At 65.7% G+C, this 53,971-nt stretch carries 61 protein-coding genes, 2 tRNA genes and 1 pseudogene (2 of these 64 running past the window's edge); 45 read left to right on the forward strand and 19 right to left on the reverse strand.

Translation table 11 applies throughout. The features are described 5' to 3' along the window. Positions 1 to 707 carry the 5' portion of a phosphonate metabolism transcriptional regulator PhnF gene (gene phnF / locus ACE10W_RS02890; RefSeq protein ID WP_011084038.1) on the reverse strand. The gene continues 25 nt to the left of window position 1, outside the view, so 707 of the gene's 732 nt are visible here — the first part of the coding sequence; it begins with the start codon at positions 705 to 707; its stop codon lies beyond the left edge, outside the window. Between the two features lie 107 nt (positions 708 to 814). Between phnF and phnG the strand changes: the two genes are divergently transcribed. From phnG to ACE10W_RS02945, 11 genes are all read left to right on the forward strand, one after another. Beyond that, complete coding sequence (gene phnG, locus ACE10W_RS02895; protein WP_271556883.1) at positions 815 to 1,279, forward strand: phosphonate C-P lyase system protein PhnG; 465 nt, start codon at positions 815 to 817, stop codon at positions 1,277 to 1,279. A 4-nt stretch (positions 1,280 to 1,283) separates the two neighbouring features. After that, positions 1,284 to 1,892 carry a phosphonate C-P lyase system protein PhnH gene (gene phnH / locus ACE10W_RS02900; protein ID WP_304550742.1) on the forward strand — a complete coding sequence of 203 codons (609 nt, stop codon included), beginning with the start codon at positions 1,284 to 1,286 and terminating at the stop codon, positions 1,890 to 1,892. Between the two features lie 3 nt (positions 1,893 to 1,895). Next, complete coding sequence (locus ACE10W_RS02905; RefSeq protein WP_161533109.1) at positions 1,896 to 2,999, forward strand: carbon-phosphorus lyase complex subunit PhnI; 1,104 nt, start codon at positions 1,896 to 1,898, stop codon at positions 2,997 to 2,999. Continuing rightward, entirely contained in the window at positions 2,996 to 3,892 is an 897-nt protein-coding gene (locus ACE10W_RS02910) for an alpha-D-ribose 1-methylphosphonate 5-phosphate C-P-lyase PhnJ (RefSeq protein ID WP_011084042.1), read from the forward strand. The genes ACE10W_RS02905 and ACE10W_RS02910 overlap by 4 nt, the downstream gene beginning before the upstream one ends. Continuing rightward, positions 3,885 to 4,682, forward strand: coding sequence for a phosphonate C-P lyase system protein PhnK (gene phnK, locus ACE10W_RS02915; RefSeq protein ID WP_304550743.1), 798 nt, complete (start codon positions 3,885 to 3,887; stop codon positions 4,680 to 4,682). The genes ACE10W_RS02910 and phnK overlap by 8 nt, the downstream gene beginning before the upstream one ends. An 8-nt stretch (positions 4,683 to 4,690) precedes the next feature. Further along, entirely contained in the window at positions 4,691 to 5,389 is a 699-nt protein-coding gene (gene phnL, locus ACE10W_RS02920) for a phosphonate C-P lyase system protein PhnL (protein ID WP_304550744.1), read from the forward strand. A gap of 11 nt (positions 5,390 to 5,400) precedes the next feature. Continuing rightward, entirely contained in the window at positions 5,401 to 6,558 is a 1,158-nt protein-coding gene (locus ACE10W_RS02925) for an alpha-D-ribose 1-methylphosphonate 5-triphosphate diphosphatase (protein ID WP_375762501.1), read from the forward strand. Further along, on the forward strand, positions 6,555 to 7,151 hold the full coding sequence (phnN, locus tag ACE10W_RS02930; protein WP_271556861.1) for a phosphonate metabolism protein/1,5-bisphosphokinase (PRPP-forming) PhnN: 597 nt from the start codon (positions 6,555 to 6,557) through the stop codon (positions 7,149 to 7,151). Before ACE10W_RS02925 ends, phnN begins: the two co-directional genes overlap by 4 nt. Positions 7,152 to 7,177: 26 nt before the next feature. After that, positions 7,178 to 7,789, forward strand: a complete 612-nt coding sequence (locus ACE10W_RS02935; protein ID WP_304550746.1) for a pyridoxamine 5'-phosphate oxidase family protein — start codon at positions 7,178 to 7,180, stop codon at positions 7,787 to 7,789. Positions 7,790 to 8,304: 515 nt separating this feature from the next. Further along, positions 8,305 to 8,538 (forward strand): hypothetical protein, encoded by a 234-nt coding sequence (locus ACE10W_RS02940; RefSeq protein WP_304550747.1) that lies wholly within the window; start codon positions 8,305 to 8,307, stop codon positions 8,536 to 8,538. 21 nt (positions 8,539 to 8,559) lie between these two features. After that, positions 8,560 to 9,513 carry an aliphatic sulfonate ABC transporter substrate-binding protein gene (locus ACE10W_RS02945; RefSeq protein ID WP_304550748.1) on the forward strand — a complete coding sequence of 318 codons (954 nt, stop codon included), beginning with the start codon at positions 8,560 to 8,562 and terminating at the stop codon, positions 9,511 to 9,513. A 7-nt stretch (positions 9,514 to 9,520) separates the two neighbouring features. On the opposite strand, the gene ACE10W_RS02950 is transcribed toward ACE10W_RS02945, so the two are convergent. From ACE10W_RS02950 to ACE10W_RS02960, 3 genes are all read right to left on the reverse strand, one after another. Further along, positions 9,521 to 10,303, reverse strand: coding sequence for an alpha/beta fold hydrolase (locus tag ACE10W_RS02950; RefSeq protein ID WP_161533118.1), 783 nt, complete (start codon positions 10,301 to 10,303; stop codon positions 9,521 to 9,523). 4 nt (positions 10,304 to 10,307) lie between these two features. Next, a complete protein-coding gene (locus ACE10W_RS02955; protein ID WP_370205471.1) occupies positions 10,308 to 11,603 on the reverse strand; it encodes an O-acetylhomoserine aminocarboxypropyltransferase in 1,296 nt (431 codons plus the stop codon). 300 nt (positions 11,604 to 11,903) lie between these two features. Further along, positions 11,904 to 12,713 carry an IclR family transcriptional regulator gene (locus tag ACE10W_RS02960; RefSeq protein ID WP_304550750.1) on the reverse strand — a complete coding sequence of 270 codons (810 nt, stop codon included), beginning with the start codon at positions 12,711 to 12,713 and terminating at the stop codon, positions 11,904 to 11,906. Positions 12,714 to 12,841: 128 nt separating this feature from the next. Here ACE10W_RS02960 and ACE10W_RS02965 point away from each other — a divergent pair, with 128 nt between their 5' ends. The 6 genes and pseudogenes from ACE10W_RS02965 to ACE10W_RS02990 all read left to right on the forward strand — a co-directional run bounded on the left by ACE10W_RS02965 (position 12,842) and on the right by ACE10W_RS02990 (position 17,442). Beyond that, positions 12,842 to 13,807: a tripartite tricarboxylate transporter substrate binding protein gene (locus ACE10W_RS02965; protein ID WP_038965312.1), complete on the forward strand. Its 966-nt coding sequence runs from the start codon at positions 12,842 to 12,844 to the stop codon at positions 13,805 to 13,807. Between the two features lie 3 nt (positions 13,808 to 13,810). Continuing rightward, positions 13,811 to 14,428, forward strand: coding sequence for a flavin reductase family protein (locus ACE10W_RS02970; protein WP_028173662.1), 618 nt, complete (start codon positions 13,811 to 13,813; stop codon positions 14,426 to 14,428). A gap of 49 nt (positions 14,429 to 14,477) precedes the next feature. Further along, positions 14,478 to 15,337, forward strand: a pseudogene (locus ACE10W_RS02975) (fumarylacetoacetate hydrolase family protein). A 3-nt stretch (positions 15,338 to 15,340) separates the two neighbouring features. Next, positions 15,341 to 16,144 (forward strand): 2-oxo-hept-4-ene-1,7-dioate hydratase, encoded by an 804-nt coding sequence (gene hpaH, locus ACE10W_RS02980; protein WP_304550751.1) that lies wholly within the window; start codon positions 15,341 to 15,343, stop codon positions 16,142 to 16,144. 25 nt (positions 16,145 to 16,169) lie between these two features. Beyond that, positions 16,170 to 16,553, forward strand: a complete 384-nt coding sequence (locus ACE10W_RS02985; RefSeq protein WP_092186500.1) for a RidA family protein — start codon at positions 16,170 to 16,172, stop codon at positions 16,551 to 16,553. A gap of 13 nt (positions 16,554 to 16,566) precedes the next feature. Next, entirely contained in the window at positions 16,567 to 17,442 is an 876-nt protein-coding gene (locus tag ACE10W_RS02990) for an amidohydrolase (protein WP_161533122.1), read from the forward strand. A gap of 30 nt (positions 17,443 to 17,472) precedes the next feature. On the opposite strand, the gene ACE10W_RS02995 is transcribed toward ACE10W_RS02990, so the two are convergent. Next, the gene (locus ACE10W_RS02995) at positions 17,473 to 18,201 is read right to left on the reverse strand and encodes a LuxR family transcriptional regulator (RefSeq protein WP_011084061.1); all 729 of its coding nucleotides are present in this window, start codon (positions 18,199 to 18,201) and stop codon (positions 17,473 to 17,475) included. 171 nt (positions 18,202 to 18,372) lie between these two features. Then, the gene (locus tag ACE10W_RS03000) at positions 18,373 to 19,380 is read right to left on the reverse strand and encodes an LLM class flavin-dependent oxidoreductase (RefSeq protein ID WP_304550752.1); all 1,008 of its coding nucleotides are present in this window, start codon (positions 19,378 to 19,380) and stop codon (positions 18,373 to 18,375) included. A 262-nt stretch (positions 19,381 to 19,642) separates the two neighbouring features. Here ACE10W_RS03000 and ACE10W_RS03005 point away from each other — a divergent pair, with 262 nt between their 5' ends. From ACE10W_RS03005 to ACE10W_RS03020, 4 genes are all read left to right on the forward strand, one after another. Then, the gene (locus tag ACE10W_RS03005; RefSeq protein ID WP_271556839.1) at positions 19,643 to 19,819 is read left to right on the forward strand and encodes a hypothetical protein; all 177 of its coding nucleotides are present in this window, start codon (positions 19,643 to 19,645) and stop codon (positions 19,817 to 19,819) included. 234 nt (positions 19,820 to 20,053) lie between these two features. After that, a complete protein-coding gene (locus ACE10W_RS03010; RefSeq protein WP_304550753.1) occupies positions 20,054 to 20,557 on the forward strand; it encodes a Twin-arginine translocation pathway signal in 504 nt (167 codons plus the stop codon). Positions 20,558 to 20,569: 12 nt separating this feature from the next. After that, positions 20,570 to 21,214 carry a ferric reductase-like transmembrane domain-containing protein gene (locus tag ACE10W_RS03015; RefSeq protein ID WP_304550754.1) on the forward strand — a complete coding sequence of 215 codons (645 nt, stop codon included), beginning with the start codon at positions 20,570 to 20,572 and terminating at the stop codon, positions 21,212 to 21,214. 176 nt (positions 21,215 to 21,390) lie between these two features. Next, the gene (locus ACE10W_RS03020; RefSeq protein ID WP_304550755.1) at positions 21,391 to 21,867 is read left to right on the forward strand and encodes a cyclic nucleotide-binding domain-containing protein; all 477 of its coding nucleotides are present in this window, start codon (positions 21,391 to 21,393) and stop codon (positions 21,865 to 21,867) included. A 758-nt stretch (positions 21,868 to 22,625) separates the two neighbouring features. On the opposite strand, the gene ACE10W_RS03025 is transcribed toward ACE10W_RS03020, so the two are convergent. Further along, complete coding sequence (locus tag ACE10W_RS03025; protein ID WP_304550756.1) at positions 22,626 to 23,108, reverse strand: hypothetical protein; 483 nt, start codon at positions 23,106 to 23,108, stop codon at positions 22,626 to 22,628. 1,601 nt (positions 23,109 to 24,709) lie between these two features. Then, positions 24,710 to 24,784 (reverse strand) — tRNA-Thr (locus tag ACE10W_RS03030). Between the two features lie 319 nt (positions 24,785 to 25,103). Here ACE10W_RS03030 and ACE10W_RS03035 point away from each other — a divergent pair. The 5 genes from ACE10W_RS03035 to ACE10W_RS03055 all read left to right on the forward strand — a co-directional run bounded on the left by ACE10W_RS03035 (position 25,104) and on the right by ACE10W_RS03055 (position 29,125). Continuing rightward, positions 25,104 to 25,304 carry a hypothetical protein gene (locus tag ACE10W_RS03035; protein WP_304550757.1) on the forward strand — a complete coding sequence of 67 codons (201 nt, stop codon included), beginning with the start codon at positions 25,104 to 25,106 and terminating at the stop codon, positions 25,302 to 25,304. Between the two features lie 40 nt (positions 25,305 to 25,344). Beyond that, a complete protein-coding gene (locus ACE10W_RS03040; protein ID WP_304553951.1) occupies positions 25,345 to 27,051 on the forward strand; it encodes an FAD-dependent oxidoreductase in 1,707 nt (568 codons plus the stop codon). Positions 27,052 to 27,176: 125 nt separating this feature from the next. Continuing rightward, positions 27,177 to 27,485, forward strand: a complete 309-nt coding sequence (locus tag ACE10W_RS03045; RefSeq protein ID WP_028173644.1) for an EthD family reductase — start codon at positions 27,177 to 27,179, stop codon at positions 27,483 to 27,485. A 188-nt stretch (positions 27,486 to 27,673) separates the two neighbouring features. Further along, complete coding sequence (locus ACE10W_RS03050) at positions 27,674 to 28,183, forward strand: hypothetical protein (RefSeq protein WP_304550758.1); 510 nt, start codon at positions 27,674 to 27,676, stop codon at positions 28,181 to 28,183. A 117-nt stretch (positions 28,184 to 28,300) separates the two neighbouring features. Beyond that, on the forward strand, positions 28,301 to 29,125 hold the full coding sequence (locus tag ACE10W_RS03055; protein ID WP_304550759.1) for an alpha/beta fold hydrolase: 825 nt from the start codon (positions 28,301 to 28,303) through the stop codon (positions 29,123 to 29,125). A 38-nt stretch (positions 29,126 to 29,163) separates the two neighbouring features. On the opposite strand, the gene ACE10W_RS03060 is transcribed toward ACE10W_RS03055, so the two are convergent. After that, positions 29,164 to 29,805, reverse strand: a complete 642-nt coding sequence (locus tag ACE10W_RS03060) for a TetR/AcrR family transcriptional regulator (RefSeq protein WP_060909317.1) — start codon at positions 29,803 to 29,805, stop codon at positions 29,164 to 29,166. Positions 29,806 to 29,894: 89 nt separating this feature from the next. Between ACE10W_RS03060 and ACE10W_RS03065 the strand changes: the two genes are divergently transcribed. From ACE10W_RS03065 to ACE10W_RS03105, 9 genes are all read left to right on the forward strand, one after another. After that, a complete protein-coding gene (locus ACE10W_RS03065) occupies positions 29,895 to 30,833 on the forward strand; it encodes an SDR family oxidoreductase (protein ID WP_304550760.1) in 939 nt (312 codons plus the stop codon). A 26-nt stretch (positions 30,834 to 30,859) separates the two neighbouring features. Continuing rightward, positions 30,860 to 31,519 (forward strand): NAD-dependent epimerase/dehydratase family protein, encoded by a 660-nt coding sequence (locus ACE10W_RS03070; protein WP_304550761.1) that lies wholly within the window; start codon positions 30,860 to 30,862, stop codon positions 31,517 to 31,519. 82 nt (positions 31,520 to 31,601) lie between these two features. Beyond that, positions 31,602 to 32,045 (forward strand): DUF2948 family protein, encoded by a 444-nt coding sequence (locus tag ACE10W_RS03075; RefSeq protein ID WP_028173638.1) that lies wholly within the window; start codon positions 31,602 to 31,604, stop codon positions 32,043 to 32,045. 276 nt (positions 32,046 to 32,321) lie between these two features. Then, positions 32,322 to 33,617, forward strand: a complete 1,296-nt coding sequence (gene hisD, locus ACE10W_RS03080; protein WP_028173637.1) for a histidinol dehydrogenase — start codon at positions 32,322 to 32,324, stop codon at positions 33,615 to 33,617. Then, a complete protein-coding gene (locus tag ACE10W_RS03085) occupies positions 33,614 to 34,111 on the forward strand; it encodes a UPF0262 family protein (RefSeq protein ID WP_011084075.1) in 498 nt (165 codons plus the stop codon). The genes hisD and ACE10W_RS03085 overlap by 4 nt, the downstream gene beginning before the upstream one ends. Before the next feature lie 6 nt (positions 34,112 to 34,117). After that, positions 34,118 to 34,585: a low molecular weight phosphatase family protein gene (locus ACE10W_RS03090; protein ID WP_271556832.1), complete on the forward strand. Its 468-nt coding sequence runs from the start codon at positions 34,118 to 34,120 to the stop codon at positions 34,583 to 34,585. Positions 34,586 to 34,740: 155 nt separating this feature from the next. Beyond that, entirely contained in the window at positions 34,741 to 35,370 is a 630-nt protein-coding gene (locus ACE10W_RS03095; RefSeq protein WP_011084077.1) for a Maf-like protein, read from the forward strand. Between the two features lie 167 nt (positions 35,371 to 35,537). Then, positions 35,538 to 35,720, forward strand: coding sequence for a DNA gyrase inhibitor YacG (gene yacG, locus ACE10W_RS03100; protein WP_011084078.1), 183 nt, complete (start codon positions 35,538 to 35,540; stop codon positions 35,718 to 35,720). Between the two features lie 197 nt (positions 35,721 to 35,917). Beyond that, positions 35,918 to 35,993, forward strand: a tRNA-Phe gene (locus ACE10W_RS03105). 69 nt (positions 35,994 to 36,062) lie between these two features. Here the strand turns inward: ACE10W_RS03105 and ACE10W_RS03110 are convergent. From ACE10W_RS03110 to mdcA, 7 genes are read right to left on the reverse strand one after another with little or no spacing between them, the layout of a single operon-like run. Then, on the reverse strand, positions 36,063 to 36,983 hold the full coding sequence (locus tag ACE10W_RS03110; protein ID WP_304550762.1) for an acyltransferase domain-containing protein: 921 nt from the start codon (positions 36,981 to 36,983) through the stop codon (positions 36,063 to 36,065). Then, positions 36,983 to 37,831, reverse strand: coding sequence for a triphosphoribosyl-dephospho-CoA synthase MdcB (gene mdcB / locus ACE10W_RS03115; RefSeq protein ID WP_304550763.1), 849 nt, complete (start codon positions 37,829 to 37,831; stop codon positions 36,983 to 36,985). The genes ACE10W_RS03110 and mdcB overlap by 1 nt, the downstream gene beginning before the upstream one ends. Next, complete coding sequence (mdcG, locus tag ACE10W_RS03120; RefSeq protein WP_304550764.1) at positions 37,828 to 38,475, reverse strand: malonate decarboxylase holo-[acyl-carrier-protein] synthase; 648 nt, start codon at positions 38,473 to 38,475, stop codon at positions 37,828 to 37,830. The genes mdcB and mdcG overlap by 4 nt, the downstream gene beginning before the upstream one ends. Further along, entirely contained in the window at positions 38,468 to 39,208 is a 741-nt protein-coding gene (gene mdcE / locus ACE10W_RS03125; RefSeq protein ID WP_304550765.1) for a biotin-independent malonate decarboxylase subunit gamma, read from the reverse strand. The genes mdcG and mdcE overlap by 8 nt, the downstream gene beginning before the upstream one ends. Next, on the reverse strand, positions 39,195 to 40,109 hold the full coding sequence (locus tag ACE10W_RS03130) for a biotin-independent malonate decarboxylase subunit beta (protein WP_304550766.1): 915 nt from the start codon (positions 40,107 to 40,109) through the stop codon (positions 39,195 to 39,197). The genes mdcE and ACE10W_RS03130 overlap by 14 nt, the downstream gene beginning before the upstream one ends. Continuing rightward, the gene (gene mdcC / locus ACE10W_RS03135) at positions 40,106 to 40,423 is read right to left on the reverse strand and encodes a malonate decarboxylase acyl carrier protein (protein ID WP_028173631.1); all 318 of its coding nucleotides are present in this window, start codon (positions 40,421 to 40,423) and stop codon (positions 40,106 to 40,108) included. Before mdcC ends, ACE10W_RS03130 begins: the two co-directional genes overlap by 4 nt. 10 nt (positions 40,424 to 40,433) lie before the next feature. Then, entirely contained in the window at positions 40,434 to 42,080 is a 1,647-nt protein-coding gene (gene mdcA / locus ACE10W_RS03140; RefSeq protein WP_304550767.1) for a malonate decarboxylase subunit alpha, read from the reverse strand. Between the two features lie 193 nt (positions 42,081 to 42,273). Between mdcA and madL the strand changes: the two genes are divergently transcribed. From madL to ACE10W_RS03180, 8 genes are all read left to right on the forward strand, one after another. Further along, positions 42,274 to 42,708, forward strand: a complete 435-nt coding sequence (madL, locus tag ACE10W_RS03145; RefSeq protein ID WP_304550768.1) for a malonate transporter subunit MadL — start codon at positions 42,274 to 42,276, stop codon at positions 42,706 to 42,708. After that, a complete protein-coding gene (madM, locus tag ACE10W_RS03150) occupies positions 42,705 to 43,469 on the forward strand; it encodes a malonate transporter subunit MadM (RefSeq protein WP_011084096.1) in 765 nt (254 codons plus the stop codon). Before madL ends, madM begins: the two co-directional genes overlap by 4 nt. After that, entirely contained in the window at positions 43,470 to 44,189 is a 720-nt protein-coding gene (locus ACE10W_RS03155; protein WP_304550769.1) for a GntR family transcriptional regulator, read from the forward strand. A 224-nt stretch (positions 44,190 to 44,413) separates the two neighbouring features. Then, entirely contained in the window at positions 44,414 to 45,733 is a 1,320-nt protein-coding gene (locus tag ACE10W_RS03160; protein ID WP_304550770.1) for an aminotransferase class V-fold PLP-dependent enzyme, read from the forward strand. A gap of 136 nt (positions 45,734 to 45,869) precedes the next feature. Further along, positions 45,870 to 46,049, forward strand: a complete 180-nt coding sequence (locus ACE10W_RS03165; protein ID WP_304550771.1) for a hypothetical protein — start codon at positions 45,870 to 45,872, stop codon at positions 46,047 to 46,049. Positions 46,050 to 46,267: 218 nt separating this feature from the next. After that, positions 46,268 to 46,936, forward strand: coding sequence for an FABP family protein (locus ACE10W_RS03170; RefSeq protein ID WP_304550772.1), 669 nt, complete (start codon positions 46,268 to 46,270; stop codon positions 46,934 to 46,936). A 19-nt stretch (positions 46,937 to 46,955) separates the two neighbouring features. Continuing rightward, positions 46,956 to 47,666 carry a dihydrofolate reductase family protein gene (locus tag ACE10W_RS03175; RefSeq protein ID WP_161533171.1) on the forward strand — a complete coding sequence of 237 codons (711 nt, stop codon included), beginning with the start codon at positions 46,956 to 46,958 and terminating at the stop codon, positions 47,664 to 47,666. A 10-nt stretch (positions 47,667 to 47,676) separates the two neighbouring features. Then, a complete protein-coding gene (locus ACE10W_RS03180; protein ID WP_304550773.1) occupies positions 47,677 to 48,948 on the forward strand; it encodes an NAD(P)/FAD-dependent oxidoreductase in 1,272 nt (423 codons plus the stop codon). 49 nt (positions 48,949 to 48,997) lie between these two features. On the opposite strand, the gene ACE10W_RS03185 is transcribed toward ACE10W_RS03180, so the two are convergent. From ACE10W_RS03185 to ACE10W_RS03195, 3 genes are all read right to left on the reverse strand, one after another. After that, positions 48,998 to 49,318 carry a hypothetical protein gene (locus ACE10W_RS03185; protein WP_028173622.1) on the reverse strand — a complete coding sequence of 107 codons (321 nt, stop codon included), beginning with the start codon at positions 49,316 to 49,318 and terminating at the stop codon, positions 48,998 to 49,000. 164 nt (positions 49,319 to 49,482) lie between these two features. After that, positions 49,483 to 50,052: a cysteine hydrolase family protein gene (locus ACE10W_RS03190; RefSeq protein WP_304550774.1), complete on the reverse strand. Its 570-nt coding sequence runs from the start codon at positions 50,050 to 50,052 to the stop codon at positions 49,483 to 49,485. Between the two features lie 142 nt (positions 50,053 to 50,194). Further along, a complete protein-coding gene (locus tag ACE10W_RS03195; protein WP_304550775.1) occupies positions 50,195 to 50,542 on the reverse strand; it encodes a DUF3088 domain-containing protein in 348 nt (115 codons plus the stop codon). A gap of 110 nt (positions 50,543 to 50,652) precedes the next feature. Between ACE10W_RS03195 and ACE10W_RS03200 the strand changes: the two genes are divergently transcribed. Beyond that, positions 50,653 to 52,464 (forward strand): long-chain fatty acid--CoA ligase, encoded by a 1,812-nt coding sequence (locus ACE10W_RS03200; protein ID WP_304550776.1) that lies wholly within the window; start codon positions 50,653 to 50,655, stop codon positions 52,462 to 52,464. Positions 52,465 to 52,741: 277 nt separating this feature from the next. Next, positions 52,742 to 53,971, forward strand: partial view of an oleate hydratase gene (locus ACE10W_RS03205; RefSeq protein ID WP_304550777.1) — the 5' portion only. The gene runs 330 nt beyond the window's last position; only the first 1,230 of its 1,560 coding nucleotides appear in the window; its start codon is at positions 52,742 to 52,744; its stop codon lies off the right edge, out of view.

Below are 53,971 nucleotides of genomic sequence, written 5' to 3' on the forward strand. Positions count from 1 at the left end.
ACCCGCTCGGCGGCAAAGCGCGAATGCTTCGTCACCAGCGGCTTGCCGTCGAGACCGTGGTCGGTGGCATCGACCACGAGGATCGGCCGTCCCAGCGGCAGATCGAGCCGTGCAGCGTCGGTCGCGTCGACGATGCCGGCGGTGATCCGGGTCGCGCCGCGGCGATAGTCGCGGACGCCGAAGTGTTCGAGCAGTTTCGTCATCGAGCGCGTTGCGGCAAACACGCTGCCCGCACCCGGAAACAACTCCGCCGACAGCCACGTCGTGGAGACGCAGATCGGGGTGCGGTCGGCTAGGCGTATCGCCTCGATCCGCACCAGCGGGGCGCCGACCTTCAGGCCCAGCTCGCGCGCCAGCTCGCGCGTCGCGACGTCGTCGGACGCCTCGATCAACTGCCCGCGCGGCTCACGGCCGCCGGCACCGACGATCTCCGAGAAGCGCGTGCGCGAGCGCAGCGGATAGGCGATGCGCTGCGCCTCGACATAGGTGCCGCTGCCACGTTCGGCGCGCACCAGGCCGCGCTCGGCAAGGGCTGCCAGCGCCCGCCGCACGGTGTGGCGATTCACGCGATAGGTCTCGGCGATCTCCATCTCGCCCGGCAGCTTGTCGCCGGCGGCGAAGCGGCCGTCGGCGATGCCGCGCTCGATGCCGTCGGCAACGAGGCGCCATAGCGCGACGCCCGTGGAGGCGGTGTCCTGCATGCTCATATCGCCGGTCAGCCTAGCCCGAAAATCACACGCTTGTCACGAAACAGTCATGGCGCTTCCGTATGAAGTTGTCTACTATCATAGACAACTTGAGTTCGGCAAGTTCGGTGGATCGGGTGACGCGGCACAACAATCAGCAAGCCCAGCGCAAGGCCGCGATGGCCGTGCTGGCGCACGCGGAGGCGGGCGAGATCGCCGCTCGCCTCCGCGCTTTCGCCCTCCCGGCCCATCAGGATCTGCGCGCGCCGGAAAACGGCCTCGTCATGCTGCGCGGCCGGGTCGGCGGCGACGGCGCCCCGTTCAACCTCGGCGAAGCCACGGTGTCGCGTGCCGCGGTGCGGCTCGCGAGCGGCGAGGTCGGCTTCGGCTACACGCTCGGACGCGACGGTGAGAAGGCGCGGCTGATCGCTCTGTGCGATGCGCTGGTGCAGTCGCGGGATTTTTCCGCATCGGTCGAGCGGGACGTTATCGCACCGTTGCGCGAGCAGCTTACGATCCGGCGCAAGCAGGCGGCGGCCGAGACCGCCGCGACGAAGGTTGATTTCTACACCATGGTGCGCGGTGAGGGGTGAGATCATGACCACGATTGCGGAACTGCCGCCGGGGTTCGCCGACAAGGTGCTGTCGGCGCAATCGACCTTTCGCTCGGTCATGGACGCGATGGCGCGGCCGGGTTCGGTCCAGCGCATCGTGCCGATGGCGGGCACACCCGGGCCGATGATGCGCGGCGCCGCCGCGATCGCGCTGACGCTGTTCGATCACGACACGCCGCTCTGGCTCGATGCGCGGATGTCGGAAAGCTCGGAAGTCGTGAAATGGCTCAAGTTCCACACCGGCGCGCCGGTGATTCAGGACTCCTCGATCGCGAGCTTTGCCCTGATCAGCGATGGCGCCTTGCTTCCGGCGCTCGAGCGCTTCGCGCTTGGCACCAGCGAATACCCGGACCGGTCGACCACGTTGATCCTCCAGGTCGATAGCCTTGACGCGGGGCGGGGCTTCGAGCTGCGCGGCCCCGGCATCGACGGCGTCGCGACGCTCCGGGCCTCGATCAAGCCCGCCGACCTGTTCGAGCGGCTGCGTGTCAACGAGGCGCTGTTTCCGCGCGGCATCGACGTGGTGCTGGTCGCCGATGACGCCGTGGTCGCGATCCCCCGCACCACGCGGGTCGTGAGCAAGGAAAGCTGAAGCATGTATGTCGCAGTCAAAGGCGGCGAACGCGCCATCGAGAACGCCCATCGCCTGCTCGCCAATGCGCGGCGCGGCGATCAAAGCGTGCCGGAAGTCATGCTCGACCAGATCTCGGAGCAGCTTGGTCTGGCCGTGGACCGCGTTATGAGCGAAGGCTCGCTTTATGACCGTGAGCTCGCAGCGCTCGCGATCAAGCAGGCGCGCGGCGATCTGATCGAGGCGATCTTCCTGGTTCGCGCCTTCCGCGCCACCCTGCCGCGCTTCGGTGCGAGCGAGCCGGTCGACACCGGCGCCATGCGCGTGCAGCGGCGGGTGTCCTCGACCTTCAAGGACATTCCCGGCGGCCAGATCCTCGGGCCGACCTTCGACTATACGCACCGCCTGCTCGATCCCTCGCTCGCGGAGGGATTTGTGCCGGACGCGCCGGCGACGGCCGAAGCCTCGACCGCGCCGACGCCGCGCGTGACCGATATCCTGGGCCGCGATGGGCTGATCGAATCCTCGCCGCAGGCCGAGGCCGGCGCCAGCGTCGGCGATCTCACGCGCGAGCCGCTGAACTTCCCGGCCGACCGCGACCTGCGCCTGCAAAATCTCGCGCGCGGCGACGAAGGCTTCCTGCTGGCGATGGGCTATTCCACCCAGCGCGGCTATGGCCGCAACCATCCCTTCGCCGGCGAGATCCGCTTCGGCGAGGTCGAGGTCGAATTCTCCGCCGAGGACGTCGGCTTCGCCGTGCCGCTCGGCTCGATCGAGCTCACCGAGTGCCAGATGGTCAACCAGTTCAAGGGTTCTGCCACGGAAGCACCCTGCTTCACCCGCGGCTATGGCCTCGCCTTCGGCCAGAGCGAGCGCAAGACCATGTCGATGGCGCTGGTCGATCGCGCGCTGCGTGCCCGCGAGCTCGGCGAAGAGGCGCTCGCGCCGGCGCAGGATGAAGAATTCGTGATGTCGCATTCGGACAATGTCCAGGCGACCGGCTTCGTCGAGCATCTGAAGCTGCCGCACTATGTCGACTTCCAGTCCGAGCTCGGCCTGCTGCGCAAGCTGCGTCAGGAGTTTGCCGAGGCCAATGCGCCCGATGCCATGAAGGAGGCCGCGGAATGAACGCGCCCGCCTACAATTTCGCCTATCTCGACGAACAGACCAAGCGGATGATCCGCCGCGCCATCCTGAAGGCGATCGCGATCCCCGGCTATCAGGTGCCGTTCGCCAGCCGCGAAATGCCGATGCCCTATGGCTGGGGCACCGGCGGCGTGCAGGTCACCGCCGCGATCCTCGGTCCTGAGGACGTGCTGAAGGTGATCGACCAGGGTTCCGACGACACCACCAACGCGATTTCGATCCGCAAGTTCTTCGCCAAGACTGCCGGCGTCGCCACCACGACGGCGACCGACGCGGCGACCGTGATCCAGACCCGTCACCGCATCCCCGAGGCCGCGCTGAACGAGAACCAGGTGCTGGTCTATCAGGTGCCGATCCCGGAACCGCTGCGGTTCCTCGAGCCACGCGAGACCGAGACGCGGCGCATGCATGCGCTCGCCGAATACGGCCTGATGCATGTGAAGCTCTATGAGGACATCGCCCGCTTCGGCCACATCGCGACCGCCTACGCCTATCCGGTCAAGGTCAACGCGCGCTATGTGATGGACCCGTCGCCGACGCCGAAGTTCGACAATCCCAAGATGGACAATTGCCCGGCGCTGCAATTGTTCGGCGCCGGCCGCGAGAAGCGCATCTACGCGATCCCGCCCTATACGCAAGTTGTGTCGCTCGATTTCGAGGATCACCCGTTCGAGCCGTATCGCTTCAATGCGCCCTGTGCGCTGTGCGGCGCGGATAACTCCTATCTCGACGAGATCGTTACCGACGACAAGGGCGGCCGCATGTTCGTCTGCTCCGACACCGATTATTGCGAGGGCCGTCAGGCCGCCGGCCATCACGGCAGCCTGAGCGCTGCGCCGTACAAGGAGAAGGCGCAGGAGACATCAAATGGCTGATCACGACATGCTGGACAACGATGAGCCGCTGCTGGTTGCGAATTCGCTCAGCAAGTCCTACGGCCGCATCGCCGCGTGCCGCGACGTGTCGTTCTCGCTCTATTCCGGCGAGGTGCTGGCGATCGTCGGCGAATCCGGTTCGGGCAAGTCGACGCTGCTGCAACTGCTGTCGGGCCAGCTCGCGGCCAGCGGCGGGCACGTCACCTACCGGATGCGCGACGGCGTCACCCGCGATCTCGCCACGCTCGGCGAAGCCGAGCGGCGCTTCCTGTTTCGCACCGACTGGGGCTTCGTGCACCAGGATCCCGCGCAGGGCCTGCGCATGGCGGTCTCGGCCGGCGCCAATGTCGGCGAGCGGCTGATGGCGGTGGGATGGAATCACTACGGTCGCATCCGCGACACCGCGTCCGACTGGCTCACCCGCGTCGAGATCGACACGGCGCGCATCGACGACGCACCGCGGACCTATTCCGGCGGCATGCGCCAGCGCCTCCAGATCGCCCGCAACCTCGTCACCGAGCCGCGGCTGGTGTTCATGGACGAACCCACCGGCGGCCTTGATGTGTCCGTGCAGGCGCGCCTGCTCGATCTCTTGCGCAGTCTCGTTGCCGAGCTGAACCTCGCCGTCGTCATCGTCACCCACGACCTCGCGGTCGCGCGGCTATTGTCGCACCGCGTGATGGTGATGAAGGGCGGCCGCCTGATCGAGACCGGTCTCACCGACCAGGTGCTCGACGATCCCCGTGAGCCTTATACTCAGCTCCTCGTTTCCTCGATTCTGCCGCCATGAGCCCACTGATGACCGCCATGATCGACGTCACTGATGCCAAGAAGACTTTTACGATGCACCTGCAGGGCGGCATCGAGCTGCCTGTCGTCAGCGGCGTGACCTTCCACGTCGACCCCGGCGAATGCGTCGTGCTGTCGGGCCCGTCGGGCGCCGGCAAGTCGTCGATCCTGAAGATGATCTTCGGCAACTACCGCTGCGATTCCGGCCGCATCGGCATCCGCCATCGCGGCGCGCTGATTGATCTGGCCACCGCCGAGCCGCGGCAGGTGCTCAACGTCCGCCGCGCGACCATCGGCTATGTCAGCCAGTTCCTGCGCGCGGTGCCACGGGTCGCCACGATCGACGTCGTCGCCGAGCCGCTGATCGTGAACGGCATGGCCCGAACCGAGGCGCAGCAGAGGGCGGGTGCCCTGCTGCACCGCCTCAACATCCCTGAGCGGCTCTGGCAGCTTCCGCCCGCGACCTTCTCCGGCGGCGAACAGCAGCGCGTCAACATCGCGCGCGGCTTCATCTCCGACCTGCCGATCCTGTTGCTGGACGAGCCGACCGCCTCGCTCGATGCCGCCAACCGCGCCGTCGTGGTCGAGCTGATCGCCGAGAAAAAGCGCCAGGGCGTCGCCATGGTCGCCATTGTCCATGACGACGAAATCCGCCATCTGATTGCCGACCGTATTGTTGACGTTACCAGCTTTGCCGCCGCCGCCTGAAGGAAATTGAAATGAACGCCAAGCCGAAGGACACCGTGATCGCCAACGCCAGGATCGTGCTGGCTGACCGGGTGATCGAGCAGGGCTGGCTGGCTCTCGCAAATGGGCGCGTCGCCGAGATCGGCGAGGGCAGGGCACCCGCGGGTGCGGAGGATGCCGGCGGCGACCTCATCATGCCCGGCCTGATCGAGCTCCACACCGATCATCTCGAGGCGCATTACGTGCCGCGCCCAAAAGTGTTCTGGAATCCGGTCGCCGCCGTCGTCTCCTACGACGGCCAGCTCGCGACCTCGGGCATCACGACCGTGTTCGACTCGCTCCGGGTCTGGCGCGAGGACAGCGCCGAGGAAGTCGACGGCCGCGCCGGCGTGCTCGCCGCCGCGATCACGACCGCGCGCGACGCTGATTTGTTGCGCGCCGACCACTTCCTGCATCTGCGCTGCGAAATCCCGATGCCGAGTGTGGTCGAGGAGGCCAAGGAGCTGATCGACCGTCCCGACGTGAAGCTGATGTCGCTGATGGACCATACGCCCGGCCAGCGCCAGTTCCGCGACGAGGGCAAGCTGCGCGACTATTACCGCGGCAAGAACGGCGGCAAGACCGATGCCCAGCTCGACGAGCTGTTCGCAAAGCGCTTCGAGTATCAGAAGGCTTATGCGGCGACCAACATGCGCGAGATCGTGGCGCTGGCGCATCAATACAACATTCCGCTGGCGAGCCATGACGACACCACCGAGGAGAATGTCGCGGACGCCGTGCGCGATCGCGTCTCGGTGGCGGAATTCCCGACCACCCTCGAGGCCGCGCGCGGCCTGCATCAGGCCGGCATCGACATCCTGATGGGCGCGCCCAACGTCGTGCGCGGCGGCTCGCACTCCGGCAATATCGCCGCGGTCGATCTTGCCCGCGAGGGCCTGCTCGACATTCTCTCGTCGGACTACATTCCATCGAGCCTTCTGATGGCCGCGCTGCAATTGCCTGAACATGTGCCCGCGATCAGCCTTCCGGCGGCGGTTCGAACCGTAACGAAAGCGCCGGCCGAGGCGGTTGGTCTCTTCGACCGCGGTGAGATTGCGGTCGGCAAGCGCGCCGACCTGATCCGGGTGCACATCGCGGGCAGCGTTCCCGTCGTCCGCAGCGTCTGGCGCGAAGGAGGCCGGGTCGCATGAGCGAGACCGCGACCATGGCGCAAGGCGAGGCGGGTGCGATCGGCCCTGGCCGGCTCGTGCTCGTGGTCGGTCCCAGCGGCGCCGGCAAGGACACCTTGCTGCAGCTGGCGCAGGCGGCCTGCATCGACGATCACGACGTCGTCTTTCCGCGTCGCGTCGTGACGCGTGAGTCCTCCGCGGCCGAGGACAACATTGCCATGAGCCCGGATGAATTCCGGCGCGGGATCGATCACGGCGATTTCGCCGTGCATTGGGACGCGCATGGGCATTCCTACGCGCTACCGCTCGAAATCAACGACGACATCCGCGCCGGCCGCGCCGTCGTCGTCAACGTCTCGCGCACCGTGATTGCCGCGCTGCGTCAGGCCTATGCCAATGTCGTCGTGGTCGCCATCACGGCGCCGCCGGACGTGCTGGCGCAGCGGCTTGCCGCCCGCGCCCGGCACAGCGACGGCAATATCGCGGAACGGCTGTCCCGCAGCGTCGAGGACGCATCGGCGCAGGCCGATGTCACCATCCTCAACGCCGGCAGCGCGGATTATCACAGCCGCCAGCTCGTGCGCGTGATCAGGAACGAAGGCTGGCGCGAGTAACCGCCGGCGCAAAGGAGAGTGGAAGAATGTCGGTGATCGAAACGGTCGAACAGCTAGAGGCCATCTACGGCGCCACCAACGATGCCTCGACCGTGAAAGTCGCCGACCATGTCACGCCGCTCTATCGCGTCTTCATCGAGAAGGCGCCGTTCGCGGCGCTCGCCACCATCGGGCCCGAGGGCATCGACTGCTCGCCGCGCGGCGATCTGCCCGGCTTCGTTCGCATTCACGACCCCAAGACGCTGATGCTGCCGGATCGTCGCGGCAACAACCGGGTCGATTCCCTGCGCAACATCGTGCGCGACCCGCGCGTGTCCCTGATGTTCCTGGTCCCCGGCTCCGGCAATGCGGTCCGCGCCAATGGCCGCGCGCATCTGTCGATCGATCCCGAGTTGCTGGGGTCCTTCAAGGTCGAAGGCAAGGCGCCGCGCAGCGTCATGGTGATGAATGTGGACGAGATCTACTTCCAGTGCGCCCGCGCCATCGTCCGCTCCGATCTCTGGAACCCCGACAAGCGCATCGACCCGAAGACGCTGCCGACGCCCGGCCAGATCCTCGCCGAGATGAGCCAGAACAAGGTCGGCGGCGAGGAGTACGATCGCGGCTGGGCGGCGCGTGCCGCAGCGACGATGTGGTAGCGTCCGCGCTCTCGTCTCCCTCGCCCCGCTCTTGCGGGGAGAGGGCGGGGTGAGGGGCCTCTCTCCGCACGTGAGATCGCTGTGGGGACCTGTACCCCCTCACCCGGATCGCGCCGGACGATGCTTCGCATCGCCGGGGGCGATCCGACCTCTCCCCGCAAGCGGGGAGAGGTGAAGAGGGCGCCAGTGCTGAACTCATCGCGAGATGAATCTGCCTGCGGGCGCTTGCGGCGGGAGAAGCGGCCGAACGTGTCGCTCGTAAATATGGATAGCCATTTCATTGACCAATCGCGCCGATCGCTCGATATTTACAGCATCGAAACTGCTCCTCGAGCCGAAGCCGCAACATGAGAACCGATCACCAGCGTAATCCGGACGACATGCACCCGTGCATGACGCGGCGCTGTTTCTCGGCGGCGACCGGCGCCTGTTGTTGTTGCTGACCGCCACCCTCTCAGCACTCACATCGCAAATCTTAAGCCAGGAACGCCGAGAAATCCGGCGAGCGAGCAGTCATGTCCCAAGCCCAGTTCGAAGCCCAGTCCAACGCCTACATCATCGAAATCCACGACCGCGCCGCCGGCATCATCACAAGAGACGCGCGCCGCTTCCGCTTCTTTTCCTCCGAGCGCCTGTTCGACAGCCTCGAAGGCCGCCAGTTCCGCTCGGCGCGCGAAGCCGAGCGGGCCGCGCGCGCGGTGTTCTCCGGGCGGAGCCGGCGCGCGAATTCGCAACTCTTCGCCAACTGATCCCACCGAAAGGACCGCAATATGATTACTCGACGACACATTCTCGCAACGACGCTCCTGCTCGCGACAGCCCTGGCTGCACCCGTGCACGCGGAGGACAAGCCGGCGGAAATCCGCATCGGCACCCAGAAGGGCGGCTTCTTCCCGGCGGTGCGCCAGCGCCAGACGCTCGAAAACGCCTTCAAGCCGCTCGGCATCGAGATCAAGTGGATCGACTTCCAGTTCGGTCCACCGCTGCTGGAGGCAATCAATGTCGGCAGCGTCGATTTCGGTTATGTCGGCGACTCCCCGCCGATCTTCGCGCAGGCCGGCGGCGCGAAGATCCGCTACGTCGCCGCGGTGAAATCGGACGGCAACACCCAGGCGATCGTCGTGCCGAAGGACTCGCCGATTCACGCACTGGCCGATCTCAGGGGCAAGCGCGTCGCCTTCGGCAAGGGATCGAGCGCGCATAATCTGCTAGTCGCGGCGCTCGAGAAGGCCGGCCTGTCCTGGTCCGACATCACGCCTGCGCCGCTCGCGCCGGCCGATGCGACGGCGGCCTTCGTGAAGGGCTCGGTCGACGCCTGGTCGATCTGGGATCCCTATCTCGCGCTCGCCGAGCTGAAGGAGAATGCGCGCGTTATCGCCTTCGACAAGGACGTGCACAAGCCGAACGCCTTCTACATCGCCGGCGCCGATTTCGTGGAGAAGTATCCCTCGCTCGTTGCGAAGCTCAACACGGCCTTCGCGTCCGAAGGCGTATGGGCGGATTCGCACCACGAAGACGTGGCGAAGGCGCAGGCCGAGGCGACCGGCGTCGACATCGAAGCGATCCGCCGCTTCGTCGCCCGCTCCAATTATCGCGTGGTGCCGATCGATGCCGAGGTGGTCAAGAGCCAGCAGGCGGTTGCCGACCGCTTCGCAAAGCTCGGCCTGATCCCGAAGCCGGTCAATGTCTCCGACATCGTCTGGAAGTGGACGCCGGGGTCTTGAGCCGGGCTCAGCCTTTCAGCGCGGCCAGCAACTCATCCGGGCGCTCGGCCATGATCATGTGGCCGGCGCCCGGTACCACGACGGTCTTCGCATGCGGGATCGCGGCCGCGAGCGCCTTGCCCGCCTTCGCCGGAGTCATCATGTCGCGCTCGCCGAGGATGAGCGTCGCAGGCACCTTGACGCTCGCGGCAGCGGCGAGCGCATTCGCGTAAGCATTGCAGGCCGACAGATCCCTGAACAGCACGCCCGGCTCGCAAGCCTTCAGCACCGCCTGCGCGCCGCCATGCATCCACAGGCCCGGCGCGAGGCTGCCGCCGAGCTCGGCGTTGAAGCCGAGGCCCCAGATCGACACCATGTCGTTTGCATCCTGCGAGTTGGCTTCGGCCGCCTTCAAGAGATCCGGGCCGACCGTCATGGTCGCGGCGGTGCCGATCAGGCTCAGCGCGGAAATCTTGTCGGGATGCCGCGCGGCGGTCTCCAGCGAGATCAGCGATCCCATGGAGTGCCCGATCAGATGCGCCTTCGCAGCTCCTGCCGCATCGAGCAGCGCCGCCGTCCAGTCGGCCATCTCGGCGATGCTCGAGAGCGAGGGGCCGGCCGAGCGGCCGTGACCGGGAAGGTCCGGTGCCAGCACGGAAAACCCGTGATGGGCGAACCAGCGCGTATGCAGGGCCCAGGTCGAATGGTCGAAGCCGGCGCCGTGGATGAAGACCACCGCGGGCAGGGACCTGTCGAATTCGCGGCCGCCGGTCGCGACAAATACCTCGGCCCCGTTGACGGAAAGCTTCATGGTGTCAGACCTTTTGCGAGATGCGCAGTGCTTGATTGAGGTCGTCGATGATGTCGGAGGCGGTCTCGATGCCGACCGACAGCCGCACCAGCTCCTCGCCGATGCCGGCGGCCTTGAGCTGCTCGGCGTCCACCTGCTGATGCGTGGTCGAGGCCGGGTGAATCACCAGCGTCTTGGCGTCGCCGACATTGGCGAGATGGCTGATCATGCGCAATGACTCGATGAACTTGCGGCCGGCGGGGCGGCCGCCCTTGATGCCGAAGGAGACGATCGAGCCGGCGCCGCGCGGCAGCAGCTGCTTTGCAAGCTGGTAGTCCGTGTGGTCTTCAAGCGAGGGATGCAGGACCCAGTCCACCGCCTTATTGGACTTCAGCGCCTCCAGCACCAGATGCGTGTTCTGCATATGCCGGTCCATGCGGACGCCCAGCGTCTCCACGCCCTGCAGGAGCTGGAACGCGTTGGTCGGCGAGAGGCAGGCGCCGAAATCGCGCAGGCCCTCGGTGCGCGCGCGCATGATGAACGCCGCGGTGCCGAACTGCTCGTCGAAGACGATGCCGTGATAGCCGCCATAGGGCTCGGTCAGCACGCCGAACTTGCCGGAGCCGCGCCAGTCAAAGCGGCCACCGTCGATGATAGCGCCGCCGATCGCGATGCCGTGGCCGCCGATCCATTTGGTCGCCGAGTGCATCACGATGTCGGCCCCTAGCTCGATGGGCCGGCTGAGATAGGGCGTCGCAAAGGTGTTGTCGATCAGCAGCGGAATTTTTGCCTCATGCGCGATCTGCGCGACCTTCGGGATGTCGAGCACCTCGAGCCCGGGATTGCCGATGGTCTCGCCGATCACGAGCTTGGTGTTCGGCTTGATGGCGCTGCGGAACGCATCGAGATCGCGCGGCTTCACAAATGTCGTGGTGATGCCGAAGCGCGGCAGCGTATGCGCCAAAAGGTTGATGGTGCCGCCATAGAGCGAGCTCGACGCCACGATGTGGTCGCCGGCGTTGAGCAGCGTCGCGATGGCCAGATGCAGCGCGGCCATGCCGCTCGCCGTGCAGATCGCGCCGACGCCGCCTTCGAGCGCGGCGAGCCGCTCCTCCAGCACGCCGGTGGTCGGATTGGAGATGCGCGTGTAGATGTGGCCGGCCCGCTCCAGGTTGAACAGCGCGGCGGCGTGATCGGAATCCTGGAACACGTAGGACGTGGTCTGGTAGATCGGCACCGCGCGGGCGCCGGTCGCGGGATCCGGATGCTGGCCCGCATGCAGGCTCAGGGTCTCGAAGGCAGGCGGTTTTGGCGCGGGCATGCGTGGCCTCGTTGCTCGGTCGGCGATGGCGGCCCTTGTGCCACAAAACCGCGTGCCAAGTCAGCCCATTGACAGCGCCGTGGGATGGCGCACAGCGGTGACATGATTGAGGCGAGCTCTGTCCGCATCGCCGGTGGGCTCCTCGCCCCGTTCTTACGGGGAGAGGGTTGGGGTGAGGGGCTCCATCCGAGATCACGGTGACAGTCGGACTCGCGGACAGTCCCCCTCACCCGGATTGCATCTTCGATGCAATCCGGCCTCTCCCCGCAAGCGGGGAGAGGCGAACGGCGCCGCCTTCAGTTAGCCGACATTGCCCCGGATCGCCTGCTCGATGATCCGCGCCTCCCGCAGCAGGATCTCCACGACCTCCTGCTCGCGGCGCGGGCCGAGCCGCGTCCGAACGGCGGAGACGGTCATCGCCGCGGCGGGCTGTCCGTCCGGCGTCTTGATCCAGGTCGAGATCGACTTCGTGCCCTGCACCAGGCCGATCTCTCGCATGTTGTAGCCGCGCTTCCGTGCGGCGGTGACCTGGCTCATCACGGCTGCGACGTCGGTCTGGTAGGCCTCGAACCGCTTCTCGTTGGCTGCGACGATTTTTCGCGCGTCCTGCGCCGGCATCGCGGCGAGGATGGCGACGCCGGCGCTGGAGACGCCGAGCGGCCGGCGCGCGCCGACCTCGATCGACAGCACCTGGATCGGATAGACGCCGATCCTGCGATCGACGCACAGCGTGTCGTTGCCGGTCCGCACCGTCAGGAACAGCGTGTCGCCGATCTCGGCGGAGGCGCGCCGCAGCGACGGATTTGCCGCGACCAGCAGCCGCGACGGCCGCGCCCGTGCCAGCGCCAGTTCCGGCACCTGGTTGCCGATCGCGTAGCGGCCGGTGCGATCGTGCCGCTCGACGATGCCTTCCTCGATCAGCACGTGGACGATGCGATGCACGGTCGGACGGGTGAGGCCGGTCGCCCGCACGACCTCGGCCAGCGGCACGCCGTCCTCGCGGCCTGCGGCAAGAATGCGCAGCACCGCGAGCGCGCGCCGGATCGCCTGCGCGCCCTGTCGCGGTTCCAGCGCGCTATGGGCGACTTTCGGAGAAGGTCTCTTGTCCATAATATGGACAAGAACGCCACAATTCACTCGACAGGTAAAGCGCGCATCTGGAGATTGCGCGGCGATCGAGCGCCGTGCGCAACGTCAAGGCGTTCGAAGTGAATTGGAAGCGCCGCCGGGAGGTTAACATGAGATTAATCGCGATTGCCATAGCCGCTGTCACGGCGATGCTGGCGGGGCCCGCATCGGCCCAGCAATGGCCGGCGCGCAGCGTCAAGCTGATCGTGCCCTATCCGGCCGGCGGCAATGTCGACAGCGCCGCGCGCATCGTCGCCGACAAGCTCCAGGAAAAGCTCGGTCAGCCCTTCATCATCGAGAACAAGGCCGGCGCCGGCGGCATGATCGCGGGCGAGGCTTTCGCGAAATCGGCGCCCGACGGCTATACGCTGTTCGTCGGCGCCAACGGCCCGGTGCTGTTCGCGACCGAGATCAACAAGCGCGATGCCTATAACTGGAAGAAGGATTTCCTGCCGATCTCGACCATCTCGATGACGCCGCTGGTGCTCGAGGTGCATCCCTCCGTCCAGGCCAACAATTTCAAGGAATTCATCGACCTCGCCAAGCGCGAGCCCGGTAAGCTGACGATGGCCTCGCCCGGCCCCGGCACCACCAATCATCTGCTCAGCGAATTGATGCAGTCGAATCTCGACCTGCAATGGGTCACCGCGCATTACCGCGGCAACGCGCCGGCCATCAACGATCTGCTCGGCGGCCAGGTGCAGTTCGCGTTCGACCAGCTCACGGTCAGCCTCCAGCACATCAAGGCCGGCCTGTTCCGCGCGCTCGCGGTCACCAGCCCGCACCGGCTGAAGTCGCTGCCTGACGTCCCGACCTTCACCGAGCTCGGCTACAAGGATTTCGACGGCCAGACTTTCACCGGCCTGTTCGCGCCCGCGGGCACGCCGGCGCCTGTCGTCGACAAGCTGCACGAGACGCTGGTTGCGATCCTGAAAGACCCGGGCGTGGTGGACAAGTTCGAAAAGCTGGGCGGGGAAGCCGTCGCGATGACGCCGGACGAGTTCAGGGCCTATCTCGAGCGCGAGGACGCCAAGTGGATTCCGGTCGTGCGCAAGGCCAACATCAAGGCGGACTGAGTGATGCGGATCGATCCCACCGAGCTCGGCGCGGAGCGCATCTACCGGCTGATGACCGGCATCGTGGTGCCGCGCCCCATCGCCTGGGTGACGAGCCTGTCGCGCTCCGGGGTGCTCAACCTCGCGCCCTTCAGCGCCTTCACCTTCGTCTCGCAGAAGCCGCCGATGCTCGCCATCAGCGTCGGCCGCAAGGGCGCGGACTACAAGGACACCGCGCACAACATCCTCGACACCGAGGAATACGTCATCCACATCGCCGATACCCCGCTGATGTCTGCGGTGCACGACAGCTCGATCGAGCACCCGCCTGAAGTCAGCGAGGTCGCGGAGCTTGGCTTGGAGACGCTTAGCTGCGAGCGCATCAAGGTGCCGCGGCTCGCGGCCGCACCTGTCGCGATGGAGTGCCGCTTCCGGCAGTGCCTCGAATTCGGCGACGCCCGCAGCCGGCTGATCGTCGGCGAGGTCGTGATGTTCCACATTCGCGACGGCCTCGTGGAAAACGGCAAGGTCGAAACCCGGGCGCTCGACCCGATCGCGCGCATCGGCGGGCCGCGCTACGCCCGCCTCGGCGAGATCGTGACGCTGAACACCGTCTTTCAAACTCCCAAATCGACCGACTGAGCGCGCGGCCCATCGCGCCGGCCCCCAACGACCATTGGAGAAAACCACAATGCGACTCCTGAGCTATCTCTTGGACGGCGAGGCGCGCTACGGCGCGGCCGTCGCGGGCGGCGTGGTCGATCTGACCCGGCGGATCGGCCGCGACTTCTCCGACGTGAAGGCGCTGATCGCGGCCAATGCGCTGGCGGACGCGCAGGAAGTGATCGCCGATCAGCAACCGGACTACGCGCTCAATGATCTCGTTCTGCTGCCGCCGGTGCTGGCGCCCGAAAAGCTCTGGTGCATCGGCGTCAACTACGCCGAGCGCAACGCTGAATACAAGGACAATTCGGATCTGCCAAAGTATCCCAGCCTGTTCGTGCGCAGCATGTCGTCGATGACAGGCTCCGGCCAGCCGCTGGAGAAGCCCAAAGTCTCGGATCAACTCGACTATGAAGGCGAGCTCGTGATTGTGATCGGGCGGGGCGGCCGCCACATCCCGCGCGAGAAGGCGTGGTCGCACATCTTCGGCATGACGCTGTGCAACGAAGGCACGATCCGCGACTGGCTGCGCCACGGCAAGTTCAACGTCACGCAAGGCAAGAATTTCGACCGCTCCGGCAGCATCGGCCCGTGGATCGTCACGGCGGACGAGCTCGACCCGCGCGGACCTCATGACATCACCACGCGCGTCAACGGCGAGGTGCGTCAGCAGGACACCACCGAGCGGCTGATGTTCCCGTTCGACTTCCTGATCTCCTATCTCTCGACCTTCGCCACCCTAAGCCCGGCGACATGATCGTGACGGGTACGCCGACCGGGGCGGGCGCGCGCTTCGATCCGCCGCGCTGGCTGAAAGTCGGCGACGTCGTCGAGGTCGAGTCGAGCCGCATCGGCGTGCTGCGCAACACCGTGGCTGCGGAGCAATAGACCATGCTGGATGCCGCCGCGATCGAACGTCTTGCCGCGCGCCTGGACGAGGCCGAGCGCACCAAGGCGCTGATCCCGATGTTCTCGAAAGAGTATCCCGGCCTCACGATCGAGGACGCCTACGCCATCCAGCGCGCGTGGACGAAACTCCAGCTCGGGCGAGGGCGCGTCATCAAGGGCCACAAGATCGGCCTGACCTCGAAGGCGATGCAGAACGCGGTCGGCATCTCCGAGCCCGACTACGGCGTGCTGTTCGCCGACATGTTCTATGCCGACGCCACGCCCATCCCGTTCGACCGCTTCCACGCGCCACGAATCGAGGTCGAGCTCGCCTTCGTGCTGAAGGCGCCGCTGCGCGGGCCCGACTGCACCATCTTCGACGTGCTCAACGCCACCGACTACGTGACGCCGGCGCTGGAGATCCTGGAGACGCGCATGCACCGCGTCGATCCTGAAACGGGCAAGACGCGAAAGGTCATGGACACGATCTCGGACAACGCGGCGAACGCCGCGCTGGTGCTCGGCGGCCGGCCGTTCCGCCCGATGGATGCGGATCTGCGCTGGATCGGCGCGCTGCTGTTCCGCAACGGCGAGGTCGAGGAGACCGGGCTTGCCGCCGGCGTGCTCAACCATCCCGCCAACGGCATCGCCTGGCTCGCCAACCGGCTCGCGCCGCATGACGAATATCTTAGGGCCGGCGAGGTGGTGCTGGCGGGATCGTTCACGCGTCCGGTGGACATCCGCCGCGGCGACACCTTCCACGCCGACTATGGCGCGTTCGGCTCGGTGTCGTGCCAGTTCGTCTGAACCAACACACAAGAGGGAGCGCACCATGACACGGCGCAAGAGCATCCACATCGGCGGCTTCAAGCACGCCAATCCGATTCCGAACGCCTGCCGCATCGGCAATCTCGTGATGTCGGGCGTCATCCTTGGCCGCGATGCGGCCGGCGCGATGCCCGAGAGTCTCGACGCGCAATGCGCCAACATGTTCGCGCACATGAAGGCGACGGTGGAGGCCGCCGGCGGCACCACCGACGACATCATCAAGATGACGGTGTGGCTGAAGGATCGCTCGCAGCGCGGCCCCGTCAATGTCGAGTGGCTCAAGATGTTTCCGGACGAGCATTCGCGCCCGGCGCGCCACGCGCTGCCGATGGACAATATGGACGGCGGCGCGCTGGTGCAGTGCGACTTCACCGCCGTGATCGACTGAAGGAGATTTGCGCATGCCGACTTATCTGCCGTTCGACCCCAACCCGCGCCGCCCGGTCAAGGCGCCGCCACTGAGGACCATCGACAGCCAGTTCCACGTGCTGGGGCCCATCGAGAAATATCCGGAGCGCCCCGGCGCGGCCTATCGAATGCCGACCGCGACCTGGGAAGCGGCGCTGCGTATGCACAAGGCGCTCGGCATCGAGCGCGGCATCATCGTGCAGACCACGACCTATGGCGCAGATCATGCCGTCGTGCTCGACGCCCTCGCGGCGATGGGTCCGAACTACCGCGGCTGTGCCAACGCGCTGGTGTTCGCCGAGGCGAACGATTCCTATCTCGCAAAGCTGCATGACGCCGGCGTCCGCGGCGCGCGCTTCAGCTTCCGCCAGGAGCTCGGCGCCGTGTTGTCGGATGCCGATTTCGCCCGCGCCATCGCCCGCATCCGCGAGCTCGGCTGGTATGTCAAGATCCAGCCGGAGAAGGACGGCATCGTCTCCAGCGTCGCGAAGTACGAGAATCTCGACGTTCCCGTGCTGATCGACCACATGGCGCGCCCCGATCCGCAAGCCGGCAAGGACGATCCGAACCTGCGCAAGATGCTGGAGCTGCTCAAGAAGGGCAATTTCTGGGTGATGCTGTCGCTTGGCGAAAAGACCTCGAAGGCCGGCCCGCCCTACGACGACGTGATCCCGATCGCGCGCGCCTATATCGAGGCAGCAAGCGACCGCTGCGTCTGGGCCAGCGACTGGCCGCATCCGGTCTCCGTCAAGCAGCCGCCCAACGATGCCGACCTGCTCGAGCTGATGTACCGCTACGCGGCGGACCAGGCGGAGCTGGAAAAGATCCTGGTGCACAATCCGGCAAAGCTGTTCGGCTTTGCCGACTGATCGACTCCGGTCGCGATCGGGCCTGGCACCTCAGGGCGAGATGATCCGGTCGCGCATGGCGATCATCACGGCCTGCGTGCGGGTGGCTGCGCCGAGCTTCTTGCAGCAGCTCTTGATGTGCGCCTTCACTGTGCGTCCCGTGATGGCCAGGGCGTCGGCGATCTCATCGCTGGATCGTCCGACGGCCGCCAGCGTCAGCACCTCGCGCTCGCGCAAGGACAGTGCGAGCTGCGGAGCCGCGGGCAGGCCGCGCAGCTTCAGCACCCGGTCGAAGGCGTAAAGCGCCATGAGGTGGAGCGCCGGGAGATCGCGCTCCGGCAGATCGATCTCGGCGCCGCCGAACCACACCTGGCCGGTGCGGCCCGCCGGCGAGATGACCGGGATCACCACGCCATCCACCATGCCGAAGTCGCGGGCGCGTCGCACGAGCTCGACGGCGCGCGGCTCCCGTTCCGGATCGTACGGCGCTTCCCTGAACCAGCGGAACGGCTGAAGCGTCGTCCTGCAATAGCGCAGCGCGGGATCGTGCCACACATACTGCGCCTCGGAATACATATCGAGAAAGCCGGCCGGCAACCGTTCGGCGAGAACCGCCTCGCGCGGCGATTCGGTCGACAGCGGGGCGACATAGGAGCTGCAGAAATAGTCGAAGCCGTGCTGGCCGAGCGTGCGGCTCATCGCATCCAGAATGCTCGCGACATCAGGAAGCTGCCGCACTGTCTCGACGAAATCGAATGCTCGACTGCGGACCACGTCCATCGGCAGCCTACGATCAGTCCTTGAGGGATCGGCGCTACGCTACCCTTCCAGGCGCCGAGTGTAGGACGTCAATGCTGTAACTGCAACCTGCGCGAAACTCGCCAGCTTCATGAACGCGATCCGCGAGGCGTGAGGATCGGCCATACCTGGCTCGGCCGTGTGATGCCTTGATCACCGGGCCGGTTGCGCCGCCAGCCGGCCGCGCACCTCGGCCGCGATCTCGAACGAGCGCAGCCGGGCGGCGTGGTCGTAGATCTGGCCGGTGGTCATCAATTCGTCCGCGCCGGTCTCGGCGATCAGCGCCTTCAGCTTCTCTTCGACCACGGTGGGCGAGCCGACCGCGGAGCAGGACAGCGACTGGCCGACCATGGCCTTCTCCGCCGGCGACCACAGCGCGTCCATGTCGTCGACCGGCGGCGGCAGCGGGCCGGGCGTGCCGCGGCGCAGATTGATGAACTGCTGCTGCAGCGAGGAGAACATGCGCTGCGCCTCGGCGTCGCTCTCTGCCGCGAACACGTTGACGCCGACCATCGCATAGGGCTTGTCGAGCTGCGCCGAGGGCTCGAAGCGCGCGCGATACTCACGCAGCGCCGGCATCATCATCTGCGGCGCGAAATGCGAGGCGAAGGCGAAGGGCAGGCCGAGCATGGCCGCAAGCTGCGCGCCGAACGTGCTCGATCCCAGGATCCAGAGCGGCACCTTGGTCCCCATGCCGGGCACGGCGCGGATCGTCTGGTTCGGCTGCACATCGCCAAGCAGCGCCTGCAATTCCAGCACGTCATGCGGAAAGTTCTCGGAGCTGGTGGCGAGGTCGCGCCGCAGCGCCCGCGCCGTGAACTGGTCGGTGCCCGGCGCGCGCCCGAGCCCGAGATCGATCCGCCCCGGATAGAGCGACTCCAGCGTGCCGAACTGCTCGGCGATGACCAGTGGCGAATGGTTTGGCAGCATGACGCCGCCGGAGCCGACGCGGATCGTCTTCGTGCCGCCCGCGACATGCCCGATCACCACGGACGTTGCCGCGCTCGCAATCCCCGTCATGTTGTGATGCTCGGCCAGCCAGAACCGCTTGTAGCCCCAGGCCTCGGCGTGCTGGGCAAGATCAAGCGAATTGCGAAAAGCCTGCGCGGCGTCGCCACCCTGGCGGATGGGAGCGAGGTCGAGCACGGAGAAGGGGATCATGCGTGGGGGTCCGGGTGGAGGGCGATATGCGCCGGGGCTCCATATGTAGTACCTGCCAGCCCGAATGTTAGCGTTGCAGTGTCGATCGGACACCGGCGCAACGATGCCATTCGGAATTGTCGCGGGTGACCGGCGAACTGCCAGATAGCGTTTTTGACCCAGCGGACTCCCAGCGCAGGTTTGACTTACGTCAACATTCAAAACCTGGCTTCATTTTCACTTCCGACATTGGTTGCTTCGATTTCCTTCCTGGAGAGGTACGATGGCCGATCCGACCAAGCTCTCGGTTGAGAAAGCGCTCGAAAAGATACGTCAGCGCGACGAGCCGAAATCAGAGAATTCACGCCTTGATGAAAAAACCGACGCTCTCAATGAAGAGATAAAACGTATGAGAGCACAAAGGCTCCGCCTTGAACGACAAAAGGGCAAGCGTGGCTGAATAGCGCGTAGGATGGGTAGAGCACTTGCGAAACCCCATCATGTTTCGTCGTCGAACAAAGCCTCGATGAGTTTCGCTTCGCTCAACCCATCCCACGAGGCTGTCTGAGCGGCCTGCACCTCCGTTCACAACACTGTTATTGCGACCTATGGCGCCCTTTGTCGCAACTGGGCGTTTTGCGCCTGTTGTTGTACCCTTGCCAGAGCCACTACCCGGACGCCCGGAGGAATTGACATGACCATTGTCGTACTCAGCCGCCGCAACCTCCTCGTCGCCGGCGGCTCCGTTCTCGCAACCGGGGTTTTGACAGCCGGAACTTCCGGGCTCCTGTTGCCCGCCCGCGCGGACGGACTCGCGCCGACCGAGACGATGTCAGGCGGGGCGAACAACTACCGCAAGGGCGCGGCGATCGTGGATCGCATCGGCAAGGGCGGCTTCTGGATGAGCGGCACCGTCCGCCGCGCCGGCGACGGCGCTCCGCTTGCCGGGCAGCGCATCCAGATCTGGGCGCACACGGTCGAAGGACAGGAACACGAGCCGCAGAGCCATGGCGCCACGCTCACCGACAAGGACGGCAAATTCCGGCTCGAAATGCCGCAGATCATTCCGATCTTCGGCCAACCGCACGGTCACCTCGCCTATGACAGCGGTGAATTCAAGACCGTCTTCCTGCGGCCGGTGATGCGGAGCGCAAAGGAAACCAGCCTCGAGGCGCACTTCGTCCTGCAGCCGGCCTGACCGGGCCAACGAATGACGGGGTGGAGATTGGCCCGGGTGATCCTGATCTGGGGCGCCTTGGCGTTGGCCATTGGCGTGCCGATCGCCGCTGCCGCAGGAAGCGAGCAGCTCGCATGGCGCGGTCCGGTCTACATCCTCGCCGGGTTTGCGGGAATTGTCGCATTGGGTCTCGTGCTCGTTCAGCCCCTGCTGATCGGCGGATACCTGCCGGGATTCGCGGCCTATCGTGGACGGCGTGCCCATCACTGGATCGGCGGCGCGCTTGCTCTGGCGATCGTGATCCATGTCGCCGGCCTCTGGATCACCAGCCCGCCCGACATGATCGACGCCCTGACCTTCTCGTCGCCGACGCCGTTCTCCCCCTTCGGCGTGATCGCCATGTGGGCCATCTTCATTGTTGCGCTGCTGGCTCTGCTGCGCCGGCGATTGGGACTGCGGCCGCGAACGTGGCGTTTCGTTCATATGCCTCTCGCGATCGTCATCGTCGCAGGCAGCGCGGTCCATTGTCTGCTGATCGAGGGAACAATGGAGACGATCTCGAAGGCGGCACTTTGCGCGCTCGTCCTCGCGGCAACCGTAAAAGCAATGGTTGACCTGCAGGTGTGGCGAAAGCGTAGGGCGCTCCGCGGCAGTGAGCCGAAGCGGTTTAATGCGTAGGATGGGTAGAGCGAAGCGAAACCCATCATGCTTCGACACCGAACAAGCCCTCGATGGGTTTCGCTTCGCTCTACCCATCCTACGAAACTTTGCTGGTCGTTTGAACACGCTGAGCGCCGTCACCGCCGATATCTGCTCTGCTTGCCGGAGATAGCGACGGGGCGTATCCTCGCCCGATGGCTGTGAATGCCCCCGAGATGAAAGCGTTCCTGCTCGCGACGCCGTTCTTCGGTGGTCTCTCGGACCCAAGCTTCGACCTCCTGATGTCGATGCTGGTCGAGCGCCGCTTCGAAGCCGGCGCGACCGTCGTGTCGGAAGGCGAGCCGGGACGCTCGATGTTCATCGTCAAGTCCGGCCGGCTGGCGGTGAGCAAACGGGCGACTTCGGGAAGCGTCGTCCCGATTTCCGTTCTGCAGCGAGGGGATTTCTTCGGTGAGATGACGCTGATCGAAATGCAAAACCGCTCCGCCACGGTGGTCGCGGAGAGCCCGACGGTGCTGTACGAGCTGACGGCCCAAAAACTCTACGCCTGCTACAAGGCCGATATCCACGCCTACGTGATCGTCCTGCAGAACATCAACCGCGAGCTTTGCCGCCGGCTGCGCCGTGCGGATGATCGCTTTGCCGGGCATCAGGTGGGTGAAGACAGCTGATCATGCGTAGGATGGGTAGAGCACTTGCGAAACCCATCATGTTTCGACATCGAAGCGGTCTCGATGGGTTTCGCTTCGCTCTACCCATCCTACGAGCTAAGAGTTGGATTGTTGGGACCTTGCGCAAATGGATTCAATTCCGTCATTTCACACGTATCACTCGCTGTACCTTGCTGTCCGCCGCGTTCACGTCACCGACGCCCAAATTTGGAGTAGCGCTCACTGCACCCGGGTGATGACAGCTATAATGGGTGCTAGAGAGTTTTCCTGGCGCGTCGTCGGAATAACAGAGGCCGCCCTAAGAATATTGCATGAGAATGGATACAATCGGAGAAGCGGAGACAAGATTACACGCGCCCACCTCAAAGGGCGATCCGAAACCGTGAAGGAATTACTGTCGCAGCCGGAGTTATCTGAAGCCGAGTTCTTCAAGTTTTGGACAGATCACGATCCGGTGGTTCTGTGCGGCCCGGGAGAAAATAGAAAAACGGTTGGCCCGTATATCCCTATCCAGAATGACCGCGCTGAGTTGTTCAGCTCTAACACTGTTTCCTGGCGACACAGACAGCCAGAACGCGATCTGCTAGCCGACTTGTACAAGTCTCGATTTGGAATCGCGAACCCGTCAGATGAATTGACGCCAGTGCAATGACACGGGACATAGGATGAGTAGAGCGCTTTTGAAGCCTATTGTGCTTCATCACCGAACACGGGCTTGATGGGTTTCGCTTCGCTCTACCCATCCTACGAGCTGCGAGCTAATCGGCCTTTCTTGGCAAACGAGAGACATCTACATCCGCTTCTTTGAGGCGCTTGGTTGCTGCCGACACAACCTCGGCATCAAACCGATCGGTATGTCGCAAAACAATGGCTTCTCCTGTGAGCTCCGGCATGTCTCGCTCGATTAGCATGGCAAAGCCATCCGTGCTTTTGCTGCCCATGGCCCAATCCCGAAGCGTCTCGATCTCGCCGACCCGCGCCACCTTCTGCCGCGTGCGCGCAAGCCGCGTCGTCTTTCCTCTCTCTTCGCTCAGAATGTGTTCGAAGGCATGGATCGTCCGCCAAAAATCATGCTCTACCGTACCCGGCGCCTCTTTCGGCAGAATTTCAATCAAACGTCGAAATGCGGCGTCCTCAATATCTTTCTGCTTTTCCTTTCGGGCATTCGCGATCCAAGTGCGCAGTTTATCGATGTCTTCGCTAACAGCGATTAGAGCGAGTATCCTTGAGTGGTTCGGCATCTGAAATCCCTTCAAATGAATACAAACAAGCGAATGTTAGCCGCTATTTGAGCCAACCAACAAGCAGGTCCGTAGGATGGGTAGATCACTTGCGAAACCCATCATGCTTCGTCATCAAGGCGGGCCTTGCTGGATTTAGCACTACGCCATCCATCGCGTTTAGTTGCAAGAAGTCACTGGGTGATGTTGGCCATTGAAGGGGCCGACGAAGACCTTCTGTCCCTTTTTACATTGCGCGCGGCATTCGTCGGCTGCCGCGGTACACTTCTTCACGTTCTTGTCGCCGTCTGCAGGCGGACCGCTGGAAATGCAGGTGTTCCTCCATTGACTGCAACTATCTGCAGAGGCTGGTGCTCCCGCGAGAAGGGTTGCGAGAATGGTGCCCGCCCAAATTGCAAAACAAAGTCTCATTTTTCCTCCCAGCTTATCAGTCAGGGATCGTCGGTAGCGGACGATGCCCGGTCAATCCGCCCTGGCCTGGTGGCAGCCGGCGTTGTGGAAAACGGCGCGACGTGTCTACTCGCTGCCACGCCCGTTCGATCCGTCGGGCAAAACACCCATCCCCCGCCAAACCGCGTCAAGCCCGTAGGATGGGTAGAGCACTTGCGAAATCCATCTGCTTTACCGCCGATCAAAGCTCCGATGGGTTTCGCTTCGCTCTACCAAGGCTGGTGCGGCTAGAGCAACGCCATTGAGTGCAGCGAGTTTCTATGAAAGCCGAAGGCAACCAAGCCGGACAGAAGCAGCACAGTCCCAGTCACGATCAGGCAACACGCAAACACTATCGAAGCCTCGGGTTCGTTATGAATGACAAAGACGATAATAGATAAAACTTTACCGACAATCGAAAGGAACAATTAACCTTACTGGCGCGGACCAACAGGTAAGAACCTCGGCATCAGGTCTGCGGAGTGTCGTCGGGCTTGTGTCTCCGTGCTCGCCAATTTGCCCGTCGGGCAAAACACCTGCCTCCCGCAAAAATCCGTCAACCCTCCTTTGCAAAAATATTCCACTTTACCGAAATTCGGAATTGCGGCATTGTCTCGCCATCCCGGTCCTCGGAGAGGGGCGATCGTACGTCGTAACGAACGTGGATCGGGGTGCGGTGGACGCGGCTGCGTCGGGCACGCGAATGCGAGACCAGGGCGAGATGAACCTCGTGAGGTCCTGCTGCGTGCAGACGGACGGCGCCAACGCCCTCGCGATGCTCTTTGGGCGGAGCAGGGTGAAGCTGCGTACGGCAAAAACGCGTGGTCCTGACCGTCGTTGCTACGGTCAAACCTTGCGGAGATGAATCGGGGCTCGACCGGGTCTCGGGCATCGCCAATTCGCAAGGTGACGGAGGCCAGAAGGAACTCGGCTCCGGGGAGAGCGCGCATACGCCGTCAACCCATCGCGCAGGGAAGGCCGGGTGTTTCCCGGCCCACCTGTTGTCCCGCCTGCGCATTTGCGTGTGCAAATTCTTCGCGCAGCGGATCGTGGGTGCCAGCCGGCACCCGGCCTTCCCTGCGCCCTCTTCACCTAAAGAGGGTCAAGGAGAGAGCAAAACTCGGGCACTGCATGCCGCGAGAATGCCGATCTGTGCGTGATTTGACCCAGAATGGTGCTGCCAGACAGGATTGAACTGTCGACCTCTCCATTACCAATGGAGTGCTCTACCACTGAGCTACGGCAGCATGTGCTGGGATCTAGAATCGGCCGCCACGAGGGGCCTACCAAGCGGGCCGATATCTGCCACAAGCCCCCCTCCTGTGCAAGCTTGCAAGCCCTGCCAAGACGAGAAAATCGGGCCGATATCGGGGCCAAAATGCCCGTTTTGGCTCGAAACGACCGCCTTTCCGTCGATTCGGGCTCCGATTTCCCCACCCAACTGGCCAGTTGGCCGAGCTGCCGGATTCGCCTCATTTTGGAATTTCGCACGATCGGATCGCGCGGGCCTCTTGAGCTGCCACGTTCATTGGGCATGTTATCGCCGATCGCTGCAATGGACCGGTGATGGCCGACGAGAACGACAAGAGCACGAGGCAAGATTCGAGGCAGGGCCGGGCATCCCGGGACGACCGGCTGAAGTCGGCGCTGCGCGAAAACCTGAAGCGGCGGAAGCTACAGGCGCGCGAACGCGCCGCAAGCGCCGAGCCCTCGCAGAACGAAGATGGGTCCCTAGATGAGGGGACCGCCGGCAAGACCGGCGGTTAAAATCCGGCGGCTGGAAATTTTGGAGTTGAGCGACGTGGCAATGGGGCAAGACGGACAGCAACGAAACGACCGTGACGCGCTGATGTCGCGGTTCACGCGCCCCGAGCAGACCTTTCCGGCGCTGACATCGGCCGAGATCGAGCGCATCAGGCATTTCGGCGAGCTCCGCACCTATTCGGATGGCGAGCTGCTGTTCGAGACCGGCAAGCCGGGGCCCGGCATGTTCGTCATCCTGAAGGGCCACGTCGCCATCACCCAGCGCGACGGGCTCGGTCATGTCAGCCCGGTGATCGACCAGGGACCCGGCCAGTTCCTGGCCGAGCTCGGCCAGCTCTCGGGGAGGCCGGCGCTGGTCGACGGACGCGCCGAGGGCGATGTCGAGGTGGTCCTGATCCCGCCGGACCGGCTGCGCGCCCTGCTGGTCGCCGAAGCCGAGCTCGGCGAGCGCATCATGCGCGCGCTGATCCTGCGCCGGGTCAGCCTGATCCAGGGCGGCGTCGGTGGCCCGGTGCTGATCGGGCCGTCGAACTCCGCCGGCGTGGTGCGCTTGCAGGGCTTCCTCACCCGCAACGGCCAGCCGCATCATCTGCTCGATGCCGACAGCGAGCACGACGCGGCCGAGGTGATCGCGCGTTATTCGCCGAAGCCGGAGGATTGGCCGCTGGTCGTCACCGCCGACGGCAGCGTGCTGCGCAATCCCAGCGAGATCGAGCTCGGGCGCGCCATCGGCATGATCGGCGGGGCGAAGGATGATCGGATCTACGACGTCGCGATCGTCGGCTGCGGGCCGGCAGGGCTAGCGACCGCGGTCTACGCGGCCTCTGAAGGCCTCTCGGTCGCGGTCGTCGACACCCGCGCCTTCGGCGGCCAGGCCGGCGCCAGCGCGCGCATCGAGAACTATCTCGGCTTTCCGACCGGCATCTCGGGGCAGGCCCTGGCCGGCCGCGCCTTCACCCAGGCGCAGAAGTTCGGCGCCGAGATCATGATCCCGATGTCGGTGAAGTCGCTGGACTGTTCGCGCAGTGGCGGCACCTTCGCCCTCGCGCTGGATTGCGGCGACACATTGCGCTCGCGCGCGGTGGTGGTCGCGAGCGGCGCGCGCTATCGCCGGCCGGAGATCGCAAAGCTCGACACGTTCGAGGGCCGCGGCGTCTGGTACTGGGCCTCTCCGGTCGAGGCGAAGCTGTGCGCCGGCGAGGAGGTCGCCCTGGTCGGCGCCGGCAATTCGGCGGGCCAGGCCGCCGTGTTCCTGTCGGGTCACGCCAAGAAGGTGCTGATGATCATCCGCGGCGGCGGTCTGGGCGCCAGCATGTCGCGCTATCTCATCGAGCGCATCGAAGCGACGCCGAACATCGAATTGATGTTCAACACCGAGATCACGGCGCTCGAGGGCGACGAGGCCTCGCTGCTGCGGCGCATCCGCTGGAAGAGCCGGCTGTCGAGCGACGAGGATTCTGCCGACATCCGCAATCTCTTTCTGTTCGTCGGCGCCGATCCCGCCACCGGCTGGCTCGACGGCTGCGGCGTGACGCTCGATCGCGGCGGCTTCGTCGTGACGGGCGCGCAGTCCGAGCAGAACCAGGGCCGGCTCGTGGCGCCGCTGGAGACCTCCGTGCCCGGCGTCTACGCCGTCGGCGACGTCCGCTCCGGCTCGGTCAAGCGCGTCGGCGGCGCCATCGGCGAGGGCGCGCAAGTCGTCGCATCGCTGCACGGCTATCTCGGCGACGCCGCAAAACCGGCGCTTTAGTCAAGGAGAAGGCAAGGGAATGGCAAGTCGAATCCGGCTTGCCATCTTGCTGCGTCCCACAGACTATCGCCTGGTCGCGAGGCCAATCGCGCGTGGAAAAACAAGGATTCCCAAGGGAGGACTCAATGGCTGAAATCGTCGTGCTCTACAAAACACCCAAGGATGCTGCGGCCTTCGACAAGTACTACGCCGAGACCCACATTCCGCTCGCCAAGAAGCTTCCCGGCCTGAAGAAATACGCCGTCAGCAAGGGGCCGGTCGCATCTCCCGCAGGTCCTTCCGGAATCCATCTCGTCGCCATTCTCACCTTCGACAGCGTGGCCGACATTCAGGCGGCATTCGCCAGTCCGGAAGGCAAGGCGACAGGCGCCGACGTGCCGAAATTCGCCAGCGGCGGTGCCGACCTCTTGATCTTCGACACCAAGGAAGCGTGAACAATCGATTCAATTTGGTCGAAGCCTGCTGTCGTTTGTGACAGCGATGCAAAAAATTCAGCCATGCGTTTGTCGATTCGCACGATGACGCATGGCTTTGCCCATGCGTGTGACGACAACGCATGTGGCAATCTCATGAGGAGCGTAATACTAATCTCCATCTCAATGCAGAGAGTAGGAGAGATGTCATGGTTCTTGGGTTGAGCTTGCCCGTCTTCACGATGGTCCATGTCATCATAAGCCTGATCGCCATCGTCGCCGGCCTCGTCGTGATGTTCGGCCTGCTCGGCTCGAAGCCGATGCCGGGCCTCACCGCGATCTTCCTGCTGTTCACGATCCTCACCAGCGCGACCGGCTTCCTGTTTCCGTTCAAGGAGCTGCTGCCCTCGCACATCATCGGCATCATCTCGCTCGTGCTGCTCGCGATCGCCTGCATCGCGCTCTACGGCATGAAGCTCGCGGGCGTCTGGCGCCCGGTCTACATCGTCACCGCGATGATCTCGCTGTACTTCAACGTCTTCGTGCTGGTGATCCAGTCGTTCCTGAAAGTGCCGGCGCTCGCCGCGCTCGCGCCCGCCGTGCCGCCGTCGCCGCCGTCCGGCCCGGTGTTCGCCGTGGTGCAGGGCATCGTGCTGGTGTTCTTCGTGGTGCTGACCATCGGCGCCTGGCGCCGCTTCAAGCCGATGGCGTTTGCCTGATCGTCATTCCGGGGCATCGCGCAGCGATGAGCCCGGAATCTCGCGCGACAATTTCCAGATTCCGGGTTCGCGCGGACGCGCGCCCCGGAATGACGTCCCACTGAAAGGAGCCCCACCATGCCCACCATCACCACCAAAGACGGCGTCGAGATCTTTTTCAAGGACTGGGGGGCGGGCCAGCCAATCGTGTTCAGCCATGGCTGGCCGCTGTCGGCCGACGACTGGGACGCGCAGATGATGTTCTTCGTCACGCGCGGCTACCGCGTCATCGCCCATGATCGCCGCGGCCACGGCCGCTCGGCGCAGGTCGCAGACGGCCACGACATGGATCACTATGCCGACGACCTTGCGGCGGTCACCGCGCATCTCGACCTGAAGAATGCCATTCACGTCGGCCATTCCACCGGCGGCGGCGAGGTCGTGCATTACATCGCGCGCCATGGCGAGAGCCGGGTGGCGAAGGCCGCGATCCTCTCCGCGGTGCCGCCGCTGATGGTGCAGACCGCAGCCAATCCCGGCGGCCTGCCGAAGAGCGTGTTCGACGACTTCCAGGTGCAACTCGCCGCCGGCCGCTCGGCGTTCTATCGCGACATCGCCGCCGGCCCGTTCTACGGCTACAACCGTCCCGGCGCCAAACCGTCGGAAGCGGTGATCCAGAACTGGTGGCGCCAGGGCATGATGGGCGGCGCCAAGGCGCATTACGACGGCATCGTCGCGTTCTCGCAGACCGACTTCACCGAGGACCTGAAGAAGATCAACGTGCCCGTGCTGGTGATGCACGGCGACGACGACCAGATCGTGCCTTACGCCGACTCCGCGCCGTTGTCCGCGAAGCTGCTCAAGAAGGGCATCCTGAAGACCTACAAGGGCTTCCCGCACGGCATGCCGACGACGCATGCCGAGACCATCAACGCGGACCTGCTGGCGTTCTTCAAAGAGTAAGTCCGCGCTTACCCTCCCCTCCAGGGGAGGGTAATCGATCACTTCAATATCGCCCTGATCGCATCGAACGTGCGCTTCACGAAAGCCTCCGGCTTCTCCCGCGCACCTTCGCCGATCCAGCTCTCGCCGCCGACGCGCATCGCGCCGGTGGCGATCATGGCGACGAGCCGGGCCTTCAGCCGGTCCGACTTGCGGCCGGAGCGTTGCGTGAGCCCGTCCGCGAGCGCGCGCTCGAGCTTTTCGTATTTGAGCTGGTCGCGCGCGTGGAGCGCGGGATTGTCGCGCTTGAGCCGCGACATCGCTGCCGCCTCGGTCGGATCGATCCGCTTGACCGCCGCGGCGATCGCATTCTCCGCCGCCGTCAGCATGGATTCGTCCGCAGGCCGTGCGAGAATCTCGGAGACCAGCGCCGCCGCGGCATCCTCCTGCCAGGCGGCGACCACGTCCTCCTTCGAGGCGAAATAATGGAAGAAGCTGCGGCGCGACACATCGGCAGCGGCCGCGATGTCGTCGATAGTCGTGGTCTCGAAGCCGCGCTCCAGGAACAGCGCCATCGCCGCGCGCTTCAGTCGCTCGCGGGTCTGCTGCTGCTTGCGCTCGCGCAGGCCGGGCGCCGCCGGGGATTTTTCTCCGGAGGACAAGGGCTTGGCGCGTCTGCTAGCGTGCTTCGAAGCCTTCAAATTATTTCACCTCTTGCAAATTTGCACTTAGTGCACATTTAGACCGGTCGCGGGCCTTATTCCACCCCCTGATAGCCTGGAGCTATGGCATGACCGACTGGACCACGGCAGACATCCCCTCCCTCAGCGGCAGGACCGCCGTCGTGACCGGCGCGACGGGCGGGCTCGGCTACGAGACGGCGATGGCGCTGGCGGGCGCCGGTGCCATTGTCATACTCACCGGACGCAACGACGCAAAGGGCCTGCGGGCGATCGAGGGCATTTGCGAGCGGTTTCCCAATGCGCTGATCGCCTACGAGCATCTCGACCTCGCCAGCCTGTCCTCCGTGGCCGATTTCGCCCGGCGCTTTGCCGCCGGCAACGAGCAGCTCGACCTCCTCGTCAACAATGCCGGCGTGATGGCGCTGCCGAAACGGCAGCAGACCGAGGATGGCTTCGAGATGCAGCTCGGTACCAACTATCTCGGCCATTACGCGCTGACGGCGCGCCTGTTGCCGCAGCTTCGCCGGGCGAAAGCGTCTCGAATCGTCAATCTCTCGAGCCTCGCGCACCGCTCCGGCGCGATCAATTTCGATGATCTGCAAGGCAAGCGTTCCTATCGTCCGTGGCGGGCCTATTGCCAGTCGAAGCTGGCGATGCTGATGTTTGCCTTGGAATTGCAGCGTCGCAGCCTCGCCGCCGGCTGGGGCGTGACCAGCGTTGCCGCCCATCCCGGCTACGCGCGGACCGATCTCATTGCGAACGGGCCGGGTGCCAACACGCTCCAGTGGCGCGTCGGCCGTTGGCTGCAGCCGTTTATCAGCCAGTCCGCCGCCGAGGGCGCGCTGCCCACGCTGTTCGCGGCGACCTCGCCGGCGGCCGAGCCCGGCGGCTATTACGGTCCGAACGGGTTCTATGAATTGAAGGGGCCGCCAGCGCCGGCGAAGATCATGCCACGGGCCAAGGATTTCGCCGCGGCGGCCATGCTGTGGGATGTCTCGGCAACGCTGACCGGTGTATCCTTCGACGACATCGCGGTCGCCGCATGAGCCGCGACGCTGTTGGGGACGTCCCGATGCAAGTCATCATCTTTGGCGCGACCGGCATGGTCGGGCAGGGCGTCTTGCGCGAGTGCCTGGTCGATGCCGGCATCGACCGCGTGCTCGTGGTCGGCCGCAGTCCGACCGGCGTGCGCAACGCCAAGCTCACCGAGATCATCCACGACGATTTCACGAACTATTCGGCGATCGAGTCTCAACTGACCGGCTTCGACGCCTGCTTCTTCTGCCTCGGCGTCTCCTCGATCGGCATGAGCGAGGAGCGCTATCGTCATCTCACCTATGACCTCACGCTTGCCGCTGCGACGACGCTGGCGAGGCTCAATCCGCAGATGATTTTCACCTATGTCAGCGGCGCCCGCACCGACTCCACCGAGCAGGGCTCGCGGATGTGGGCGCGGGTCAAGGGCAAGACCGAAAACGATCTGCTCAAGCTGCCGTTCAAGGGCGCCTACATGTTCCGGCCCGGCGCGATCCAGCCCCTGCATGGTGCCCGCTCCAAGACCGCCTGGGTGCAGGCCGTGTACGCCGCAACCTGGCCACTCTGGTCGGTGCTGCGCCGGATTTCGCCGCGGCTCGTCACCTCCACCGAGCAGATGGGCCGCGCCATGATCCGCGTCGCCCGGGAGGGGTATCCGCGCAAGGTGCTGGAGATGGAGGATATCAATAGCCTCTAGTCCGCCGGGTCGTTAGTTCTAAGGAAATTTCCGCGGCCGCGCGCGTTGGGCCGTATCCGCCCCCCCAGGAGAAATGCCGGCGATGTCGCCCCAGCTCAAACTGATCGCGCTCGATGCCGACGATCTCGCCGTGATCTCCACCCATGTGCAGGATGCCCGGGTGCAGGCCTCGGACATCATCTGGCGGCAGAGCGAGAAGCGGCTGGTGGTCGGCATGAGCCGGCTGGACTGGGAGCAGACGCTGGACGGCGAGACCGAGCCGCGCCGGCTGGTCGCCGCGCTTCGCTTCGACCGCGTGCTTGCCTGCAAATCGCGCAACATCGACCTTGGAGCCCCGGACGAGGTCCTGGACCTCGTCGGCATCGAGTTTCACCCCCAGGACGGCCACGACGAGGAGCCCGGCGGCAGCGCACTGCTCTTGTTCGCCCAGGGCGGCGCCATCCGCCTCGATGTCGAATGCCTCGAATGCGAGCTGACCGATCTCGGGGCGGACGAACTGGGGACGGGGATCGAAGCGGAGGGGTGAGGAATGGGAATGACCCCACTCCTGCTGTCGTCCTGGCGAAAGCCAGGACCCATTACCACCGGTGGTCGTGATGGAGTGGGCCGGAACCACATCCTGCTTCAATTACAACAAGTTGGGGTAATGGGTCCTGGCTTTCGCCAGGACGACATCGAAGCAGGATGACGATGGGCGACGACGACGTCTCGCAAGGGTTGACGGCGGGAGGCCGTCGCGCCATTGAGCAGGGGACCTGGTGCGCCAATCGCCCCGAGAAACCATCCAGAAGCCCAGCCAGACATGCCCGTTCGTCTCGACCGCAGCAGCGCCGATTTTGACCAGCGATTCGCGGCCTTCCTCGCCGCCAAGCGCGAGGTCTCGGCCGACGTGGAGGCCGCCGCGCGCGCGATCGTCGACGACGTGGCGAGGCGCGGCGACGCGGCCCTGCTCGAGGCCACGGCGAAGTTCGACCGGCTGACACTGGACGCATCCGGCCTTCGCGTTTCGGCCGCCGAGATCGAGGCTGCGGTGAAGGCCTGCGATGCCGCGACGCTGGATGCCTTGAGCCTCGCGCGCGACCGCATCGAGACCTATCATCGCCGCCAATTGCCGAAGGACGAGCGCTTCACCGACCCGCTCGGCGTCGAGCTCGGCTGGCGCTATACCGCGATCGAGTCCGCCGGCCTCTACGTGCCCGGGGGAACTGCCGCCTATCCGTCCTCGGTGCTGATGAACGCGGTGCCCGCTAAGGTCGCCGGCGTCTCGCGCCTCGTGATGGTGGTGCCCTCGCCGGACGGCAAGCTCAATCCGCTGGTGCTGGCGGCGGCAAAGCTCGGCGGCGTCACCGAGATCTACCGCGTCGGCGGCGCGCAGGCCGTCGCCGCGCTCGCGCACGGCACCGCCACCATCGCGCCGGTCGCAAAAATCGTCGGCCCCGGCAATGCCTATGTCGCCGCCGCCAAGCGGCTGGTGTTCGGCAAGGTCGGCATCGACATGATCGCCGGCCCCTCCGAGGTGCTGGTCATTGCCGACGACACCGGCAATGCCGACTGGATCGCCGCCGACCTGCTCGCGCAGGCCGAGCACGACACGAGTGCGCAATCGATCCTGATCACCGATTCCGCACGCCTTGCCGCCGATGTCGAGAAGGCGGTCGAGGCGCAGCTGAAGACGCTGCCGCGCACCGCGATCGCGAGCGCCTCCTGGGCCGACTTCGGCGCCATCATCATGGTGAAGAATCTCAACGACGCCATCCCACTTGCGGATGCGATTGCCGCCGAGCATCTCGAGATCATGACGATCGATCCTGACGCGCTCGCCGCACAGATCCGCAATGCCGGCGCGGTATTCCTCGGCGCGCATACGCCGGAGGCGATCGGCGATTATGTCGGCGGCTCCAACCACGTGCTGCCGACGGCGCGCTCGGCGCGATTCTCCTCGGGCCTCTCGGTGCACGACTTCATGAAGCGCACCTCGATCCTGAAATGCGGCCCGGATCAGCTTCGTGCGCTGGGACCTGCTGCGATGACACTTGGCAAGGCGGAAGGGCTGGACGCCCATTCGCGCTCGATCGGATTGCGCCTCAATCTGTCATGACAAAGCCGCCCGAACAGGACGACTCCAACAATCGCATCGTCGCGGTCACCCTCGACGAGGAATCGATCGGCCGTTCCGGGCCCGACATCGAGCATGAGCGCGCGATTGCGATCTACGACCTGATCGAGCAGAACCTGTTCGCGCCGGAGGGCGCCGACGGGAAGGGGCCGTTCACGCTGCATATCGGCATCACCGGCAACCGCCTGATGTTCGACATCCGCCGCGAGGACGGCGCGCCCGTGGTCGTGCATCTGTTGTCGCTGGGGCCGTTCCGCGGGATCGTGAAGGACTATTTCATGATCTGCGACAGCTATTACCAGGCGATCCGCACCGCGACCCCGGACAAGATCGAGGCCATCGACATGGGCCGCCGCGGCATCCATGACGAGGGATCGCGCACGCTCCAGGAGCGGCTGAAGGGCAAGGTGCGGGTCGACTTCGAGACCTCGCGCCGGCTGTTCACGCTCATTACTGTTCTGCACTGGAAGGGGTAAGCGCGGATGGCTGCGCCCCCACGCGCACGCGATCCGCAATCGGTGCTGTTCGCCTGCGCGATGAACAGCGTGCGCTCGCCGATGGCCGAGAGCCTGCTGCGGCACATGTTTCCGCAGGGCCTCTACGTGAAGTCGGCCGGCGCCAGGAAGGGCGAGCTCGATCCTTTCGCCGTTGCCGTGATGGCCGAGCTCGGCCAGGACATCTCCGTCCACAGGCCGCAGACCTTCGAGGAGCTGGAGGACTGGGAGGGGCTGAACTTCGACCTCATCATCACGCTGTCGCCGGAGGCCCATCACAAGGCGCTGGAGCTGACCCGCACGCTCGCCGCCGACGTCGAATACTGGCCGACCCACGATCCCACCACCATCGAAGGCAGCCGCGACCAGAAGCTCGCCGCCTACCGCGAGGTCTGCGACCAGCTGCTGATGCGCATCCGCCGGCGCTTCGCGAAAGTGGGCGCAGCGAGCGGGTAGCATCCGGCGGGCGTAACACCCGCGTCACAGACTGCAGGCACAGGCATGTCGGAAACCTCGAATCAGCAAAGTCCGGGTTCCCGGGTTGTGAAATCAGCCCCCTTCCGATAGGTTCCGCGCGCAATTCACCCCTGCCTCATCCCCAAAATCACCTGATGCTTGGCCGCCCCAAATTCGTACTTGCCTCCGGTTCGCCGCGGCGCCTGTCGCTGCTCAACCAGGCCGGCATCGAGCCGGACGCGCTCCGGCCGGCCGACGTCGACGAGACGCCGAAGCGAGGCGAGCTGCCGCGCGCCTGCGCCAATCGCCTCGCAAGGGCCAAGGCGGATGCGGCGCTGAAATCGGTGCAGCTCGACGACGAACTGCGCGGCGCCTTCATCCTCTCCGCCGACACGGTGGTGGCGGTCGGCCGCCGCATCCTGCCCAAGGCCAATCTCGTGGACGAGGCCGCGCAGTGCCTGCGGCTGCTCTCGGGCCGCAATCACCGCGTCTACACCGCGATCTGCCTCGTCACGCCGCGCGAGGCCTTCCGCCAGCGCCTGGTCGAGACCCGCGTCCGCTTCAAGCGCCTGTCGGAGGACGACATCCAGGCCTATATCGGCTCCGGCGAATGGCGCGGCAAAGCCGGCGGCTACGCCGTGCAGGGCATCGCCGGCTCCTTCGTGGTGAAGATGGTGGGGTCCTACAGCAACGTCGTCGGCCTGCCGCTCTACGAGACCACGACGCTGCTCGGCGGCGAGGGCTTCCCGATCCGCTTCGGCTGGCTCAACGCCACCGCCGTGTGAGCGCGAATGCCGCGCCGGACGGGTCTTAACAAAAATCTCGAAAACAACCCCATGCACAGTAGAATTGGCCCGCGGGACCCGGGCCGCGACGCCCCGCGCGTCCGCCCGAGGAACCTGTTTGCGGACAGGCTCTTGAACGTTTTCACCCCGTGTAAGCTGCCGACATCATGGACGACCAGGTCAAAATGCCCACCGGCCCGCTCAAAACCTGCCCGATCTGCGGCAAGCCCGCCGTGCAAGCCACCCACCCGTTCTGCTCCTCGCGCTGCCGCGATGTTGACCTGAACCGCTGGCTGAAAGGCTCCTACGTCATTCCCGGCCGCGACGACGAGGTGGATGACGTTGAATAGAAAAGCAATATCAATTACTTAATTGAGTTTCCAGCGTGCCGCACGCCAGCCGCGGCAACGCCACCACACCTTGTGCACAGCCGGGCCGCGCCCGGCGTAGCCTTCAGGCGAAGCCGGGTGGACAGGCGGCCTTCAGCCCACTATAAACCGCCCGCTCGATGGGCCTTGACCTTCTCTTTGGGTCCTTCCCTCAGCACGCCCAGGTAGCTCAGTTGGTAGAGCATGCGACTGAAAATCGCAGTGTCGGTGGTTCGATTCCGCCCCTGGGCACCACCCGGCTCTTCCAACAGCCCGATATCCAAAGCAATTCTGTAATTCCAACAGCCTCGCGCTGCCGATTGGCTATTCGGCCGCAATCCAGTTTCGCAGACCATCGACCGTGCGGAATCCGTCCGCCGCGTAGCAGCGAATGGAGGGAAGGAAGACCTGCATCATCTCGGCGAGCGCGTGTCCCGGACCGAGATCCAGCACCCTGCTGACGCCCAGCTCCGCAAGGGCTTCCAGCGTCGCCGACCAGTCGATCGGGCGCGCCACCTGCCGGGCGAGCTTTGCGGTTGCGTTGCTCGCGGAGAAGATGCGCTCGCCATCGCCTCCGGCGAGCAGGACGCGCTGGCTTGCAATGGCGGAGCGTGTGCTGGCGTCGAGCGCCAGTTGAAAGGGGTGGCAGGCCTGTTCGAGCTGCCGTGTGTGCGAGGCGATTCTCACGGCGAGCAGACCTGTGCGTGTGGCGCCTTGTCGTATCGCTTCCTCGCAGAGGTCGATCACGTCCTGCTCGGCGCCTCCGACGACAACGAGACGATCGGGGTTCCTGATCGCGATCTCGCAGCGATGCCGCCCGAGCAGGCGTTCGAGCGCGGCCGGGTCGAGCCCGCGGACATAGCCGAGGCGGCCATCGCGGCCGGCGGCGCCGTCCATCAGGCGCGCGCGAACGGCCGTCAGTCGCAAGGCTTCATCGGCGGTCCATACCCCTGCAATGCTCCAGGCGGTCATCTCACCGACGCTGTAGCCGGTGACGGCCGCAGGTTCGGTCAGGAGGTCGGCAATGCAGGCATGGATCGCGAGCGCCGATGTGACGGTCAGGATCTGGCTGACATGGTTGGCGGACAGCTCGTCTGCGCTGTGCGCCTGGACGAACTGCCGGGGATCCTCGCCGAGATGCGCGGTTGCCGCGGTGAAAACAGGCTCCGCGGCAGGCTGACCGGCGGCCAGATCGAAGATCTTGTCCGAGAGGGTGCCTTGTCCACCGCAGAGCAGAGCCAGCATCAGGGGTCCAGCCGGTCGACGAAGAGGGCCATGGCCAGCAGATCAGCCGAGCCGCCGGGACTGAGATTGCGTGCCACGAATGCCTGATGAATCTCGATGGCTCGCTCGCGCCAGCCGTGACGTCCAACGCCTCCGGCGGCAAGAAATGCGGATGCGCTGGCTTGTGCGAAGTGCAATCCCTCCGCTCCGCCGCGATGCAGGAGGTTGGTGTCGGTGACGTCGGCGATAAGCGTCATGCAGGTCTGGACGCGAACTGCTTCCTCATCGCAAGGCGCGAGCTGTCGTGCCGCCTGCAGGGCGGGCAGGGCGATCTCGTAGACCGATGGGAAGCCGCAAGCCGCTTCCGCCCTGGCGCCGCCGGCACCGTAACGCCGCGAGGCCATGGCGCCGTGGCTGCGCAAGGATATGGGACCCGAAAGGATATCTTCGCCCCAGCGCTGCGACACCAGATCGCCGAGCGATTTGCGAATGCCGAGCGCACCGCGATATCCGGCCGCGGCGCAGAGCAGACCCAATCCGAAGATCGCGCCGCGATGCGTGTTGACGCCTCGGGTTTCCGCGAGCATGGCGCGCTCGGCGGCGACCCCGATCGCGCGCAACCGGCTCATGCCGGCGCCCTCGGCTCCGGCAAGCGCCAGATCACGGAGGAATGGCCTCAAGGTGTCGGCGCTGCGGCACAAGAGCCCGGCGTCCATGTCGCTGTGCGCGCCATTGTCGATATGGCTGACGAGCCCCGGCTTCGGATGGGTTTCGACTTCGAGCTTCAGGCAACGCGACGCCAGATCACCGAGCTGCTCCGCATCGGGCGCGTTGGTAGGTGTCGATTGCCATCTCAGCGCGACGTTCACGACAGATTCCCCGTCAGAAACGCGGCGCGCGTCGTGCTGATGACGCCGGCGGGGCCTTTCACGAGGACTTCATCGTCGTCAGCACCGATGAGCTCGCGCCATTGGACCCCTCCCGCGCGACCAACGATCTCACCGTCCAGCCGCATCGGCGCCTGGTTCGCAATCCGGCCGATGTCCGACGGCAGAGTGTCGGCTTGCCTTGCCGACGACAGCGGCCAGAGCAGATCGAGGTCCGAACTGTCGGAAAGATAGGGCAGGCCGGTGAGATGCTGCCAGGCCAGGCTGCCGAAGGTGCGTGTCTCCGGCAGAAGCTGGAGCAGCAGGCCGATCGTCTCCCGCCAGCGCGCAGGTGCCGCGGCGGCCGCATCGGCCAAGGATGGCGGCGGAGCCGATGCGATGATGTCGCCGGGTGCGAGCGCGAACGCGATGCGCCGTTTGCCGTGGCTGGGCGGCAGCGGCAGGCCGAGCGGAATCATGCCGGCGGCATCGCTGCAAGCCGGCCGGCGAACGATGAGGGGGCGGTCGGCGCGCGCCCAGCCGTCGATGATCGGCTCGCTGGCGAGTTCGGGGTGGCGGCTCATCACGGCCGCCCATCCGGCGGCCGAGGCCTTCACCATGGTGTGACGCGCGTGCGCTTCAGCCATGTTGCGCGCCCTGCTGCGATATCGCGGCGAGTGCGACGACCCGATCGGCGATCTCGGCCGCCTTTCGACGTCCGCCCCGCTCCGCGCCGAGCTGGCTGCGTTCGTCCCGTCCGGCAGGCTGTGCCAGCACGGCCGCAAGCTGCGGCGCCAGGGGCGCAGTTTCGTCCCAGACGACGTGAATGCCGCCGGTGCGGACCATGTTGTCGAGCCCGGGCGCGAAAACGGGTGTCGCTTCCGCCTTTGCCTTCAGCACCTCGATCGGAAGCTTGGTGACCCGCGCCATCGACGGCAGATCCATCACGGCGGGATGCGCGCCGGGAAGCGCCACCAGCGTGCCGGTGGCAAGAGCGGTGGCGATGAACGCGCCGGCCGCGCTGCCGCCGTAGAGCAGGCCGACCGTGCGGTGTCCTTCCGCTTCCGCGAGCAGCAGTACCTTGGCGAGATGGGACAAATATTCGCTGAGGCCGAGCAGTTCGTCGCGCTTGCTCATGCGCTGGCTGGCGGAATCCACCAGGACCAGGATCGGCGCGCGATCCCCAGATTTGATAATCTCGATCACGCGCCCTGCGAGCGCGATCGCCTCGTCCACGCCGAGCGGCTGTCCTTGCGTGATGCCGAGCACGTGGATCAGTCCGCCGTCAGGCAGGGTCGCCGTTCCCGCGATCATCGCGCCGGTCGTTTCGATCTTTCGGCCGTTCGGGAACAGGCCGGCCAGGATGTCATCGAGCGTCATCGGCGTTCTCCCTTGTCTTTGCCGCGCGTAGAAACGCGTCGGTCGGAAGCGCGGGGATCTCGGTCGGCGCGTCGATACCAAGCGCCTGCCAGATATCGACGGCGTCCTCGGCTTCACCGAAACGCTGCAGGCGGCGCTCCAGGCGCTTCTGCTCGGCTGCGAGAGCGCTGGTGTCGCAGCCACGCTTGATCTTGAGCGCGTCGATCGCGGCCTCGCGAAACGCCAGCGCCTCGTCGTCGACGAACGTGTCGGCTCCGCCGATGAGATAGCGGTGCTTGCCGCCCATGGTGCGCCAGACCAGCGCGCGATCGCGCGAGTCGAACTCCTCGATGCCCCTGTTGGTCTCGATCACTTCGGGGCCGCTGACGCTGAGCCGGCCCTGCTCGGAGATGATCAGGCGCGAGCAGGTGCCGGCGATCAGGCTGCCGCCGCCATAGCAGCCGGCACGTCCGCCGATCAGGCCGACGACGTTGATGCCGGCGCGGCGTGCCTCGACCACCGCGCGCATGATCTCTGCGATCGCGAGCTCGCCGGCATTGGCTTCCTGAAGCCGCACGCCGCCGGTGTCGAACAGGATCAGCACGTCGTGCTTGAGCGTACGCGCCGCGCGCAGGAGGCCGGTGAGCTTGGCGCCGTGGACTTCGCCGAAGGCGCCGCCCATGAAGCGTCCCTCCTGCGCGGCAACGAGCACCGGCGACCCCTCCAGGCGGCCACGGCCGATGACGATGCCGTCGTCGAACTGCTCCGGCAGGTCGAAGATCGAAAGATGCGGGCTGATCTCGCGCAGCTCGGGGCCGATGTATTCGGAAAAGCTGCCGGCATCGACCAGCGCGTCGATGCGCTGCCGGGCGCTCGCCTCGTACCAGCTCAGCGAAGCCGTGTTGGCTGCCGCCTGTGTCATCGTTCCGGCTCCTCGATCTTGCGGACGCCTTGCGCAAGGCGCAGCGCAACCGTGTCGGGCCGGGCGCCGCCGTCATTGATGGAGATGCGCAAGCCGCCGGCAGAGCGGCGGGCGACGAAGTCGCGGACCACGGCGTCCCACACCGCGCCGAAGCCGTGAGCTGCGGTTGCGATGTCGATCGTGCACATGTCGGCCGGCGAGGCGCGTTCCAGCAGGACCTCGAGATTGCCGGAGGCGACGACGCCGACGATCGCCTGCGCGCGGGTGCCGCCGGCCGATCTGGCTGCGGTCAGCCTGAAACTGAGTTTTTCCATGCGAAACTCCTCACCAGTTGCGGAAGCGGCTGGGCGGACGGTAGAGGCCGCCGGAGGCCAGCATGAGGTCCTTGATCGAGCGGGCCGCCAGCAGGCGGCGGTCGGCGTCGAGCGGATCGATGCCGAGATCCTCGGGGCGCTGGATCACGCCCCGTTGCCTGAGCTGCTCGACCAGCTTCGCATCGCGCGCGCGTCCGATATCGGTGTATCCGGCGACGCCGCGGATCGCCTGCTCGCGCTCGTCCTTGCTGCGGCACATCAGGAGGTTGGCGATGCCTTCCTCGGTAACGATGTGGGTCACGTCGTCCGAGTAGACCATCACCGGCGCCAGATCGAGCTTGAGCTCGCGCGCCAGTTCGAGTGCATCGAGCCGCTCGACGAACAGCGGAGCATTGCGCTCGCCAAAAGTCTCGCCGATCTGCACCACCAGCTTGCGGCCGCGGCGCAGCGCGGCGTTGGAGTGAGGGTCCGCTTCGGCGCCGGCCTTGAGCCAGGGTTCGCTCGGGTGGCGGCGGCCATGTGGATCGGATCCCATGTTGGGCGCGCCGCCGAACCCGGCGATGCGGCTCGTCGTCACCGTCGAGCTGTGACCCTCGAGATCGATCTGGAGTGTCGATCCGATGAACATGTCGCAGGCATAGAGGCCTGCGGTCTGGCAGAAGGCGCGATTGGACCGCAGCGAGCCGTCGGGGCCGGTGAAGAAGATGTCGGAGCGCGCCGCGACATAGTCCTCCATGCCGACTTCCGACCCGAAGCAGTGGATCTGGTCGACCCAGCCGGATTCGATCGCCGGAATGAGGGTTGGATGCGGATTGAGCGCGAAATGGGTGCAGACCTTGCCCTTGAGGCCGAGCTTCTCGCCATAGGTCGGCAGCAGCAGCTCGATCGCGGCGGTGTTGAAGCCGATGCCGTGATTGAGGCGGCGTACGCCGTAAGGCGCGTAGATGCCCTTGATGGCGAGCATCGCCGTCAGGATCTGGGTCTCGGTGATGGCGGCGGGGTCGCGGGTGAAGAGCGGCTCGACATAGAACGGCCTGCCGGCTTCGACCACGAAATGCACGAGGTCGCCGGGAATATCGACGCGCGGCACCTTGTCGACGATCTCGGTGACCTGCGCCACCACGAGACCATTTTTGTAACTCGTCGCCTCGACGACGGTCGGCGTGTCCTCGGTGTTCGGCCCCGTATAGAGGTTGCCGTCCTTGTCGGCGCTCACCGCTGCGATCAGCGCGACGTTCGGCGTGAGATCGATGAAGTAGCGGGCGAACAGCTCGAGATAGGTATGGACCGCGCCGAGCTCGATCTTGCGGCCGAACAGCATGCGCGCAATGCGCGCCGATTGCGGGCCCGAATAGGAAAAGTCGAGCCGCCGCGCGATGCCCTTCTCGAAGACATCGAGGTGTGCGGGCAGGACCACGCCGGACTGCACCATGTGCAGGTCGCTGATCTCAGCGGGGTCGAGGTTCGCAAGCGCCGCGGCGAGGATGTCGGCCTGCTTCTGGTTGTCGCCCTCCAGGCACACCCGGTCGCCTGATCGGATCACGGCCGCAAGAAACGCGGGCAGGCTCGGGAGCGGGACGATCTTTCCCTTCGCGTGCCGCCGGCCGGCCGTCAGGCGCTCTCCCAGAGCGGCCTTTTGCATACCCCAATTGCTCATCTCGGCTCCTTGGCATGCGAGGTTGCCTTCATTTGTACAGAATGTATGCGTATTGCGCCTTAATGTCAATTAGTGTATACGCAAACTCATAAGCGATGGATATTCGCATACACAGGAGGAGATTTAAGATGCGAATGCATGCAAGGCGTCCAAGTCGCGTGGCCGGAGTTCCGTTCGTTCAGGGGAGGCGCCCGTGACCGTTTCCGGCGTAGCGCTGCTCTCCATCTGCACGTTGCTGGGGGTCTTGCTGGGGGACCTGCTCGGCATCGCCCTCGGCGTTAAGGCCAATGTCGGCGGCGTCGGCATTGCCATGATGTTTCTGATCGCCGCCCGGCTCTGGCTGGTGCGGCACGGCCTGCTCAGCCACGGTCTCAAGACCGGCGTCGAGTTCTGGGGCAGCTTCTACATTCCGATCGTGGTCGCCATGGCGGCGCAGCAGAACGTCGTCGCTGCGGCCAAAGGCGGTCCCATCGTCGTCATCGCGGGGATCGGCGCGGTCGCCGTGTGTTTCGCGATGGTGGCCCTGATCGGCCGGCTCAGCGGCCGTGTCGAGACCATGGACGAGATCGAGGCGCGAGAGGCGCTCGAGGCGAGCATGCCCCACTTCAAGTCCGGGAGGATCGGATGACGATGATATCGCACATTCTAGCTGCAAACTCGCTGCTCACCGCTTTCGCGGCCGTCGGGATCCTGATGTGGGTCTCCGGAGCGATCTCGAAATACCTCACCTTCGGACGCATCCACGGCTCGGCGATCGCGATCATGCTGGGTCTCGTGCTGGCCTTCTTCGGAGGCCTCGCCACAGGCGGTGAAAAGGGCGTCGCCGACCTGCCGGCGCTGACCGGGATCGGCCTGATGGGCGGCGCGATGCTGCGCGACTTCGCCATCGTCGCGACCGCCTTCGAGGTCGATGTCGTTCACGCGCGCAAGGCCGGGGCCATCGGTGCGGTCGCGCTTGGGCTCGGAACTGTCGTCCCGTTCATTCTGGGCGTGTTCGTCGCCGCGGCATTCGGTTACACCGATGCCATCTCGATGACGACGATCGGCGCCGGCGCGGTGACCTACATCGTGGGGCCGGTCACGGGGGCGGCGATCGGCGCATCCTCGCCGGTTATTGCGCTCTCGATCGCGACCGGTGTATTCAAGGCAGTGATCGTCATGATCGGTACGCCCTTCGTGGCGAAGATGATCGGTCTGAACAATCCGCGCAGCGCAATGGTGTTTGGCGGCTTGATGGGAACGGTCAGCGGCGTGTCCGGAGGGCTGGCGGCGACGGACCGGCGTCTGGTGCCGTACGGTGCGCTGACGGCGACGTTCCACACCGGGCTCGGGTGTCTGGTCGCGCCCTCTGTTCTTTACTTCGCGGTGCGCGCGATCACGGGAGGCTGAATGGCAGGATTGTTGAAAGTCGCAGCCGACGCCGAGGACGATGGCGGGCTGCTCTCCGATCGCATTCGCAACGCGCTCACCGACGAGATCGCCTCGGGTGCGCTCGTCGCCGGTTCCGCCCTGGAAGAGCAGCTGCTGGCCGATCGCTTCGGAGCCTCCCGCACGCCGGTGCGGGAGGCGCTTCGCCAGCTCGTGGTCAGCGGCCTGGTCGAAGTGCGGGGGCGGCGCGGCCTCGTCGTGGCGCGGATGACGCCCGAGCGCATCATGGACATGTTCGAGACCAGTGCCGAGGTCGAGGCGATGTGCGTCAGGCTCGCGACCTATCGCATGACCCCGCTCGAGCGCAGCCATTTGATCGAGCTGCATGACGCCTCGCTGAAGATGGTCGAGGCCAATGACGTCGATGCCTATGACGCGTTCAACCGGGAATTCCACGAATGCATCTACCGGGCGACGCACAACTCGTTTCTGGCCGAGCAGGCGCAGGATGTCCGCTCGCGTCTCAGCGCTTTTCGCCGCACGCAATTGCGGCATGGCGATCGCATTCGCAAGTCCCGCGACGAGCATGACGTCATCATGCAGGCGATCGCCGAAGGCGACGGCGACACCGCATCGCGCAGGATGCGGGCGCATATGCTGAACGCGGCTGCGGCGCTTCGGCGCTACATCGATGATCGCCTGGGCGGACCGGCCGACGGGCCTGGACCTGACAACGCCTGACGATTGCGGTTGTGCGCCGTTGTTGCAGCAAGCCAGGCAGATCGGTGCGGGCGTGAGCTGCCAGGAGGGCGCGCGGCTTTCCCGTTTTGACGAGGCCGGTGTGTGCGGCCAACCAGATTGTATTCCCTGCCGGGGCAACGTCCGGCATCATCAGACTGTCACCGCCCTGTCATCGGTGTTCCATTGATCGCTGCTCCTTTCGCCGCGCAGCGCAGAGGGTGGACATGCATCTGATCAAGACAATTTCTTCCGACCGCCGGTCGATCCTGAAGGGCCTCGCGGCCGCAGCTGTCGCGCCGCTGGCGGCGCCGGCTCTTGCCGCCGAGGGCCTGCCGGCGCAGCCGACCGGATCGGCGGTCGCAATCGCCACCGACAAGGCCTATTGGACGGCCGTGAAGGGGCTCTATGCCGTGACGCCCGATGTCGTCAATCTGGAGAACGGCTTCTGGGGCATCATGGCCGAGCCCGTGCGGCGCGAGTTCATCCGTCTGTCCGACATGGTCAACTATCAGAACACCTATTACGCGCGGCAGCGCGCGGGCGCGGATTTCGAGGCCGTGCGGGCCAGGGTGGCGGAGGCGGTTGGAGCTGCGCCCGAGGAAATCGCGCTCACCCGCGGCGCGACCGAAGCGCTGCAGCTGCTCATCGGCGGATACAACAAGCTGAAGCCCGGCGACAGCGTGCTCTACGCCGACCTCGACTACGATTCGATGCAATATGCCATGAATGCGCTCAAAGCGCGCCGCGGTGTCGACGTGGTCAAGTTCGACGTGCCGGAGCCGGCCACCCGGCAGGCCGTGCTCGACGCCTATGCCCGCGCCCTCGAGGCGAATCCGAAGACCAGGCTGCTCCTCCTCACCCATGTCAGCCATCGCACCGGCCTCGTCATGCCGGTCACCGAGATCGCCCGCATGGCCAGGGCCAAGGGCGTCGACACCATCCTCGACGCCGCTCATTCCTGGGGACAGATGGACTTCAGGGTGGGCGAGCTCGAGGTCGATTTTGTCGGCTTCAACCTGCACAAATGGATCGGCGCGCCGGTCGGCGTCGGCTTCCTCTACATCAGGAAGGACCGCCTCGCCGACATCGACCGCGACCTCGGCGACGAGGATTTTCCGGCGACCGACATCCGCTCGCGCGTCCACACCGGCACGGTCAATTTCGCGACGGTGCTGACGGTGCCCGCGGCCGTCGAACTGCATCAGCAGATCGGCGCCGCGGCGAAACAGGCCCGCCTGCGCTACCTGCGCGACTACTGGGTCAGTCGCGTTCGCGGCTTCAAGGACATCGAGATCCTGACGCCGGATGAGGCTGGCCTCTATGGTGCGATCACGTCCTTCCGCCTCGCCGGCAAGACGGGCAAGGCCGACAACGACGCCGTCGTGGCGAAGCTCAGGGACACCTACAAGGTCCTGACGGTTCGCCGGGCTGGCGTCGCCAAGGGCCAATGCATCCGCGTGACGCCGGCGCTCTACACCGAGGAGGCCGATCTCGACCGGCTCGTCGAGGCGCTTGCCGCCATCACGGGTACGAAGTCGGGCTGAACCCGCTCGGGGCGGAGTGCAATCGGCCAGCGCATCGACAATCATCGCGTGATCGCCGGCACATATCATTCGAGCCGGTCAATCTAGCTTGTTGTCAGGTGGCTCGCAGTGATCCACCAGGCAAAGGATAAGACTCATGCGCAATTACATCCTTGTGGCTCTCGCAGCGATCGCATTGGCAAGCGTGGTGATGCCCTCGAACGCGACGACCATCGTCCGCGACCATCGCGACCCGCCCGTCGTGCGCGACCATCGCAATCAGACCATCGTTCGCGACCACCGCAATCAGCCGGAGGTCCGCGACCACCGCCACTAGACGTCCTTGCGACGGAGCCGAACCCAATCGGTTCGGCTCCGCTTCGCGGTTCAAGCCATTGAGACCGCGCTTCGTATTTTCCCCCGCGAACTCCCTGGAAGGCCACCGATCGTCTGCGCGTGGCGCGGATGTCCATTCGCGATTGTGAGGCTTGAGCACGAGCCATGTTGCCGCCTCCGTGCTATTGCTGCTCCCCGCAACTTCCCGCGAGGACACTCATGCTTCCCCTTCCCGCCGACATCTTCACCGAGCCCGAGAACGTCTCGCCCGACGGTCTCGCCAATCTCGGCCCGCTGCGCCGCCTCGCAGGCAGCTGGCAGGCCGACAAGGGGATCGACGTCAACCCGAAGGCCGAAGGACCGGAGCGGCGGACCTTCATCGAGCGCATTCGGATGGACCCGATCGATCCGCAGGCCAACGGCCCGCAGCTGTTCTACGGCCTGCGCTACCACATCCACATCAACACGCCCGAGGAGGACATCACCTTCCACGACCAGGTCGGCTACTGGCTGTGGGAGCCCGCGACCGGGCTGATCATGCAGACGCTGGCGATCCCGCGCGGGCAGGTGCTGCTCGCCTCGGGCAAGGCCGGACCTGATGACAGGAAAATTTCGGTCACGGCGAAGCGCGGCGACACCGCTTACGGGATCTGCTCGACCGACTTCCTGGAACAGGCCTTCCGCACCGACGCTTACCGCTGCGACATCACCTTCAACGACGACGGAAGCTGGACCTACCTGATCCAGACCGAGTTGTTCGTCCGCGGCGCGCCGTTCAATCATCACGACACCAACACGCTCCAGCTCGTCGCGCCGCCAAAGCTCAATCCGCTCGCGGTGATCGTCAACGATCGCGCCAAGAGCGGCGGCAGCGGAACGGCGCCTTGAGCGCAGTCCGGAGATTTGCATGAAGCCGTATGTCATCTGTCTGATGCATTCCAGCCTGGACGGCCGCACGCACCCCAGCCGCTGGCGTCCGAAGGGCGCGGGCACGGACTGGTTCGAGAAGATCCACGACGAGCTCGGCGGCGATGCCTGGGTGATCGGCCGCGTCACCGGCTCGGAGTTCGCCAAGGGCAAGCCCTATCCCGCGACCTCGGGCGAGACGTTTCCGCGTCAGAACTGGTTTGCGCGGCGTGATGCAAAGACTTATGGCGTCGTGCTCGACGCGCAGGGCAAGATCGGCTGGGGCCGCTCCGATATCGGCGGCGATCCGATTGTCGTGGTGCTGACAGAGGGCGTGCCGGATTCGCATCTTGCAGGCCTGCGCGCCGAGGGTGTGTCCTACATCTTCGCCGGCGAGTCGGAGATCGACCTCGCGCTGGCTGTGGACATCCTCAACCGCGAGCTCGGCGTGAAGCGCCTGCTGGTTGAGGGCGGCGGCGTCGCCAATGGCGCGTTCCTGCGCGCCGGGCTCATCGACGAATTCAACCTGATCCTCAGCCCCGCGGTGGATGGCGCAAGCGGCGCGCCCTTCGTGTTCTCTTCGACGGAAGCCGACAGCGACAAGCGCGCGCCCCTCGCCGCGATGACGCTGGAGGGGGTGCGGGAGCTCGGCAGCGGTGTCCTGCTGCTGCGGTACCTGATCAAGAACGATCCGCAGGCCGTGGGTAAGTAAAAGCACCGGCATGTCGGACAAACCACAGCATATCGTCATCGTCGGCGCCGGTGCGGCCGGCCTGATGGCGGGGCGCGAGCTCGCGCGCGCCGGCAAGAGGGTGACGATCCTGGAAGCACGCGACCGCTGCGGCGGGCGCATCCACCCGCTGCCGGCGGCGGAGTTCGGCTACCCCGCCGATGGCGGCGCCGAATTCGTCCATGGCGATGCCCCGGTGACACGCGCCCTGCTGCGCGAGGCGGGGCTGTCCCTTCAGGAGATCGAAGGCACGCTATGGAGATTTGACGGTGCAAATTTCTCGCGTGAGGATCGCCATGATCCGCACGAGGCGGAGCTGCATGCCGTGCTCGGGGATTTGAAGGACGATCTCACCGTCGCCGATTTCCTGCGCCGTCATTTTGCCGGACCCGAGTATGAGGGGCTGCGCTATTCGATCGAGCGGATGGTCGAGGGCTACGATGCCGCCGATCCCGAGCGCGCCTCCACGCTGGCGCTGCGCGAGGAATGGATGGACGGCGGGCTCCACACGCAGGCGCGCATCGATGGCGGCTATGGCGCGCTGATCGATTTTCTCGCCGCCGAGTGCCGCAGGCATGGCGCGGCGGTCCGCCTCGGCTGCGTGGTGTCGGCGATCGAGGACGAAGGCGGCGCGGCGGTCGTTCGCGGTGCCGGCGGCGGGGTGCATCGCTGCGACCGCGTGATCCTCACGGTGCCGCTACCGCTGCTGCGCGAGATCGCGCTTCCGGCGAGCGTGCGCGCGAAGGCGGCGGCTGCCGACGACATCGGCTTCGGCAACGTCGTCAAGATTCTGCTGCGGTTTGCGCGGCCATGGTGGCGCGAGCGAAAGCCGGATCTTGCGGATATGACCTTCCTGCTGTCGGACCGGACCATCCCGGTGTGGTGGACGCGCTATCCGGAGCAGCATCCCGTGCTCACCGGCTGGTTCGGCGGACCGCGGACGGCGGAGCTGCAAGGCCTCGATCCGCAGGCGTTGATCGAGGCCGGGCTCGGTTCGCTCGCCACCATCTTCGGCCTGTCGCGCGAAGACGTCGCGCGCGACCTCGTCGCGGCCACGGCGACCAATTGGGGGCAGGATCCGTTCGCCCGCGGCGCCTATTCCTGGGCCACGCCGCGGACGCGCGCGGCGCAAACCATGCTCGCGCGCGCCGACGGAGCGGTGCTGTTCTCCGGCGAAGCGCTCTATCGCGGCCGCGACATGGGCACGGTCGAGGCGGCGCTGGCGAGCGGGCTGGAGACGGCGGGGATGATCTTGCGCGGATGAAAAAAGGCCCGCGTGGTCGCGGGCCTTTCGTTCGCAGGCGATCGCCGGCTTACCAGCGGTTGCCGCCGAAGCTGAAGGTCACGCCCGGACCGCCGCCACCGTAATATCCGTACGGTCCGCCGCCGTAGTAACCGTGGTGCCGCGGGTAATAGCCGTAGCTCCGGTAGTGCGGACGATAGTAGCCATGGTGGTGATGGCGCCATTGATGATGGCGATAGCCATGATGGTGGTGCCTGTGCTGCGCGCTGATGTCGGTCGGCTGGCCTCCCCGCGCGCTTTGCTTCGCGCTTGTGGTGTTGGCCGCGTTCGCCGCCGATCCGCCGGCAAGCGCCGCGGCACCGACGGCCATCGCGACAATGAGATACTTCATGTCATCACTCCAGTTGAATGTCGTGTGACAACACATGGGCGCTGGTTGCGTTCCGGCCAGTGCGGGCGTCGAAACGACGCAGCACGTGCTGTCCGATTCGGCGCGGATGATCGCGCGGCGTGAGATTTATTGTCGCATCACCGGCATTGATCGCACTGCTGTCATCACTTCGCCGCGAATGATGCGATCACCTCGCCCGCGGTGACGATGCGCGCGAACTCGCCGTTGAGATTCGACAGCGTCATCGCATGGATCTCCTCGGCGGAATGCGCATCGCCATCGGGTCCGATCCGGTCGAAGGTCCAGGTCGCATCGCGCACGAGCCGCGTGTCGAATCCGAGATTGCCGGCCATCCGCGTCGTCGTCTCCACGCAATGGTTGGTGGTGGCGCCGCAAATGACGAGCGTGGTGATGCCGCTTGCGCGCAGGCGCGCTTCGAGGTCCGTGCCGATGAAGGCGCTGTTGACGCGCTTGACGGTCACAGGCTCGCCATCCTGTTCGCGCGCCTCGTCCTTGACGGCGTAGCCGGAGCGCGATGGCAGAAACGACGAATTCGGCTTCGTGCCCTCGTGGCGGATATGAAAGATCGGCGCACCGTTTGCCCTGAACGCCGCGAGCAGATCGACGATGCGGGCCACCGCGTCCGGATTGTTGCGGCGCTTGCCCGCCGCCTCCCATTCGTCGAACGCGCGCTGGACGTCGACGACGATGAGGGCGGGGTGGGGGTGCGGCATGATCGGACCTTTCGGACGGCTTGTCGGGCCGAATATGCGAGGCGATCGGGAAGCGCAATGCCAATCTTCCCTCGTTTCGCGACGTCATTGCAGGTCCGTGGCCCGAATTGCGCTGCGCTCCATCCGGGCTACGTCGACGTTCCTACGGATGCGGATCGGGAAAGCCGTGGCGTTCGGAGAGCGCGGCGAGGATGGCGTCCTTGTCGGCGATGAAGGCGCGGCCGCGGTGGTTGCCGGTCTGGTGCCGCGATGTCGCGCCGTCTGCCAGCACGAGCAGCGGCAGCGACTGGTTCTCCTCCCCGACCAGCGCGATCACGGCCTGCCGCGGCTGCGGCCACGCGATGCGCTCGACATCGAGCTTTTCGGCGAGCGCCGGAAACGAAGCGAGCACGCCCTCCATCAGCGCGCAATGCCAGCAATAGAAGCGCCGGCCCGGATAGGCCGGGTCCTCGAACCCCGGGCGCAGCAGAAACAGCAGGTCGCGCGTCATGGATCGCTCCGAAGCATGGCCGCCTTGCTGAGGATCAAGGCGGCGAGGGCTGGCCGGCCTAGTGTCGAGCCCCCAGATTCATGGGAATCGACGGTGAAGGAAAGGACGCCATGCCGGGGCCGATCAGTCAACCGCAGACGCTCGCCGACGTGAAGACACTGCCTGAGCTGCTGCGCTGGCGCGTCGAGGCGACGCCGGCGGCGGAAGCCTATCGCCATTTCGACGCGCATGCTGGGCGCTGGGTCAGCCAGTCCTGGCACGAGATCGACGCGGAATTCGAGCTGTGGCGGCGGGCGCTGGCCGCGGAGAATTTTTCGCCGGGCGAGCGCATCGCCATCCTGATGCCGAACGGCATTGCGCATATCGCGATGGACCAGGCGTCGCTGTCGCGCGGTCTCGTGCCGGTGCCGATGCATGCCGTCGACAACCCCGACAGCATCGCCTACATCCTCGCCGATTCCGGCGCGCTGCTGCTGTTCGTCGATACGCTGGCGCGCTGGCAGGCGATCGTGGCCACCGGCCAGCCGCTCGATGCGCTCAAGCGCATCGTCTGTGCCGACATGACCGGACCGGTGCCGGCCGATGTACGCATCGTCGCGCTCGACCAGTGGCTTGCGTCCGCGCCTGGCGCGACCGCGCCATTGTCCGACGTCGCGGTGGCGCCGGACGATCTTGCCGCCATCGTCTACACCTCGGGCACGACCGGGCGGCCGAAGGGTGTGATGCTGTCGCATGACAACGTTGTCGCCAATGTGAAGGCGATCGCGCATCGCATCGCGGCGTCGCCCGACGACGTCTTCCTGTCCTTCCTGCCGCTCTCGCACACGTTCGAGCGCACCGGCGGCTATTACTATCCGATCGCGGCCGGGGCCTGCGTCGCCTATGCGCGCTCGGTGCCGCAACTCGGGGACGACCTCAAGCATGTGCGGCCGACGGTGCTGGTCTCGGTGCCGCGGATCTACGAGCGCGTCTACGCGCTGATCATGCAGCACCGCGCATCGGCCGGAAGGATCGAGCGGGCGCTGCTCGATCTCACGATTGCCGTCGGCGGCCGGCGGTTCGACGCGCGGCAGGGACGCGGCGCACTGTCGCTGCTCGACCGACTGGCCTGGCCGCTGCTGAAGCAGCTCGTCGCCGACAAGGTGCTGGCGCAGCTCGGCGGCCGGTTGCGCGTCGCGGTCTCCGGCGGCGCGCCGATCGCCGAGCCCGTCATTCGCCTGTTTCTCGCGCTCGGGCTCGACATTCTCCAGGGCTACGGCATGACCGAGACCTCGCCGGTGGTTTCGGTCAACACCCCCGAGGACAACGATCCGCGCTCGGTCGGCCATGTGCTCGACGGCGTCGAGGCCAGGCTGGGTGAGAACGACGAGCTGCTGGTGCGTGGCCCAAGCGTGATGCTAGGCTACTGGCACAAGCCCGAGGAGACGCGCCGCGTGAAGGAGGCCGATGGCTGGCTGCACACCGGCGACCAGGCCCGCATCGAGAACGGGCGCATCACCATCACCGGCCGCATCAAGGATATCCTCGTGACGTCCACCGGGGAGAAGATCGCGCCGGTCGATCTCGAGACCGCGATCCTGGCCGATCCCCTGTTCGAGCAGGCGCTGGTGGTCGGCGAGCAGCGCCCGTTCCTCGCCGCGCTGGTCGTGCTCAACGCCAAGGCCTGGGTGCAGGAGAAGGAAAGGTTGGCTGCGAGCGGCAAGCAAGGCGGTGCGGCGGAGCGGGCCGCGCTGCTTGCGCGAATCGCAGCGGCCGTGAAGGCCTATCCGTCCTACGCGACGCCGCGCGCGGTCTGGTGGACGCTGGACCCCTGGACCATTGCTAGCGGCCTGCTCACGCCGACGCTGAAGAACAAGCGCCCCGCGCTCGAACACCGCTTCGCCGAGGAGATCGCGCAGATCTACGCGAAGAAGCCGGCCTGATCTTCGCCTCTCCCCGCTTGCGGGGAGAGGCCATATCGCATCGAAGATGCGATATGGGTGAGGGGGAGCCTCCGCGAGTATAACTCTCACCGTCATTGCTGAAGCAGCCCCTCACCCCGACCCTCTCCCCGTAAGAACGGGGAGAGGGAGAGAAAGAGAAAGAAAGCGCTCACATCCTCTTGAACGCCGTGTCCATCGCGCTTGATCCAGCGCAACTTCGCTCGCTGGCCCTCATGCAATGTCGCCGCGAAAGTTCGAATTGCAATCGAGGCAAGTCATGAAGGCGTATTTCGTCGGTGGTGGCATCGGATCGCTCGCGGGCGCGGCGTTCCTGGTTCGCGACGCGCAGCTGCCGGGTCGCGACATCGTGATCTACGAGGCGCAGCCGCTGGTCGGCGGCAGCCTCGACGGCGCACTGCTCGCGAACGGCGCCTATTCGCTGCGCGGCGGACGCATGCTCACCACCGACCATTACGAATGCACCTGGGACCTGCTGTCGAGCATCCCCTCGCTCGAGCGTCCGGGCCTGAGCGTGCGCGACGAGACCGTCGCGTTCAACGAGGAGAACCCGGCGCATTCGCGGGCGCGGCTGGTCGACCGCAACCGCTTCAAGATCGACGTCTCCCACATGGGCTTTTCCGCGCGCGACCGGCTCGAGCTGCTGCGGCTCACCGAGGCCTCGGAGGAGACGCTCGGCAACAGCCGCATCACCGACTGGCTGTCGCCAAAATTCTTCGAGTCCAATTTCTGGTACATGTGGCAGACCACTTTCGCCTTCCAGCCCTGGCACAGCGCGGTCGAGCTGAAGCGCTATCTGCACCGGTTCATGAACGAATTCCCGCGCATCGAGACCCTCGCCGGGGTCAAGCGTACCGTCTACAACCAGTATGACGCGATCGTACAGCCGCTTGCCGACTGGCTGAAGCGGCAAGGCGTGCAGTTCGTGCGCGGCACAAGTGTCACCGACATGACGCTCGAAGACGAGGCCGGACGCGTGCGCGTGCGCCAGCTCGTGCTCGATCGCGACGGCCGCACCGCCAACGTCCGCCTCGAGGACGGGGATCTCGTGTTCTTCCAGAACGGCTCGATGACGGATGCTTCGAGCCTAGGCACCATGACCGAGCCGCCGCCGCACCTGACCAAGGCCGACAGCCAGGGCTGGGCGCTGTGGGAGACGATCGCGCAGGGACGTCCCGAATTCGGCAATCCGTCCGCGTTCAACAGCTCGATCCCGGAATCGTACTGGCTGTCCTTCACCGTCACCTGCCGCGATCCGCGCTTCTTCGACAAGATGGAGGCGTTCTCGGGCAACAGGGCCGGCACCGGCGGGCTGGTGACGTTCCGGGATTCCAACTGGCTGATGTCGGCGGTGCTGTATCATCAGCCGCATTTCGCCGGCCAGCCGAAGGACGTTCAGGTGTTCTGGGGCTATGCGCTGCATCCGGACCGCATCGGCAATTTCGTCGGGAAGCCGATGTCCGAGTGCGGCGGCGCCGACATCCTGAAC

The sequence above is a fragment of the Bradyrhizobium sp. B025 genome (assembly GCF_042257955.1).
GTDB classification, from domain to species: Bacteria; Pseudomonadota; Alphaproteobacteria; order Rhizobiales; family Xanthobacteraceae; genus Bradyrhizobium; species Bradyrhizobium diazoefficiens.

Coding starts and splice junctions, on each gene's coding strand:
- phnH (WP_304550742.1), top strand. CDS start 1,284: ATGACCACGATTGCGGAACTGCCGCCGGGGTTCGCCGACAAGGTGCTG.
- ACE10W_RS02905 (WP_161533109.1), top strand. CDS start 1,896: ATGTATGTCGCAGTCAAAGGCGGCGAACGCGCCATCGAGAACGCCCAT.
- ACE10W_RS02910 (WP_011084042.1), top strand. CDS start 2,996: ATGAACGCGCCCGCCTACAATTTCGCCTATCTCGACGAACAGACCAAG.
- phnK (WP_304550743.1), top strand. CDS start 3,885: ATGGCTGATCACGACATGCTGGACAACGATGAGCCGCTGCTGGTTGCG.
- phnL (WP_304550744.1), top strand. CDS start 4,691: ATGACCGCCATGATCGACGTCACTGATGCCAAGAAGACTTTTACGATG.
- ACE10W_RS02925 (WP_375762501.1), top strand. CDS start 5,401: ATGAACGCCAAGCCGAAGGACACCGTGATCGCCAACGCCAGGATCGTG.
- phnN (WP_271556861.1), top strand. CDS start 6,555: ATGAGCGAGACCGCGACCATGGCGCAAGGCGAGGCGGGTGCGATCGGC.
- ACE10W_RS02935 (WP_304550746.1), top strand. CDS start 7,178: ATGTCGGTGATCGAAACGGTCGAACAGCTAGAGGCCATCTACGGCGCC.
- ACE10W_RS02940 (WP_304550747.1), top strand. CDS start 8,305: ATGTCCCAAGCCCAGTTCGAAGCCCAGTCCAACGCCTACATCATCGAA.
- ACE10W_RS02945 (WP_304550748.1), top strand. CDS start 8,560: ATGATTACTCGACGACACATTCTCGCAACGACGCTCCTGCTCGCGACA.
- ACE10W_RS02950 (WP_161533118.1), bottom strand. CDS start 10,303: ATGAAGCTTTCCGTCAACGGGGCCGAGGTATTTGTCGCGACCGGCGGC.
- ACE10W_RS02955 (WP_370205471.1), bottom strand. CDS start 11,603: ATGCCCGCGCCAAAACCGCCTGCCTTCGAGACCCTGAGCCTGCATGCG.
- ACE10W_RS02960 (WP_304550750.1), bottom strand. CDS start 12,713: ATGGACAAGAGACCTTCTCCGAAAGTCGCCCATAGCGCGCTGGAACCG.
- ACE10W_RS02965 (WP_038965312.1), top strand. CDS start 12,842: ATGAGATTAATCGCGATTGCCATAGCCGCTGTCACGGCGATGCTGGCG.
- ACE10W_RS02970 (WP_028173662.1), top strand. CDS start 13,811: ATGCGGATCGATCCCACCGAGCTCGGCGCGGAGCGCATCTACCGGCTG.
- hpaH (WP_304550751.1), top strand. CDS start 15,341: ATGCTGGATGCCGCCGCGATCGAACGTCTTGCCGCGCGCCTGGACGAG.
- ACE10W_RS02985 (WP_092186500.1), top strand. CDS start 16,170: ATGACACGGCGCAAGAGCATCCACATCGGCGGCTTCAAGCACGCCAAT.
- ACE10W_RS02990 (WP_161533122.1), top strand. CDS start 16,567: ATGCCGACTTATCTGCCGTTCGACCCCAACCCGCGCCGCCCGGTCAAG.
- ACE10W_RS02995 (WP_011084061.1), bottom strand. CDS start 18,201: ATGGACGTGGTCCGCAGTCGAGCATTCGATTTCGTCGAGACAGTGCGG.
- ACE10W_RS03000 (WP_304550752.1), bottom strand. CDS start 19,380: ATGATCCCCTTCTCCGTGCTCGACCTCGCTCCCATCCGCCAGGGTGGC.
- ACE10W_RS03005 (WP_271556839.1), top strand. CDS start 19,643: ATGGCCGATCCGACCAAGCTCTCGGTTGAGAAAGCGCTCGAAAAGATA.
- ACE10W_RS03010 (WP_304550753.1), top strand. CDS start 20,054: ATGACCATTGTCGTACTCAGCCGCCGCAACCTCCTCGTCGCCGGCGGC.
- ACE10W_RS03015 (WP_304550754.1), top strand. CDS start 20,570: ATGACGGGGTGGAGATTGGCCCGGGTGATCCTGATCTGGGGCGCCTTG.
- ACE10W_RS03020 (WP_304550755.1), top strand. CDS start 21,391: ATGGCTGTGAATGCCCCCGAGATGAAAGCGTTCCTGCTCGCGACGCCG.
- ACE10W_RS03025 (WP_304550756.1), bottom strand. CDS start 23,108: ATGCCGAACCACTCAAGGATACTCGCTCTAATCGCTGTTAGCGAAGAC.
- ACE10W_RS03035 (WP_304550757.1), top strand. CDS start 25,104: ATGGCCGACGAGAACGACAAGAGCACGAGGCAAGATTCGAGGCAGGGC.
- ACE10W_RS03040 (WP_304553951.1), top strand. CDS start 25,345: ATGGGGCAAGACGGACAGCAACGAAACGACCGTGACGCGCTGATGTCG.
- ACE10W_RS03045 (WP_028173644.1), top strand. CDS start 27,177: ATGGCTGAAATCGTCGTGCTCTACAAAACACCCAAGGATGCTGCGGCC.
- ACE10W_RS03050 (WP_304550758.1), top strand. CDS start 27,674: ATGGTTCTTGGGTTGAGCTTGCCCGTCTTCACGATGGTCCATGTCATC.
- ACE10W_RS03055 (WP_304550759.1), top strand. CDS start 28,301: ATGCCCACCATCACCACCAAAGACGGCGTCGAGATCTTTTTCAAGGAC.
- ACE10W_RS03065 (WP_304550760.1), top strand. CDS start 29,895: ATGACCGACTGGACCACGGCAGACATCCCCTCCCTCAGCGGCAGGACC.
- ACE10W_RS03070 (WP_304550761.1), top strand. CDS start 30,860: ATGCAAGTCATCATCTTTGGCGCGACCGGCATGGTCGGGCAGGGCGTC.
- ACE10W_RS03075 (WP_028173638.1), top strand. CDS start 31,602: ATGTCGCCCCAGCTCAAACTGATCGCGCTCGATGCCGACGATCTCGCC.
- hisD (WP_028173637.1), top strand. CDS start 32,322: ATGCCCGTTCGTCTCGACCGCAGCAGCGCCGATTTTGACCAGCGATTC.
- ACE10W_RS03085 (WP_011084075.1), top strand. CDS start 33,614: ATGACAAAGCCGCCCGAACAGGACGACTCCAACAATCGCATCGTCGCG.
- ACE10W_RS03090 (WP_271556832.1), top strand. CDS start 34,118: ATGGCTGCGCCCCCACGCGCACGCGATCCGCAATCGGTGCTGTTCGCC.
- ACE10W_RS03095 (WP_011084077.1), top strand. CDS start 34,741: ATGCTTGGCCGCCCCAAATTCGTACTTGCCTCCGGTTCGCCGCGGCGC.
- yacG (WP_011084078.1), top strand. CDS start 35,538: ATGGACGACCAGGTCAAAATGCCCACCGGCCCGCTCAAAACCTGCCCG.
- ACE10W_RS03110 (WP_304550762.1), bottom strand. CDS start 36,983: ATGCTGGCTCTGCTCTGCGGTGGACAAGGCACCCTCTCGGACAAGATC.
- mdcG (WP_304550764.1), bottom strand. CDS start 38,475: ATGGCTGAAGCGCACGCGCGTCACACCATGGTGAAGGCCTCGGCCGCC.
- mdcE (WP_304550765.1), bottom strand. CDS start 39,208: ATGACGCTCGATGACATCCTGGCCGGCCTGTTCCCGAACGGCCGAAAG.
- ACE10W_RS03130 (WP_304550766.1), bottom strand. CDS start 40,109: ATGACACAGGCGGCAGCCAACACGGCTTCGCTGAGCTGGTACGAGGCG.
- mdcC (WP_028173631.1), bottom strand. CDS start 40,423: ATGGAAAAACTCAGTTTCAGGCTGACCGCAGCCAGATCGGCCGGCGGC.
- mdcA (WP_304550767.1), bottom strand. CDS start 42,080: ATGAGCAATTGGGGTATGCAAAAGGCCGCTCTGGGAGAGCGCCTGACG.
- madM (WP_011084096.1), top strand. CDS start 42,705: ATGACGATGATATCGCACATTCTAGCTGCAAACTCGCTGCTCACCGCT.
- ACE10W_RS03155 (WP_304550769.1), top strand. CDS start 43,470: ATGGCAGGATTGTTGAAAGTCGCAGCCGACGCCGAGGACGATGGCGGG.
- ACE10W_RS03160 (WP_304550770.1), top strand. CDS start 44,414: ATGCATCTGATCAAGACAATTTCTTCCGACCGCCGGTCGATCCTGAAG.
- ACE10W_RS03165 (WP_304550771.1), top strand. CDS start 45,870: ATGCGCAATTACATCCTTGTGGCTCTCGCAGCGATCGCATTGGCAAGC.
- ACE10W_RS03170 (WP_304550772.1), top strand. CDS start 46,268: ATGCTTCCCCTTCCCGCCGACATCTTCACCGAGCCCGAGAACGTCTCG.
- ACE10W_RS03175 (WP_161533171.1), top strand. CDS start 46,956: ATGAAGCCGTATGTCATCTGTCTGATGCATTCCAGCCTGGACGGCCGC.
- ACE10W_RS03180 (WP_304550773.1), top strand. CDS start 47,677: ATGTCGGACAAACCACAGCATATCGTCATCGTCGGCGCCGGTGCGGCC.
- ACE10W_RS03185 (WP_028173622.1), bottom strand. CDS start 49,318: ATGAAGTATCTCATTGTCGCGATGGCCGTCGGTGCCGCGGCGCTTGCC.
- ACE10W_RS03190 (WP_304550774.1), bottom strand. CDS start 50,052: ATGCCGCACCCCCACCCCGCCCTCATCGTCGTCGACGTCCAGCGCGCG.
- ACE10W_RS03195 (WP_304550775.1), bottom strand. CDS start 50,542: ATGACGCGCGACCTGCTGTTTCTGCTGCGCCCGGGGTTCGAGGACCCG.
- ACE10W_RS03200 (WP_304550776.1), top strand. CDS start 50,653: ATGCCGGGGCCGATCAGTCAACCGCAGACGCTCGCCGACGTGAAGACA.